General features: G+C 39.3%; 41 protein-coding genes and 1 tRNA gene (2 of these 42 running past the window's edge). 27 read left to right on the top strand and 15 right to left on the bottom strand.

Features of this window, described 5'->3' with window-relative positions; translation table 11 throughout:
- The 6 genes from UABAM_RS08345 to UABAM_RS34130 form a co-directional block, all read left to right on the top strand.
- On the top strand, positions 1 to 317 hold the 3' portion of the coding sequence (locus UABAM_RS08345) for a hypothetical protein (protein ID WP_151967541.1). Its footprint begins 1,111 nt before the window's first position; only the last 317 of its 1,428 coding nucleotides appear in the window; its start codon lies beyond the left edge, outside the window; the stop codon is at positions 315 to 317.
- A gap of 53 nt (positions 318 to 370) precedes the next feature.
- Positions 371 to 955 (top strand): restriction endonuclease subunit S, encoded by a 585-nt coding sequence (locus tag UABAM_RS08340; RefSeq protein WP_151967540.1) that lies wholly within the window; start codon positions 371 to 373, stop codon positions 953 to 955.
- Positions 956 to 957: 2 nt separating this feature from the next.
- Positions 958 to 2,433 (top strand): type I restriction-modification system subunit M, encoded by a 1,476-nt coding sequence (locus tag UABAM_RS08335; protein WP_229759368.1) that lies wholly within the window; start codon positions 958 to 960, stop codon positions 2,431 to 2,433.
- Between the two features lie 289 nt (positions 2,434 to 2,722).
- On the top strand, positions 2,723 to 3,550 hold the full coding sequence (locus tag UABAM_RS08330; protein WP_151967538.1) for a hypothetical protein: 828 nt from the start codon (positions 2,723 to 2,725) through the stop codon (positions 3,548 to 3,550).
- Between the two features lie 642 nt (positions 3,551 to 4,192).
- The gene (locus UABAM_RS08325) at positions 4,193 to 4,438 is read left to right on the top strand and encodes a hypothetical protein (RefSeq protein WP_151967537.1); all 246 of its coding nucleotides are present in this window, start codon (positions 4,193 to 4,195) and stop codon (positions 4,436 to 4,438) included.
- Between the two features lie 36 nt (positions 4,439 to 4,474).
- Positions 4,475 to 4,636, top strand: coding sequence for a PEP-CTERM sorting domain-containing protein (locus UABAM_RS34130; RefSeq protein WP_152021979.1), 162 nt, complete (start codon positions 4,475 to 4,477; stop codon positions 4,634 to 4,636).
- A 47-nt stretch (positions 4,637 to 4,683) separates the two neighbouring features.
- Here the strand turns inward: UABAM_RS34130 and UABAM_RS08315 are convergent, their stop codons facing one another.
- The 5 genes from UABAM_RS08315 to UABAM_RS08295 all read right to left on the bottom strand — a co-directional run bounded on the left by UABAM_RS08315 (position 4,684) and on the right by UABAM_RS08295 (position 10,601).
- Entirely contained in the window at positions 4,684 to 5,154 is a 471-nt protein-coding gene (locus tag UABAM_RS08315; RefSeq protein WP_151967536.1) for a hypothetical protein, read from the bottom strand.
- Between the two features lie 75 nt (positions 5,155 to 5,229).
- A complete protein-coding gene (locus UABAM_RS08310) occupies positions 5,230 to 5,418 on the bottom strand; it encodes a hypothetical protein (RefSeq protein ID WP_151967535.1) in 189 nt (62 codons plus the stop codon).
- Positions 5,419 to 6,596: 1,178 nt separating this feature from the next.
- The gene (locus UABAM_RS08305; protein WP_151967534.1) at positions 6,597 to 8,870 is read right to left on the bottom strand and encodes a DUF3987 domain-containing protein; all 2,274 of its coding nucleotides are present in this window, start codon (positions 8,868 to 8,870) and stop codon (positions 6,597 to 6,599) included.
- Positions 8,871 to 9,056: 186 nt separating this feature from the next.
- Complete coding sequence (locus UABAM_RS08300) at positions 9,057 to 10,328, bottom strand: tyrosine-type recombinase/integrase (protein ID WP_151967533.1); 1,272 nt, start codon at positions 10,326 to 10,328, stop codon at positions 9,057 to 9,059.
- Between the two features lie 199 nt (positions 10,329 to 10,527).
- Positions 10,528 to 10,601 (bottom strand) — tRNA-Val (locus UABAM_RS08295).
- A gap of 160 nt (positions 10,602 to 10,761) precedes the next feature.
- Between UABAM_RS08295 and UABAM_RS08290 the strand changes: the two genes are divergently transcribed.
- Positions 10,762 to 12,510, top strand: coding sequence for a protein kinase domain-containing protein (locus UABAM_RS08290; RefSeq protein WP_151967532.1), 1,749 nt, complete (start codon positions 10,762 to 10,764; stop codon positions 12,508 to 12,510).
- Between the two features lie 2 nt (positions 12,511 to 12,512).
- Here the strand turns inward: UABAM_RS08290 and UABAM_RS08285 are convergent, their stop codons facing one another.
- A complete protein-coding gene (locus UABAM_RS08285; RefSeq protein ID WP_173013203.1) occupies positions 12,513 to 13,673 on the bottom strand; it encodes an HD domain-containing phosphohydrolase in 1,161 nt (386 codons plus the stop codon).
- 140 nt (positions 13,674 to 13,813) lie between these two features.
- Here UABAM_RS08285 and waaF point away from each other — a divergent pair, with 140 nt between their 5' ends.
- From waaF to UABAM_RS08260, 5 genes are read left to right on the top strand one after another with little or no spacing between them, the layout of a single operon-like run.
- The gene (gene waaF, locus UABAM_RS08280) at positions 13,814 to 14,878 is read left to right on the top strand and encodes a lipopolysaccharide heptosyltransferase II (RefSeq protein WP_151967530.1); all 1,065 of its coding nucleotides are present in this window, start codon (positions 13,814 to 13,816) and stop codon (positions 14,876 to 14,878) included.
- Positions 14,875 to 15,969 (top strand): rhomboid family intramembrane serine protease, encoded by a 1,095-nt coding sequence (locus tag UABAM_RS08275; protein WP_151967529.1) that lies wholly within the window; start codon positions 14,875 to 14,877, stop codon positions 15,967 to 15,969. The genes waaF and UABAM_RS08275 overlap by 4 nt, the downstream gene beginning before the upstream one ends.
- 12 nt (positions 15,970 to 15,981) lie before the next feature.
- Positions 15,982 to 16,794, top strand: coding sequence for a CARDB domain-containing protein (locus tag UABAM_RS08270; RefSeq protein ID WP_151967528.1), 813 nt, complete (start codon positions 15,982 to 15,984; stop codon positions 16,792 to 16,794).
- Positions 16,791 to 18,668: a DNA mismatch repair endonuclease MutL gene (gene mutL / locus UABAM_RS08265; protein ID WP_151967527.1), complete on the top strand. Its 1,878-nt coding sequence runs from the start codon at positions 16,791 to 16,793 to the stop codon at positions 18,666 to 18,668. The genes UABAM_RS08270 and mutL overlap by 4 nt, the downstream gene beginning before the upstream one ends.
- 12 nt (positions 18,669 to 18,680) lie before the next feature.
- Positions 18,681 to 20,126, top strand: a complete 1,446-nt coding sequence (locus tag UABAM_RS08260) for an aminoacyl-histidine dipeptidase (RefSeq protein ID WP_151967526.1) — start codon at positions 18,681 to 18,683, stop codon at positions 20,124 to 20,126.
- Positions 20,127 to 20,619: 493 nt separating this feature from the next.
- On the opposite strand, the gene UABAM_RS08255 is transcribed toward UABAM_RS08260, so the two are convergent.
- Both UABAM_RS08255 and UABAM_RS08250 read right to left on the bottom strand, forming a co-directional pair.
- Entirely contained in the window at positions 20,620 to 21,720 is a 1,101-nt protein-coding gene (locus tag UABAM_RS08255; RefSeq protein ID WP_151967525.1) for a serine hydrolase domain-containing protein, read from the bottom strand.
- The gene (locus UABAM_RS08250; protein ID WP_151967524.1) at positions 21,717 to 22,268 is read right to left on the bottom strand and encodes a nucleoside 2-deoxyribosyltransferase domain-containing protein; all 552 of its coding nucleotides are present in this window, start codon (positions 22,266 to 22,268) and stop codon (positions 21,717 to 21,719) included. The genes UABAM_RS08255 and UABAM_RS08250 overlap by 4 nt, the downstream gene beginning before the upstream one ends.
- 245 nt (positions 22,269 to 22,513) lie before the next feature.
- Here UABAM_RS08250 and UABAM_RS08245 point away from each other — a divergent pair, with 245 nt between their 5' ends.
- Positions 22,514 to 23,035 carry a hypothetical protein gene (locus UABAM_RS08245; RefSeq protein ID WP_151967523.1) on the top strand — a complete coding sequence of 174 codons (522 nt, stop codon included), beginning with the start codon at positions 22,514 to 22,516 and terminating at the stop codon, positions 23,033 to 23,035.
- A gap of 70 nt (positions 23,036 to 23,105) precedes the next feature.
- Positions 23,106 to 23,696, top strand: a complete 591-nt coding sequence (locus UABAM_RS08240) for a hypothetical protein (protein WP_151967522.1) — start codon at positions 23,106 to 23,108, stop codon at positions 23,694 to 23,696.
- Between the two features lie 328 nt (positions 23,697 to 24,024).
- On the opposite strand, the gene UABAM_RS08235 is transcribed toward UABAM_RS08240, so the two are convergent.
- Genes UABAM_RS08235 through UABAM_RS08225 form a run of 3 tightly spaced genes read right to left on the bottom strand, consistent with a single transcriptional unit; the run spans position 24,025 to position 29,940 of the window.
- Entirely contained in the window at positions 24,025 to 27,297 is a 3,273-nt protein-coding gene (locus tag UABAM_RS08235) for an efflux RND transporter permease subunit (RefSeq protein WP_151967521.1), read from the bottom strand.
- Positions 27,290 to 28,489 carry an efflux RND transporter periplasmic adaptor subunit gene (locus tag UABAM_RS08230; RefSeq protein WP_151967520.1) on the bottom strand — a complete coding sequence of 400 codons (1,200 nt, stop codon included), beginning with the start codon at positions 28,487 to 28,489 and terminating at the stop codon, positions 27,290 to 27,292. Before UABAM_RS08230 ends, UABAM_RS08235 begins: the two co-directional genes overlap by 8 nt.
- Positions 28,486 to 29,940, bottom strand: coding sequence for a TolC family protein (locus UABAM_RS08225; protein WP_151967519.1), 1,455 nt, complete (start codon positions 29,938 to 29,940; stop codon positions 28,486 to 28,488). The genes UABAM_RS08230 and UABAM_RS08225 overlap by 4 nt, the downstream gene beginning before the upstream one ends.
- 281 nt (positions 29,941 to 30,221) lie before the next feature.
- On the opposite strand from UABAM_RS08225, the gene UABAM_RS08220 reads away from it, so the two are divergent.
- The 6 genes from UABAM_RS08220 (at position 30,222) to UABAM_RS08195 (ending at position 37,086) form a co-directional block, all read left to right on the top strand.
- Positions 30,222 to 32,396 carry a penicillin acylase family protein gene (locus UABAM_RS08220; protein WP_151967518.1) on the top strand — a complete coding sequence of 725 codons (2,175 nt, stop codon included), beginning with the start codon at positions 30,222 to 30,224 and terminating at the stop codon, positions 32,394 to 32,396.
- An 11-nt stretch (positions 32,397 to 32,407) separates the two neighbouring features.
- Entirely contained in the window at positions 32,408 to 32,731 is a 324-nt protein-coding gene (locus UABAM_RS08215) for a roadblock/LC7 domain-containing protein (RefSeq protein WP_151967517.1), read from the top strand.
- A gap of 105 nt (positions 32,732 to 32,836) precedes the next feature.
- A complete protein-coding gene (locus tag UABAM_RS08210; protein ID WP_151967516.1) occupies positions 32,837 to 34,147 on the top strand; it encodes a serine/threonine protein kinase in 1,311 nt (436 codons plus the stop codon).
- Positions 34,148 to 34,505: 358 nt separating this feature from the next.
- Positions 34,506 to 35,495 (top strand): ABC transporter substrate-binding protein, encoded by a 990-nt coding sequence (locus UABAM_RS08205; RefSeq protein WP_151967515.1) that lies wholly within the window; start codon positions 34,506 to 34,508, stop codon positions 35,493 to 35,495.
- Between the two features lie 3 nt (positions 35,496 to 35,498).
- Positions 35,499 to 36,275 carry an ABC transporter permease gene (locus UABAM_RS08200; RefSeq protein WP_151967514.1) on the top strand — a complete coding sequence of 259 codons (777 nt, stop codon included), beginning with the start codon at positions 35,499 to 35,501 and terminating at the stop codon, positions 36,273 to 36,275.
- A 1-nt stretch (position 36,276) separates the two neighbouring features.
- Positions 36,277 to 37,086, top strand: coding sequence for an ABC transporter ATP-binding protein (locus UABAM_RS08195; protein WP_229759367.1), 810 nt, complete (start codon positions 36,277 to 36,279; stop codon positions 37,084 to 37,086).
- A 40-nt stretch (positions 37,087 to 37,126) separates the two neighbouring features.
- Here UABAM_RS08195 and disA read toward each other — a convergent pair whose 3' ends face one another.
- Positions 37,127 to 38,197 carry a DNA integrity scanning diadenylate cyclase DisA gene (disA, locus tag UABAM_RS08190; protein WP_151967513.1) on the bottom strand — a complete coding sequence of 357 codons (1,071 nt, stop codon included), beginning with the start codon at positions 38,195 to 38,197 and terminating at the stop codon, positions 37,127 to 37,129.
- Positions 38,198 to 38,482: 285 nt separating this feature from the next.
- Between disA and UABAM_RS08185 the strand changes: the two genes are divergently transcribed.
- The 4 genes from UABAM_RS08185 to UABAM_RS08170 all read left to right on the top strand — a co-directional run bounded on the left by UABAM_RS08185 (position 38,483) and on the right by UABAM_RS08170 (position 41,737).
- Positions 38,483 to 40,093, top strand: coding sequence for an alpha/beta hydrolase (locus tag UABAM_RS08185; RefSeq protein ID WP_151967512.1), 1,611 nt, complete (start codon positions 38,483 to 38,485; stop codon positions 40,091 to 40,093).
- Positions 40,094 to 40,158: 65 nt separating this feature from the next.
- Positions 40,159 to 40,803, top strand: coding sequence for a histidine phosphatase family protein (locus tag UABAM_RS08180; protein WP_151967511.1), 645 nt, complete (start codon positions 40,159 to 40,161; stop codon positions 40,801 to 40,803).
- 8 nt (positions 40,804 to 40,811) lie between these two features.
- Positions 40,812 to 41,126 (top strand): hypothetical protein, encoded by a 315-nt coding sequence (locus UABAM_RS08175; RefSeq protein WP_151967510.1) that lies wholly within the window; start codon positions 40,812 to 40,814, stop codon positions 41,124 to 41,126.
- A 167-nt stretch (positions 41,127 to 41,293) separates the two neighbouring features.
- Positions 41,294 to 41,737 carry a thiol-disulfide oxidoreductase DCC family protein gene (locus tag UABAM_RS08170; RefSeq protein WP_151967509.1) on the top strand — a complete coding sequence of 148 codons (444 nt, stop codon included), beginning with the start codon at positions 41,294 to 41,296 and terminating at the stop codon, positions 41,735 to 41,737.
- 58 nt (positions 41,738 to 41,795) lie between these two features.
- Here the strand turns inward: UABAM_RS08170 and UABAM_RS08165 are convergent, their stop codons facing one another.
- On the bottom strand, positions 41,796 to 43,103 hold the full coding sequence (locus UABAM_RS08165) for an aspartyl/asparaginyl beta-hydroxylase domain-containing protein (protein WP_151967508.1): 1,308 nt from the start codon (positions 43,101 to 43,103) through the stop codon (positions 41,796 to 41,798).
- Positions 43,104 to 43,205: 102 nt separating this feature from the next.
- Between UABAM_RS08165 and UABAM_RS08160 the strand changes: the two genes are divergently transcribed.
- The 3 genes from UABAM_RS08160 to UABAM_RS08150 all read left to right on the top strand — a co-directional run bounded on the left by UABAM_RS08160 (position 43,206) and on the right by UABAM_RS08150 (position 45,391).
- Positions 43,206 to 44,048, top strand: a complete 843-nt coding sequence (locus UABAM_RS08160; RefSeq protein ID WP_173013202.1) for an HAD-IIA family hydrolase — start codon at positions 43,206 to 43,208, stop codon at positions 44,046 to 44,048.
- A gap of 76 nt (positions 44,049 to 44,124) precedes the next feature.
- Positions 44,125 to 44,937: an alpha/beta fold hydrolase gene (locus UABAM_RS08155; RefSeq protein ID WP_151967506.1), complete on the top strand. Its 813-nt coding sequence runs from the start codon at positions 44,125 to 44,127 to the stop codon at positions 44,935 to 44,937.
- A gap of 172 nt (positions 44,938 to 45,109) precedes the next feature.
- Positions 45,110 to 45,391, top strand: coding sequence for a hypothetical protein (locus tag UABAM_RS08150; RefSeq protein ID WP_151967505.1), 282 nt, complete (start codon positions 45,110 to 45,112; stop codon positions 45,389 to 45,391).
- Between the two features lie 433 nt (positions 45,392 to 45,824).
- On the opposite strand, the gene UABAM_RS08145 is transcribed toward UABAM_RS08150, so the two are convergent.
- Together UABAM_RS08145 and UABAM_RS08140 are read right to left on the bottom strand one after the other, a co-directional pair.
- Entirely contained in the window at positions 45,825 to 55,124 is a 9,300-nt protein-coding gene (locus UABAM_RS08145) for a WD40 domain-containing protein (protein WP_151967504.1), read from the bottom strand.
- 179 nt (positions 55,125 to 55,303) lie between these two features.
- Positions 55,304 to 57,671 carry the 3' portion of an efflux RND transporter permease subunit gene (locus tag UABAM_RS08140; protein WP_151967503.1) on the bottom strand. Its footprint extends 749 nt past the window's final position, so only the last 2,368 of its 3,117 coding nucleotides appear in the window; the start codon falls outside the window, past its right edge; its stop codon occupies positions 55,304 to 55,306.

The following is a 57,671-nucleotide window of genomic DNA, read 5'->3' as shown; positions in this document are numbered from 1 at the left end:
GAAAAGGAGTTTCATATCATCAAGGAGTTTCACCTGTTGGCAAAAAACACTACGATAATTTTTTTAGCTTTCTTGGAGAAAATCATATTCCAATTTTGATCAAAATGTTTACGGATCATGCAATTAAATACCGATTGGATCGAGAAATTTGCAGAGATCAAGCCAAAGATTTTCTTTCGATTGTAAATGAAAATGTTGTAATGAATGAGCGTATGGAAGAATGTTTGAAATATTTGGAAAATAATATTCAAAAAAATGCAAATATTGTTTCAGGTAACAAATTTAAAGACTTAAGTAAAGCAATTGTTGATTGGTAATGACTAGACGAAAGGTAGGTCGTGAAATTTAATTTCACGACTTAAAATACTATATGGAAAGAATAAAGCTAGAAGATATTGCTGAAATAAACACAGGTTATCAACTACGATCAAAAGTAGTACATGATGATAGTGGACAGTACACACTCATTCAAATGAGTAACACGAGTAATAAAAAACTAAATCTTACGAATGTGCTAAGAGCTAATTTACAAAATGTAAATGAAAATCACATTGTTCGTATTGGAGATGTTCTTTTTGTTTCTAAAGGTATTAATAACTATGCAACCGTTATCAATATCTCTTTACCAAATAACACTGTTGCGGCGTATCATTTTTTTAGAATACGCATTTATAAAAAGCAACTAATCGCTTCTGGTTATTTAGCATGGTATTTAAACGAAAATCAGGCGCAGAGGTACTTCTATAAAGTTGGGGAAGGAACAAATACGATGATGGTAACAAGAAAAAACCTAGGAAAGTTACCAATACCATTACCTTCTTTGGAAAAACAAAAAAAAATAATTGAGCTTTACCAACTACTTGATAAAGAAAAAGAACTTACGCAAAATTTGTATGAAAAAAGGAAACTCTTAGCAACAGCTATATGTCAAAAAATTATCGAACAAGGAGATTAGTTTTGACAGAACAGAAAACAAACGAGGAAAAAATAAATAGTATTTTATGGGAAACCTGCTCTATTTTTCGCGAATACTTAAATCCTGAAGAATACAAAAACTATATAATCACATTCTTCTTTTTTAAATATATATGCGATGTATGGAAGGACAAAAAAAAGCAGTATGAAGAACAATTCAAAAATGATAAACATTGTATAAAAAAATATTTAGAAAAAGAGAAATTAATTATTCCTACAGATTATAACTATGATTTTATTTATCAGAAAAGGGACTCTAATAGCATAGGCAAAATTATTAATAAAGTTCTATTTGAAATAGAAAATAGAAATAAAGTGTTACTAGATGGGGTTTTTTGCTATTTAGATTTTAATTCAAAAAAAATAAGGAATGATACACTAAAAAACCTAATTGAAAATTTTGCAAACCTAGACTTACGACCTTCCCAAATTGATGCTGAAGATACCATAGGTAATGTATATCGTTCTTTTATAACTCGCTTTGTAAGTGCCGTTGGCAAAAAAGGAGGAGCATTTTATACCCCACGAGAGGTATCTAGTCTACTTGCTAAATTGGTTATTCCAGAACCTGGCAACAGAATATGTGATCCCGCTTGTGGAACTGCTTCTTTACTATTACAAGTTGCTAACGAAATAGAAGAGGAAGTTTCTTTATATGGACAAGAAATAAATTTAAATACATGTGCTTTAGCTAAAATGAATGTATATCTTCATGGAAAAAATGCTCTCATTGAGCAGGGACATACATTGGAAAATCCTAAATTTATTGAAAATGATAATTTAATGAAATTTGATATTGTTGTATCGAACCCTCCATTCTCCATAAAGGACTGGGGGTTCGAGAAAATTAAAAAAGATAAATTTAAACGTTTTCATCGAGGTATGCCTCCTAAAAGTACAGGAGACTATGCTTTCATAACTCACATAGTTGAAACTATAACTGAAAAAAATGGACGAGCCGCTGTCCTTGTTCCGCACGGTGTCCTTTTTAGAGGAGCTGCCGAAAAAGAAATTCGAAAAAAACTAATAACAGAAAATCTGCTTTCTGCTGTAATTGGTTTGCCTTCTAATTTACTTTATGGGATAGGTATTCCAACAGCAATTTTGGTTATTACAAAAGGAAAATTGGATAGCAATATTCTTTTTATAGATGCTAGTCAGCATTACGAAAGTAAAAAATCACAACACTCTTTACGTCCAAAAGATATCAAAAAGATATACTGGCATTTTATAGAAAGAAAAACTGTAGAACGGTATTCTTACCTTGCTAAATTCGAAGAGATAGAAGAAAATGAATTTAATCTTAACATTCGCCGTTATGTAGAAACTTTCCAAGAAGAAAAAATCAATACTAAAGAAGTACAATTTCAAATACAACAGATAGAAGAAGAACTTACTAAGACAAGAAATCAAATAAAAACTAAATTAGATGAACTGGGTAAAATGCAAAAATATTAAATAAATAGTGGCCCTAGTTCTAACATTTTGGTGGTAATGGTCTAAAAGACCTTCTTTCTGTACTTTTTTGTCATTCTCGACGCCGATCGAGAATTCAGTGAGCCAACTACTTTTCGGAGCCTGGATTCCCATTTTCATGGGAATGACAAGTGTTGTTAATCGTATTCTATTTAAGGCACACATCTGCAACCATCAATTTCGTTAGAACCAGTAGTGGTCACTTTTTGAAACTTTTTTAAATTAACAGTAATTTCAATACAGATAGGTAAATGACTCAATCAGGTAGAAAATGGAAAAGGATAATCAAGGAACTAGCCTTAGTCAAATCAACGAACCTGAATTCTTGTTGACAAGGCCATTCTTGATTTTTAATTTTTTAAATCTAAACGACTACTTATCTCTAGATATGGTAGTTGTGGTACAATCTCAAACTGTATTTTTTAATCTTAAAAGTCATATTTCTATAGTTTGGAAAAAAATGGATAATGATATACCTGATACAGATATTATTGATAAAGAAATCGAATATTTTTTTGATGCATATGGAGAAGGGGCTACAGAAGAACTTGTCGAACAATTTAATGAAAAAAATGTAAAGGAGTTTTATCTAAGAAATCCTTATATCTTAAAAAATGCAATAATATTTGTTAACAAATCTAAAACAATTCTACATACTGACCCAATCGCCTCATTAATATATTCATGCTCAGCAACTGAGGTATTTATTAAACAAGGAATTCTAAAACCGACAATATACTCATCTATACATCATGAGCTGTTATCAGAATTAGTAACTGAAACTATTTTAAAATGGAGTATTGTAAAACTTAGAGATCTTCTATCTAAAATCATAGAAGAGTATAAACTTATGGATAGTGCTTTTACTAAGTTCACAAGAGATAAAAATAAAACAACACTGTGGGAAGAGAGAGTAAGTATTCAAAAAATACGAAATAATATTGTACATCGTGCTGATCCATGCACGATTGAAAATGCAAAACAATCATATGATGTAGCAAATGAGTTTTTTCTAATAACTAAAAAATTGTTATCTAAAATAGATTTAGATATTCACAAAGGAGGAATAGTCCAAAGTAGTAATAACAATAAAGTTTGAATCCCGTTGCGCCATGTAGTACAATTTGCCCGACATTTACCACCCATTTTGTGCGCAGCAGGCGCGCAGCAAAAATTAAATTGCGCAAATGTAAGTAAAATAAAGGCAAGCGACGAACGGGAATTCATGGATACACGGAATCATAATCCGTGGGTCGGGGGTTCGAGCCCCTCCTTCACTACCATCAAAAAGCTTGGCATCCAACAATTTCGGGCTTTTTTCGTTTCCACTCCCAAACTACAAAACAGACAAAAAAGTCGCAAATATACACCCTTTTTGCCATTTTCGGAGTCCACACGGCGTCCCAAAATCTGCTTGTTTTATTCTGTATTCTGCGCAACAGTTATTACAGTTTAATCACAAATTTAGTAAGATTTATGTTTCTTCAATAATAACTGGAAATAAAGGAACTGTTTTCAGTGTTGTTATATTGAATCTAAGAACCTTATTCCTAACTTAGGAATCTTTGGTATGAAATGTATTTTTAACAATATTAATTTTACTGTCATTAAACATAGTTCAAGCTGAAGTTATTTCATTTACAAATTAAGCCGATTTTCTAAGCAACCTTAGTTCATTCGAGACACACAATTTTGATGGTTTTGCCCCTACTGGTTTTTTTGATACTGGGGGGGACCAAATTTGACAAACGAAATCGCAGGACTTAACTTCGAAAATGCTCGTGTTACTAATGATCTACGAGGAGGGGCATTTGAATCACCAGAGAATGTGCTAGTAAATAGTGATTTGACAAATATCATTGTAATCAATTTTGATAATCCGGTGACTGGTGTTGGACTTTTTAACACAAGTATTGGAGATGCAGAAAGATTTGAAATATTCGATGTACAAGATAATCTGTTGGGAAGTATAGATCTAAGTGAATGAGTTGTAAATTTTGGTGGTTTTACCTCTGACACCGAAATCGCAAGGGCTATTATTACACCTATCGCACCAACTAACGGTAGTATCTTTATCGATACTCTAACTGTCGGAACTGCAGTTCCTGAAACATCAACTTATGCACTATTATCTATGCTAGTAGCATTAGGATTTTTATTCCGTCGTAAACGAAGACAACATTAGCGTAATGATGGATCTAAATTTCTTGTCACTTTATGTTGAGTACTCATCTAAATCAGACAGGAGTTTTGCAATAGGTCTGAAACTTCTAATTCTATCGCCCATTTATTGATATACTCAAAATCTAACTTATCTTTTTTTATAGAAGCCACTGAAAATAAATCAAGATATTGCTTATCAGACAAACTTTTCTTTGCCCATTCTAATTTACTTAAAATAGAATCCTCGGGTGATACAATAAACATTTCAATATCAAAAACATTAGCTTTTCTTCTTCTCTCGAATTCTGTTATGCTAAAATCTCTATCTTTACGTATAATCAAATCAGCTTTCCAACCTGTTTGATAATCAATAATATTAAACATACTTTTACGTTGTAAAGCTGAAATCGCTGCTTCTTCACTAATATAAGCACTATCACCAATCAATTCGATAAAATGATGTATTTGTTCTTCTGTTGGATGGATAATAAGATCAATATAAAGAGTTGTTCTTGGCTCACCATAAAAACTATTCGCCATAGATCCCTAAAGCATATGGAATATTGCATTCTTCTGACTTATTCGTTATCTGTTGAAGAAATAAATTAACAGACATTATACTTCTATCTCTATATTAGGATATGCTTTTGCAAATAGCTCTTGCCCCACTGTTAGCTTTATTAAAGCGAGATCTATTTGTTCCTTGCTGTATTCTGGGTGTCTATCTTTAATTCCTGCTCGACTAAGTTCTCGAATTGAATCACACATACCGAAAGTAATTTTAGCTTTTTGCTCTATCGACATTTTACGAAAAGCTTCATATCTTATTTTGATTACTTTCCAGGGGTGTCTGATGGAATAGGTTTGAATTTGGAATATGCATCCATAATCTACTCATTTACAATGAAGAAGGTTTATAAAAATAGATCATATTTACTCTATACAATATTAACATAACAATAGTCGAAATAGAACATGTATGCAAATTTAAGAACAAAACACAACTATTTGCATTTATCCAGCAACCAAGCTAAAATCACAAAACCAAAAGTCCATTTCCGGACCCCAGCGGCGTCCGTGATTTTGCATTTAACAATAAGTGGCTCGTAAATATATATAAAATAAGCGTTACAAAAGGTCGAGTTTTAAAAGCTATCGGAATTATAATCCGTTGATTAACTACTCCAAAGTTCAACTTCAGAAGTTTCTCATAAAATAAGACGGTTCATGTTGTTTTTACTCCTACTGCTACTTAGTTTTTACTTGTACACTATAATTTTTATAGAACATGTATTTACTTAGAGTAAACAGTTACAAAAACTTATTTATTCGAGGTGTCTAAAATCACGGTGGGTGTCTAAAAATTTGTTGAACGATTTTGAACGATGTCGTATGATGTGCGTCGAACACACATTTCAGAATAGTTGCAACATTATGTTTAATATATATAAGTGCTTATTTTTTTATGTTTGCTGGCGAATGAGACCTTCGATTTAGGATCTAGTGCCATTAGCTCTAAATTTAAGTCCTGTTGTAATCTGAACAAAACTCCCTGATAAACAAACCATATAACCCTCTTCTAGCCAAAAGCACCAAAATCAGAGTATTCTTATTTAGGTAACAAAATGTACCTTTTGACTTTTGTTTCCAGTTTAGGAAACAAGTAGTTTTTATAAATTAGGATGTTCCGAAAACTTTATCTTTCAAAAGTAAGTCCCCCATTGTTACTGTGGAATATTTTTCTTGTAAAATATTCTTAGCTAAAAAAACACACACTACTCACACATTGAACGTACTCCAATAAAATCAAACTACTCAGGTGTGAGTAGTGGTAGTCACACATTGGTCACACCACACACACATTGTGTGACTAGTGTGTGTAGTGTGTGAGTAGTGGTAGTCACACCTGAGATCTTTATTTTTCAATACTTTCATTCAAAGTGTGACTAGTGTGACTAATGTGTGTGTAAAAATATTTTTATTTACATGCTAAAATCAAAATCCTCGAAAACAGAATCATGAAGATGTAGAGTATGTCCTTCAAAAATTCCGATTCCTTCTTCAGCGGCCCATTGCAATAATTCTTTTGCGGGGGCAGCTTTTTGTATTTTCATGAAGCGACTACGGTAGATGTCTTTGGTGGAGATGGACTTCAGATTTCTTTTTTTTGCGTAGTCGATAATTTTGCGTACTTTTTCTTCGGTTTCTGTTTCATTTAAAATACCTAAAGATCTACGCAGGTGGGCTTTGTAGTATTCTATGATTTCTATGGCGCCGCGAAGAGTATGTTCGGTTAAATGATCTTCGCCACTTAGTGTTGCTAGAATTAGACAGATTCTAAGTAGTTGCCCTGGCATTTTGTTGAGTGGGTTTTGTAAAATTTCTTCTTGTTCTATGGATTTGGCTTTGTGAAATTCGTACCAACCTATCCAGATTTTTTTGGCTTTTGGAGAAAAGTCGATGACTTTTTTACTGTTGTCATGGTAAAGGCCGAGAAATAGCTGTTGCATTTTCTTGGTGATGGTGGGCGAAATTTCTTTTTCTGACCACTTGGTGGTGCAAGTCGGGTCGGGGTAGGAAAATAGGATTCTGTCTATAAATCCATCGTCTTGCATTCCTTTTTTTAGGGTGTCTAGTTCTTTGGGGGGTATAGCTCCGGTTATTGCTAGAAAAGGATCGGTGATGTACTGAGGCTCTTTTCCCTTGCGATCGACGGGGCAGGAAGCTCCAGCCCATACGGATAGAAAAAATTGTCGGTCGCTTCCATTGCCACCTTTGTATTGGTTATGTGATTTTACCCATGCAGTAAGCTCATCGCGGATTAGGATGACTCCTCTGGGGTTGTTGGCGAGAATTTCCGAAATAGATTCTACGGTGGCATCGGCGATGTGAGTGCGGATAAAGTGAAATGGCTGTGGCTCTTCCGGCGGGTAATCTGCTGGTGCTCCCCTTTTTACTTCGTTTTTCCATTTTTGTAATTCGGCATCGTATCTTGCTTTTTCTTGGACATACTGTTTTTGACGTTGAAAATTTTCTGCGGCATTTTCTTCTTCTATTTTTTTGAGTAAATTAGTTATCTTTGCGAGAGCAGGGCTTTTTCCTGATCCTGGAGCTGCGACTACCGCAGTGTAAATAGCACTGCTTTCTTGCCATGAGTTTTTTATCTGAATTTTTTTATGACTACCGATGAGCGCACCGATCGTCGTGAGCATTGGTGTTACGACAAAATCAACGGGACATGCTACAGTGTCTGCGACTTCTTTACAGAACGATTGTATTGGTTCCGGTATTACATGTATGGGAAATTTGGGCACTTTGTTGCGTGCGATTAGGTTTTTTTGTTCGGATTGTAAAGGTGATACGATAGCATTTTGTATGTATTTTTGTACTTGATGGTGAAAATCACGTGGGCTTTCTTTTAGTAGATCGTTGACATCGTATTTGTCTCTCTTTTGTTCTTCAAAAAAAATGGCATTTATCTCTCGATGTTTTAGAAGTAGTTCTTCTCCAAGATTTTCTGTTCCTTTGTCAAACCACAGATAGAGTTTGTGGTTTGGGAAATTTTTTATGATTTCTTGTATACCGTCGGAATTGGTAACACCAAAAATAGAAATCGCGGAGATACCAACGCTTGCCAAACACAGGGCATTGGCCAAGGATTCCACTATGATTACTTCTTTGCTTTCTGCATGGGCGTAAAATATACCTTTTTTATTTCCATGAGCTTTTTTGGATGAGTTGGTTAAGGAGATATTCTCAATACCGATGATTTTTGTTTGGGTGTAGCTGTATATGGGAACGACAATGCTTTTTGTACCTTTGTAGGTATTTAGTCTGAATCTTTTGCAAACAATGCTTTTAGTTTTATTTGCGAGTTGTGTGGGGAAATTTCGTTTATTTTTTAGCCAGTTGTAGGCTGTTTTTTCGTCGAGTGGTGTTGATTTTTCCCAGATAAATTTATGTATTTCTCTGGATTTTACGGTATGGGTTTGTTGTGGTTGACGGTCTAGTATATTATAGCATGCTTGTTTGCGAGAGCAGCAACTATATTTTGCTTCAAAATCTATGATGTCTCCTTTGCAATCACAACGAAAGCAATGAAATAGTTCTTTTTTTATGTTGAAAGCGGTTTTGTTTTCGCAAAAGGGGCATTTGTCAGCGCGCAGACTGTTGCCCACTTTTTTGAAATGAGTACCTGTTTTGTATTCTATATAGTCTTGCAGCTTTTTTTGTTTTGCTTCCTTGAAAATATTCATATATTTTCTCCTAGTTGTTGCTGGTAAATAGGAGAAAATTTTGTTATAAAATAATTATCTCCTGCTTACCAGGGGTACATACGAATTTATTTAAAAGCCAGAGGAATTCCGCTCCTCTGGCTTTTGCTTTTTATACCTTGTTTGCTGGACCCCTGATCGAGTCAGGGGTGACACGTGGCTGACACGTTAGTTAACTTTCTCCTTGAAATCATTTACCGATACCAGAAAGCTTTTGTTCCAATTACCTAGTACTTGTTTTTGATCTTCAGGGAACAAGTGACGGTATCGTCTTCTCATCGCCTCAGTTTGATGTCCAAGAATGCTGTCAATCATGCGTTGATCCACACCTTTGCTGGCCAAATTGCTCGCGACGCTATGCCTGAAGCAATGCAGCCCAATACCTTCGAATTCTGTGCCTTTGACTATGCGATGAAATTTTTTACCTACAGAGTCTGCCCTTCTTTTGTTTCCCGACTCATTAGGAAATACCCACCGACTATTTCCAGCTTGTTGTTTTTGTAGTCTGAGTACTTCGAGAAATGCGTCATCAAAATAGATAGTGCGCAGTGTTTCTTGGTGTGTTTTGGATTGTTTGCGCGACGTTACTTCCAGGAATTGTCTTTGCATATCGATGTTTTTCCATTGGAGATCTAACGCTTCCGAGCGACGCATTCCGGTGACAGCGTAAGTAACAATTAGAGGATATAGCCAAGTTCCTTTTGTCAGGTTGATGACTTTTTCTATTTCCTTTGGAAGTAAGTAGCGATAGCGTTTGATTTCATCGATTTCTTTTTTTGTATAACTACTGTCTTGTAGTAGGCGTAGTATTTCTTTGTGGGTACGAAATCGCCCTGGTGGGATTTGGCTTTGGTCGCGTTTGATTTTACGTGCAATGTTTTCGTTGATGTAGTTATTGTCTACGGCTTTTTGGAACAGTAAACGGAAGGTGTCCATTTCGCGGTTTACGGTGTCGGTGCGTACGGTTTGGTAGCGGAATTGTTTGTATTGTTCGAAAAAGTGTAGGTCAATATCTTTTAATTGTGGGTTACCTAGCTTTTTACTGTGCAGAAATCTTTGTAGATTGCGCAGGTGAAGTTTTTCGGTATCGATACTTTTTTTGCTTTTGTGGCTTGTGATAAGAATATCTAAGTATTGCTGCATTAGCTCGCCTAAAGTGACATCTGGCAGATTTTTGGCTTGTTGTTGCGGATATTCTTGGTGATAGCGATGGAACGCTGTGGAAAAAACAAAATCGCCAATCGCAGTATCTTCAGGTGGTATCATTAAGCCGTCTTTTACTGCACGAATAATTTTATTCACTTCTTGTTGTATTGTATGCGCTTCATGTTGATTATATATGTAGCCATAGCGGTATTGTTTTTTGTCAAAATAAAAGTGAAGTCGGTATCCGTTGTATTTTTCTTCGTATATTGGTTTGGTGTTCGATTTTTTAAGCATAATATGCCTCTTTTCATTTTGTAAAATGAGGTTTATGCTTTGCGAACCTTGGTGGGAGTTTTGAGGTGCCTTTTTGGGGTGTTTTTTACAAACTAACCGAAAAAACTAACCGAATAGCGGAAATTTTCCCAAAAAAAAAGACAACAGATTACTCCCTCATCAGGTGTAACTTGTTGTCTTTTTTATGTTTAGCATTGTATGGACGATACTGGACTCGAACCAGTGACCTCCACGATGTCAACGTGGCACTCTAGCCAGCTGAGCTAATCGTCCGATTGAGTCGAATAGTTTATATTAGAGTTGTGGGATTGTCAAGAGTTTTTTTTACGATTTATTTTCGTGGTTTAAATATTTATTTCTGGTTTTTAGATGCTATAATGTACTTACTTTTAAGACGGATTGATTTCTATTGTATTTTGCTTCAAGGTAAGGCATGACGGGTAAACAAAAGCAGTATGTTTTGAAACAGCGTTATAAGCTGGAAAAAATTATTGGGCAAGGGGGGATTGGCTACGTTTATTTAGCTAAGGACATCCACCGCAACCAGGATGTGGCTATTAAGCAGTGCAAGCACACTTCTGATAAGATTGTCGAGCGTTTTAAGCGTGAGTACAAATTTTTGTGTTCTATCAAGCACCCTAATATTGTCATGGCGTATGATTTTTTCGAGGAGCGCAGTAACTATTTTTTGGTTATGGAGCATATCCCGGGAATTACTTTGAAGGAATTGCTGGAAAAGGAGCACCGTCTTACTCTATTGCAGCGATTAAATATTGCTCTGCAAATGTGCAAGGCCGTTTCGGCTTTGAATGTGAATAAGATTGTGCATCGCGATATTAAGCCAGATAATATTATTGTTACGGAAAAGGGTATTATCAAGCTTCTGGATTTGGGAATTGCGAAAACGACAAACAAGGAGTTGAGCGCAATTACAAAAACGGGAGTTATTATCGGAACGCCTGAATACATCTCTCCGGAACAAATCACCGATAAGGAACGATTTAACAGTGATGTTTTCTCTATTGCTGTGGTGATCTATCAAGTGATTTTAGGGCTTAAGGAATCGCCATTTTTAACGGGAAGTTTAGCGGGCACTTTGAATAAAGTGGTGGATTATGAACTTCCGCCGATAAAAGAAAAGATACAAGATAAAAAATATGCGTCTATATATGAGAAGATTTCGCAGGTATTGCAAAAAGCCTTAGAGAAAGAGTCGCAGAAACGCACCAAAAGTGCCAAAGAATTGGGAGTGCAATTACTACAGGTTTATCGTGATTTGCAGGACTATGATTCCACTCATGATGATATTGATTATGAGGATATGGGGTACCAAGCAACAAATGAATATAAGGTAACACAAGATGCACAGCTCGCAATCAACGAAGTTGTGGCAAAAGAACAAAAAACTAAGCGGGTGTTGATCGTTTCGCAAACTGTTAGCTTCATACTCATTGTGACTCTGTTGGTTTTTTGCTACATACTGAAAAGTAAGAGCAATTTTTTGCTTTCACAAACAAGCAAACTTGAAGATACGGTTTCGGATTTGTTGGGACAAAAAACGCTTGTAAATAACGAAGTTTTCGAACGTGTGACACAAGACAACTTACTTAGCAATAATCGCGCGGAGATGCACTTAATTCAGGCCAATCATCTTCTAGATAAAGATGAAGAAAGGGCCTTGAAGCATTTTGACGCGGCAATAAAAAAACACTCTGGTTATAGCGATGCTTACTTTGGTAAAGGGCTACTGTTTCAATCGCGAGAAGATTATAGTTTAGCGCTTGACTTTTACAATAAGGCCATTGCCATTAACAACACCAATGCCTACTATTACAGTAAACGTGGAGAGGTGCATTTTCGTTTGAACAAGTACACGCAGGCGCTACAAGATTATGATCGGGCCATCGCCCTTGATTCCACGAACGCTACTTTTTTTATAAGCCGTGCGGGTGTCTATAGTGCTCTAAGTCTCTATGAAAAAGTCGTCGCGGATTGCAACAGAGCCTCGAAACTCAATAAAAATGACCCACTTATTTATGCCAAAAGGGGACGGGCTTTTTACCTTTTGCGGTCTTTTGCCAAAGCAAAGTCTGATTTGCAGCGCAGTCTTGAGTTGGGGATTGACAATAAACAACAGGTCAAGTGGCTTATTCGTCAGTGCAATAAAAATATAAAAAAATAGACCTAGCTTTCTTCATAAGTTTTTTTGGCATCTAATATTTTTTCTAATGAGGTGTGGAAAGCCTTCACCACGATAGGATCAAATTGTTTTCCGGCGAGTTCCGTTATGTATTCTATTGCCTTGTCCGTTTCCCAAGCATCCTTGTAGCAGCGTTTTGATGTTAGAGCGTCAAAGACATCGGCAACAGCAACGATTCTTCCTCCCCATGGAATTTCTTTTCCTTTGAGTCCCGTCGGATAACCCAAGCCATCGTATCTTTCATGATGGGTTAGTGCAATTTCTAAAGATAATTCCAATACGTCAGATTTGGCATTTTTGAGAATGTCAGCACCATAGATGGTATGCTGTTTCATTTGTTCAAATTCTTCACTGGTTAATTTTCCTGGTTTTAGTAATATCGAATCGGAGATACCTATTTTCCCAATATCGTGCATGGGACTTGCGTAGCGTATATCGTCAACATATTTTTGTGGAAAACCCAATTGTTCGGCAAGGATGGCCGAATAAGTACTAATTTTTTCCAAATGAAAAGCGGTCTCCTTATCGCGAAATTCTGCGGCACGCGATAGACGCATAATGGTATCCAAATAGGCTTCTTGTAGGTGTTGGTTGAGTTGAGCGTTGCGAATCGCTACAGCAGCTTGCGATGCTAGGGCGGCAATGAGCATCTCATATTCTTGGGCAAAAGGAATAATTTTGCCATCGTTGTCCAGTGCGTTTATCAACGCGAGAACCCCAATCAGTTCGTCGCTTTTTTCCCCCATGGGTATTACCAGCATCGATTTGGTGCGGTATTGGTTTTCGATGTCGAAACTACGGTCGATGTGATACGGTGCATCATTGGGAATCGTGTAAGCGTCGGCGATATTAATTGTTTCCCCGGTATAAGCAGAGTATCCAGCAATACTATTGTTTCCTATGTCTAAAGTTTTGCCGCGGAATACTTTACAGCGTACAGTGTCTTGTTGTGAATACAGTACATCGTTTTGACTAACGGCGAACGTGAGTTTGCCATCGCGGTGGATGTACAAACTTCCACCTTCTGCATTTGTGAATGCACGCGCTTCGGAAAGAATTTTTGATAATAGCACTCTTAAATTTCGTTCGCGTGAAAGTGCAATACCTATCTGTGTTAGTTTGTAAAGTTTTTCTTCGACATTCATGGTGTTTTTCCACATAAATTTTATTTGGAAATAAAAAGGCGGCATTATATACTATAAGGCCCACAAACAAAATACTCTATTCTATTATGTGTAGCTTTTAGAAAAATAGCAAAACCAAAACTTTTTTACGTATATATATTATGACAAAAGACTTAAATATACAATCTATTTTCGTACAGTGCCCTACATGGGTTGGTGACTTTATCATGTGTACACCTTCTGTTAGGGCTTTGCGCAAGAAGTATCCTCAAGCGCAAATTACTTTATGTATGGCTCCGCTTATGAAACACTTAGTCGAGGGAGCTTCGTACTACGACCATCTTATTTTTTATGATAAAAAGAAAAAACACAAAGGTGTTCGCGGCCTATTGGCTTTTCGCCGTGAACTTCGCAAGAATAAGTACGATTTAGCGGTTATTTTTCCCAACAGTATCCGCACAGGGCTTGTGGCTTTTTTTACAGGAGCCAAAAAGCGTATTGGTTATGAAAGATTTGGTAAATTTATATTGTTGACCGATACGTTAAAGCGTCCCTTAGAAAATGGGAAAAAAATGCCGGTGTATACCGGTGGTTACTATGCAAAACTTTTGGGACTCATTGATGCGACTCCCGAATCATTGTATCCAGAGTTGCCCATCCTGCCAGAAACGGCCAACACTGCAAAAGAGTATTGGCAAAAAGCAACGAATTCATCTTCGTTTAAGATGGTGATGACTCCTGGAGCTAAATTTGGTTCTTCCAAGCTGTGGCCTGCACGTCATTGGGCTACGCTAATAGACCTGTTGCATGAAAAGTATCAGGCAAATATCATGATGGTTCCGGGACCAGAAGACAAAGTAATCACCACAGAAATTGCGGAATTAGCAAAGAGTTCGTTTTACATTCATCCACCTTCACCCGAGGGATTGACAACGTTAAAAGCTTTTATCGAACAAGCGGACGTGTTGGTGTGCAACGATACGGGGCCACGACACATCGCACATGCTTTTCGTACTCCTTCGGTGGTATTGATGGGACCGAATGACCCACGGCATACCGAAACGCCGTTGGAGAATACCCTTGTGACACGCAATGAAGGCTTGGAATGTATGCCGTGTAATTTAAAGATTTGTCCCTACGCACACCACGCATGTATGCAGGAACTTTCGCCGCATAAAGTGCTTGCCAATATTGAAAAGATATTAAAAAAGGAAGGCAAGCTATGAAGTGCCCGTCGTGTAAGAGTCGCATGGGAAAACATACTTACCATGAGCTAGAGTGCTATACCTGTATATACGGTTGTGGACTTTGGTTGCACCAGGGAAGTAAGTGGAACTTTATCTTACACGACAAAATGAAAAAGTCCTCAGGACAATTTGAGCAGTCTATACACAAAGTTTTACATATGGATTGTCCGGAATGCCATGCACCATTGCAAAATATTCAAGGTGGGGGAGAGTACCATCACATAAATCCCGATGTTTGTATTCATTGTCAGGGATTATTTATCAGTCATATTGAATTTAAATGGTTGAAGAAAAAACAGCAAGCAGATCACCGCAAGGGAGAAACCGAGAGGTATTTTCGAAGTCGCTACATGATATGTAACGACACCTATTACGAAAAATACGAGGAAGATCGCGAAATAGATATAAAGGAATATTTATTTTCTCTATTTACAGGTATGCCGGTTGAAATTAACCTTCCGCCGCAAAAAACGCCTTATGTGACGATATTATTCTTGATTGCAAATGTCGTCTTTTTTTTAGCGCTTTCCTACACACAAGCACTACAGTACTCCGTGATTCCGCAAGATATAAAGACTAGTCACTTTTTTACCAGTATGTTTATGCACGCGGGATGGTTACACTTGCTGAGCAATATGTACTTCTTGTATGTTTTTGGTGATAATGTCGAGGATCGTTTAGGTCCGCTAAAATACATATTACTTTACTTTATATGTGGTGTTGTGGCGTGTCTGACTCACATATTTTTGTACTCCAACAGTTCGGTACCTTTTTTAGGAGCCAGTGGCGCTGTGGGAGGGTTGATGGGCGGATATTTTCACGCGTGCCGTAAGGCGAAAATAGGTGCGGTGATCTTTTTTGTTCTCATTAAAATGCACGCGTATGATTATTTTATTTTCTGGATGATTATTCAAATTTTACTTAGTATGTTTAATACAGGAATTGCATGGGATGCTCATTTAGGAGGTTTTTTAGCAGGATTGTTGTTATACCCAGTATTAAAAAATTGGTCAATGGGGAAAAATAATAAATTTTTTACTCTTGGACGTCCTTCTGGAAAACTAGAGTAGAAAGGAATAACCATGGAAGAGGAAATTTGCAGAGGTACTAAGAAAAAACGCGATTTACGCCTGGATGGTTTAAAAATCGCAGGAAAACCAGCTGTTCGCGATCTGATTATCCTCACACCTCACGATGTCGCGAAAAAAAGTATCAGTGGGAAAAGTTATTTTAAGTTGGAATACAATCTCCACAATGATGGTTTTATGGGTGTAAAAGATTTTGAGAACATCTGCTACTTTAATGACAAGGTCGCCGCACAGCAAAAAAATTTATCCGTAGGATCAAACGATGTGCAGGTAATGAGGGATCATGCCGTTTTGGACATAAAAGACGGTGAACTTATTGTGCGCGCCGATGCGTTCTCAAGGGTCCAAGAAGACGATGAAAGCAATAATGATATTACAGCACACATCGCGTTCAAGGGTTTCCGTAAGGGAAGTTCCAAGGAACCGCATGTACACATAGAAGCACTGCGTATCGCACAAAAAGTTCCCATCAATGGCATGATGAAGTTACAAAAAAATGATTCGATTGGCGCTAAGAAAAATCGTCATGGCTTTCGTGTGGAATACGTTATTCGCAATTATGGTTTGCGTGAAGCGGTGGGAATTGACAATTTATTTTTACTCAACGGTAAACGCTTTTTTCGCCACCCAAATATCAATTTACAACCTGGTGAATCAAAGTTAATGAAACTTCCTGTGTATTTTCCTATAAAAAGTGGAACGGTTACTCTACGTGCCGATGCCAATAATAAATATCCTAAAGGCGAAGAGTGTAATTTAGAACTAAATGTCAAAATATTCTTTATGGGATTTCCGCGAACAAAATGAGTAAAATAAAAGTACTTCCTCCTCTATTAGTCAATCAAATAGCTGCGGGCGAGTGTATTGAACGCCCGGCATCTATTGTGAAGGAGCTGGTAGAAAACAGTATAGACGCAGGTGCAACTGCCATAGAAGTTGGTGTTGAAGAAGCTGGTTCGCGACTGATTCGCATCACCGACAATGGCTGTGGTATTGACCGCGAGGATTTACCTCTTGCGATTACCAGTCATGCAACGAGTAAATTACAAAACGCCGATGATTTGTTAAACATAAGAACATTGGGTTTTCGCGGCGAAGCGCTTGCCAGTGTCGCTTCCGTTGCCGATGTTTTTATCTCTAGTTGTCCTAGTGGCGAACAAAGTGGATACAAAATTCGTTCCTTTGGAGGTGATGTCAAACCGCTTGAACCAGTCGCAATGAATCACGGAACGATCATTGAAGTTCACGATTTGTTTTTTAATATTCCTGCACGGCGTAAGTTTTTAAAGAAAAAAGCGACGGAGATGGGGCACATCACCGATACGCTAACTAAATTGGCGTTATCCTATCATAAGGCGTCATTCAAACTTACTCATAATAACAAAATCGTTTTTCACGTAGAAAAAACAGCGACGCTAAAAGAGCGCATTGAACAGCTACTTGCGATTGGCGAATGTGAAATGCTAGAAATTTCCTATGAAAGAAATGGAATCGAAGTCCAGGCATTTCTCGCTCCTCCCGAAGTAAATCGCGCCAACAGTAAACAGCAATACGTGTATATCAACGGGCGCTGTATTAAAGATCGCATTGTGCTGCGCGCGGTTGCCGATGCGTATAGCGATTATTTACCGATGAAACGCCATGCGGTGGCGGTGCTTTTTTTACAAATGCACCCCGAGGATGTGGATGTCAATGTGCATCCTACCAAAGCGGAAGTTCGCTATCGTGATTCTTCTGGGATATATAGCGCTGTTTATCATGCGACTCTTGAAGGGTTGCGTAAGGGTGACTTACGTCCTTCGATTCCGTTGTTTTCCGACGGACCATCGACTTCGTATACGACACCGTCGACTTCGTATACACCTCCTCCGGCAAATTACTACGATTCGCAAAGTAATCAAACGCATAGCAATTACTATACTCCGGGAAATTTTGTGCAAGAAACCATGGCAAATCACATGGGTGGCAGTGTCAGCACAAATAGCTATGAAAAAATAGACGAGATGGATGTTCCTGTATTTGAAAACGCACCCATGACATCTACGACAGCGATGTCTTCAAGGACCCAGCCAGCACCGCAATCGCAGAATCTTTTTTCCGAAGAAGAAAAAAATGTTCCACTACGTTGGTTTCAGGTTCACGATAGTTACATTATCATAGAAACTCTACGAGGTATAGAAGTCATAGATCAGCATGCCCTACATGAGCGCATTATCTATTCAAAATTAAAACAACAAGTTGCACAAAAACAGGTACAATCACAAATGCTGCTTTTTCCGGTGACTGTACACCTAACAGCAACGGAAATGGCGACATTTAGTGAATGGCAACAACATCTCGAAGAGCTAGGGATGGAAATGGAAGTCGTGCGCGACGATGTGATTATTCGCGCGATACCACAGATGGTAAGCGATGTGCATGCTGGTGACTTACTTCGCGATTTGCTGGAACAATTGGAGCGTAAAAATAAAGTCAATATTAGCGATGTCATTGACCCTATCATTGAAATGATGTCGTGCAAGGCAGCAATAAAAGCGGGAGACAATCTCAATCCCGAAGAGGTTATCTCTTTGATTCAGCGACGTGAAGACGCAGACAACCCGTTCCATTGCCCTCATGGCAGACCCACTACCTTAAAAATCACTCTAAAAGAGTTAGAGAAGCACTTTAAAAGAACGTAAGAAAGGTAAAAAATGGTAGATTTAAAAACACTAGAACCCGTTGCTGTATGGCAACACTTCGATGAAATTCGACAAATCCCTCGCAGCTCAAAAAACGAAGAAGCGATGCGACAATATGTAAAAAAAGTGGCAGAAAGAAACAATCTCAGTTTTAAAGAAGATAGTATTGGCAATGTTGTTGTTTCGATACCGGCAACACCAGGGAAGGAAGATGTCACCAAAGTGGTGTTACAATCGCACCTTGATATGGTATGCGAAAAAGATCCCGATACCGAACACGACTTTGAAAAAGATGCCATACAAGTCACGCAAAAAGGCGAGTACTTATATGCGGTAGGTACTACTCTTGGTGCCGACAATGGAATTGGCGTCGCACTAGAACTTGCGGTCATGGAGAAAAAAGACTGGGAGCATGGCCCGATTGAATGTTTGTTTACCATTGACGAAGAAACAGGCTTGACCGGCGCAAAAGAACTCGATCCTTCTATCGTAACTGCAAAAACGCTCATCAACCTCGATACCGAAGAGCACCGTATGATTTATGTTGGTTGCGCAGGTGGCGGGGACACAAAAATGAGTGTCGAGCTAGAGCAAGGTGCGGTTCCTGAAAATTACAGCAGCCTAGAGGTTGTCGTTTCCGGATTAAAAGGTGGTCACTCAGGATGTGATATTCACGTTGGTAAAGGCAACGCCATTAAAATTTTGTCGCGCATTTTATGGTCATTCCGTCAAGACAATGCATTGCAACTAGGTTCGATTAGTGGTGGAGATAAACACAATGCGATACCACGTAACGCAAAAGCAACACTTGTTGTTCCCGAAGACAAACGCCAAAGTTTTATCGACGCATGCAATGAAAAATTCAACAGCATCAAAGACGAGTTCAATGAAATCGAACCTGAGATGAGCATTGCGGTGACAGATAGTGAATGTGCTCAAGTTTTGACCGAAGACGCCAGTGATAAGGTACTCATGTTGTTAGTCACCCTACCACACGGTGTACTTGCAATGAATCCCGACATTAAGGAACTTGTCAATACATCCAACAACCTTGCTAGCGTGCGTTGTGAAGAGGGAAAATGTTTAGTGCTAACGAGTACTAGAAGTTCACTCAAGGAAGCTCTGGAAAATGTACGGGAGCAAATAGCGGCAAGTGGAAAACTCATTGGGGCTACGGTAGTCCAAGATGCACCGTATCCAGGATGGAAACCCGACCTAAGTTCACCTATTTTGCAAAAGGTTAAGGAACAATACGCGAAAACATTCGGCGAAGAGCCAGAGGTAAAGGCGATACATGCTGGATTAGAATGCGGAGTTATCGGTGAGAAAATTCCAGGTATGGATATGGTCTCTATTGGCCCACAGATTGAAAATCCGCATTCTCCAAGTGAACGCGTACATATTGGTTCTGTAGATGAATTTTGGAAGGTATTTTGCGAAATTTTACAGAGCGTGTAATTTTTTGCAAATAGACTAATTTGGTTTGTTGACCATCGTGACTGTGGCCGTAACCACAACCGATTTTTTTCGGTCATGGTTACGGTCCAATCCCATTGACTTAATAAGTAAGTGTTATTCAATAAAAGACTTACTTATCCATGTCATTCCCGCGAAAGCGGGAAACCAGCAATACAAATTTGACTTGAAAGCGTCTGGTTCCCTGATCAAGTCAGGGATGACCGTGCCCGACAGCTCGCTGTTGTTTTATTAAAATGAAACTACTTCAACTTGCTGTTGGGATTGTACAATTTGGTCGTATAAAGTGTTGTACAGTTACTACTTACGGTCAAAATTGCAAAACCATTTTGTTTTGTAGTTCCAGAGAACACGTAGCGTAAGTCTTTATTGTAGATTGTTTACGCTTAATTCAATGGCATTGATGGTCACGGTCAGGGTCACGGTGACGATTACGGCTACGGCTACGGTTACGACTACGGTTACGATTAGTCTATTAAGAACCTCCTGCGAAGATACATGCAAGAAAGTCTTCATCGTGGTAATCTTTTTCACTATTCCCCAAACGCGCAATCACTAAATTTCGCGAAGGAACGATATACAGACGATTTCCGTTGTGCCCTGCCGCCACAATCAAATCCTCCGGAGCCTGTGCACACAAGATTCTTCCTGGGGGATTGTCGCGCAATTGTGGAATTAAATCCTGACGCTGTTCATCGCTTACTTCAGCGTTTAGCCAAAAATTAAGGCCATATGCTGGCATTGCTTTTGTGCCGGTAGAACACGCGCGGAAAAAACCAGGCGCGAGAATTCGTTTCCCCAAATACGCACCATCATCGCGAACTAACACCCCAAATTTACACCACTCGCGTGCGGTTGTCCAACATCCATAAGGCAACATGGGATTGCCATAGTTGTCGTGTAGCCATCCTGCGTAACGAAAGTTAATTGGAAAAAAGATACGATGATTGAGATACGCTAGCGCGCTACGATGCGTCTTGCGGCGCATCACCTCACCGAGAATCATTTGATGGCTAGAACCATATTCGAATTTGCTTCCTGGAGTTTGTTGACAAGGCAATGCTAAGGCATAATTATATTTATTCGCAACGCCGCGCTTTTCGGTAAAACTATCATAAGACAAACGCCAAAAATTTTGTTGTACACCACTGGTAAATTGTAGCAAGTGACGCACGGTAATTTGCGATTTTTGTGGATGCGTTTTCCATTCGGTGATGGTGTCGGCAACACGCTCATCAAGAGAAAGAATGTCGTCTTGTACCGCGGCCATGACCATCGCTGCGGAGAAACTTTTTGTGCCGCTAAAAATGTGATGTGCTGTGGTGGCACTACTCCCATTTTGATATTCTTCAAAAACTACATTGTTGCCTTCCAATACCACGACCGCAAAACCGTTGTGCTGCTGCGAATACAATGCTGCTTTTTGATAACGACTTTGTGCGTTACTATCCGCTTGGGAAAAAGTATCGTCCATCGGAATGGGAAGATTGTATTTTATTTTTGGACTACAACTGGGAAAAAACACCAATGCAATGATGAGAAAACCTATAAGGCTAAGTACAATTTTCTTTTTCATGCCTCTTGTGTTTCTCCATCGTTATCATCCGTTTCATTCTCTTCATCTGTCTTTTCTGGTTCAGCGATTTTGTCGTCAGAGTTTACCACGAGAAGTTTTTCGCGTACGATTTCCAAACCATGATCAAGAGTCTCATACAACGGAAGACCATAACGCGCTGCAACAACTTCGACATTTCCACGTCGCCAGTAACCTTTTTCACACACCAAAATTAAGTTGTCACGAACGGCATGTAAACCAAACTCAAGCAATGTCACCGGAGATTTACTACCCGGAGCAAAATACATAAGAATCAGTGTAGAAGAATCGAGATGATCGAGTTCCCACTCCACTTGTTCTCGAAATTGTGGGTTTTCAATGGACTGCTCCCACGACGCATCCCAGTCATCGCGACGTGGATTGAAGATGGTGATGTCAAGATCAGAAAGCGCTTGTTCTACCGAAGACTGCCAATCAATTCCCTGGCCATTGTCAATCGTTCCCGCAAGAAAAATTGATTTTTTATTACTCCACTGTACTTTTTCCGGTGCTTTGATAACTTCAGCCATTTTGTATTCCTTTTTCTAATGTTGATGAATTTATTTTTTGGCTATTTTACCTGAAAAATTTTGTTTTGGAATAACAAAAAGCAATACAGGAGGTTACTGTCCGCGTTTTTCTAGATGAAGATAGACTTACTTCGCTTTTTACAAGCGTAATGACATTGGCGGTGAGAAAATTTGTCTGAGATCAAACTAAAAGACTATATTTGCGTATATGAATAAATATACTATTTTTTATGCAAAGGTTTATTATGATAAATTTACCAGGCAAGGCATTATTCTATATCTTTTTGGGTGTCATCATATTACTTTGGGTTATCTTCAGAGTTATTTGGTTTGTGATGCGTTGCATTCTATATCCGATTAATTTTATATGTGAATTCGACGAGAAAAAACAGCGCGAAGAATATATGGAGGAGTACAACGCATTTTTAGAAGAAATTGAAGGGCAGGAGTTTTTTTTCTACACCCCAAAAAAGTCAAGTCTTGCTTTTATCGAAGAACAAATATTGCCAAATTTGTCAAAAGATGTGGCGCCAGTTTTTTTTAGCGGTAAAGAGTGCAATAGCGAACTTCCAGAAGAATGGATTAGGTTTATGCTTTACCAAAATCGACGACAGTATCCCTTTCTCCTCAAAGTAAAAAAAGGTAGGGTACTGGGGGTTTCCTTACACCATGAACTTCACGGGAAAGTTCTGTCACAACAAAATCACCAACTATTTTTAGACATCATAGAACAGGAACTGCAAAAATTGAGAAAACGTTTGCGGTAAGAAATAATGAAGCTAAAGAGTCATGTTTGCGTATATGAATAAAATACTATTTTTTACACAAAGGCTTATTATGACAAGTTTATTACAAAAAGCATTACTATGTATCTTTACTATTTATCTTGTGATCATCGCTACCGTAGGTATATTTTCGATCTACATCCTTCTGATTCTAATTGTGTTTCCCATTGGCTTTGTATTTGATATTTACATGAAAAGAAAACACAAGAAATTCATGGAGGAATACAATGTATTTTTAGAGACCATCGAAGACCAGGAGTTTTTTTGTTATACCCCAAAAAAGTCGAGCCTTGCTTTTATCGAAAAACAAATATTGCCGCATTTATCGAGCGGTGTTGCACCATTGTTTTGGCAAGGAAAACACAGCAGAAACAGGTGGCCACATAAATTTTTATCGAATATGCTTCGCGAGGAAGGGAAAAAATACCCGACTAGCGAACAAGGAAAACGATATCCGCTTATTCTCAAGGTGAAAAAAGGTAGGGTTTTTGGGTACTCACTACACCAAGAACTCTATAAAGAAGCTTTGGCAAAACAAAATCACGAATTATTTTTGAAAATAATAGAGGAAAAACTAGAAGAGTGGAGAAAAGCTAAAGTTTATAGGAGAAAAGTGAGAGGTGGTAGGATAAAAGCTAGGTAACAAATAAAATAAGCCGCTATAGTTCTTATAGCGGCTAAATTTATGAATGGTTAATTCAGAGTATAGAAGTTTGTATGTGGAGAATGTGTTGAATCTTTTTCTCTTGTATAAAGATAGCATGAGGTTTCATAAATTGCAACAATAAATACGGTTTTTTTACGGTTTTTTTGAAATAGATTCCAAGTCTCGTATTTACATAGATTTAGATAATGTGTGTTGCAATAAAAAAACGTTCACGTTCGCGAAAAACGAAAACGTTTATCATGAATGATTCGTTGTCGTTTTTGGTGAACATGAACGTTTTTTTGTGGATCCGTTTTTATTTAGACTACTCTACTCGCAGTCCATCGTCTTCGCGTTCGCGTCGATCTTTTTCTTCCTCTTTGTGAATTTCATCATAGACTTGTTGTGCTAATTTAGGCGCAATTAATTCTAATTCATAGGCATCTTCATAACGCCAAAAACGCATAACAGCACGGTAGATCCATAGTATGTCTTCTAGTATTATGTAAAGTGCGGGTAATACCAAGAGAACGATGAAGGTGGCGAATAGGATTCCAAAACCCAGGGATATTGCCATAGGTATCAGAAAACGCGCTTGTACGGAGGTTTCGATGATCATCGGGGCTAGTCCGAAAAACGTGGTTAATGAGGTTAGGAGAATCGGACGCAATCTACGTACGGAGGCGCGTACTATGGATTCTTTTGCGGTTAGATTTTCTCCGTAGCGAAATTCGTTGGCAGCTACAATGAGTACTAGGGAGTCGTTTACCACTACTCCGGTTAGGGCGATTAGGCCGAACATGCTAATGAGACTTAGACCGAAACCTAAGAATACGTGTCCCCAAATGGCACCAATGATACCAAACGGTATACAAAACATCACTAAGAATGGCTGGTAGTAGCTAGCAAAAGAAATCGCCAAAAGAGCATAGATGGCCATTAACGCAAAGATAAAGCCGATTTTTAAGAAGTCGAGAGATTCCCTTTGTGCCGCTTGTTCACCTTCTAGAGAGTAGGTGAGCCCTTGGTATTTTTTCTGTAGCCTGGGGATTTCGTTGGCGACGATTTCTCCCATGATATTGTTGGCGTTACCTTGTTTGGAATCTACGTCTCCGGTTACGGAAATAATACGGCGTCCATCACGGCGATTGATTTCGGTGTAGGCGTAGTCGTAGCGCAGTTCCACTACCTCCATTAGTGGCACTTCTATACCACCGGGAGTGCGTATCACCATTTGTTCCAATGTATTGTATGTTTGTCGCTCTTCTAGAGGAAAGCGTACCATCACTTTTACTTCATTGCGACCACGTTGTTGTCTTAGTGATTCTATACCAAAGAAAGCACCGCGTATTTGTATGGCGACATCATTGGCCGTTAGGTTTAAGCTGGCGGCTTCGGGGCGTAGTTTGAAATTGATTTGCGGTTTTCCTTGCGAAACGCCGTCGTCAATGTCTTTTGCTCCGTCGTAAGTACCGACGATTTTTGCTAACTCCTCGGAAGCGGTTTCTAAAATTTTCCGCGAGCGGTGACTGAGCTCCACTTGAATTGCTGCCCCAGAACTGTTCCCTATGCTGGAGTCAAAGCTAATGGTTTGTACATTAGGAAGTCCTTGGGTAAGTTCACGCCATTGTCTGGCAAAATCTTGGCTGGTGACATCGCGTTTTGACGCAGTGACTAGGTACACCTGCACTCCGACTAAATGACTACCCGTGACTCCTCCACCACGTACTCCAGGTCCAAAACCTCCGATGGCCGAACCTATTTTGGCATAGATACCACGTACAATTTTCTCTCCGCCGTTGTTGGCGATGACTTCGCGAGCTTTTTCCACTAAGATATCTTTGATTTTACGCGAGTCTTCAATGGCAATGCCAAAGGGCAGTTGTACCTGTGCGGTGACGCGATCCGAGCTAATTTTTGGCATAAAGGTAAAGGGAATACGGCCGCCAATGACCAAACTGACCGAAAGAATGAGTATGGCAATAGCAACCGACAGTGTGGTATAGCGATGTCTCACACAAAGCCGTACAAGTGGAGCATGGAGTTTGTTGGCGGCAAAGATCATAATGCGACTAAAAATTTTGCTAGGGATTGCTAAAACAAACCAGAAGACATTGGGTTTGTCTTTGTGCGATAAGTGCGCAGGGAGAACAAACAGTGACTCCACCAAGGAAACGATGAACACTGATACAACGATGGCGGGTATTTGTTTAAAGAGATTTCCACTGTCTCCGGGTACAAAAAATAGTGGTAAGAACGCGGCGATGTTTGTCAATACTGCGAAGCATACCGGAAGAGTCATTCCTTTTGCCCCTAGAATAGCGGCATCCATAAATCCAAGACCTTGTTGACGCTTCTCATAGACGTTTTCTCCGACAATTACGGCGTCGTCAACGATAATTCCCAGCGTAACGATGAACGCGAATAGAGAAATCATGTTGATGGAGGCACCAGTGAAGGGAATAAATAAGAAAGAACCTAGTACCGAGATGGGAATACCCAGTGTGACCCAAAACGCTAGACGCGGGTCGAGAAATAGTCCTAATAACATGAGTACCAAAATAAGACCAATTCCAGCGTTTTTGAGTAGTAGGTACATGCGATCTTTGTATACTTCCGAGCGATCGTTCCACACCGCGAGCTTCACATCTTGTGGAAGGCCGCTGCGCACTTGTTTTACATATTTGTTGGCGACGCGTGAAACGCTTTGCGGGGTTTCACTCCCCACACGAAAGACTTGAATTTCGATGGCGCGTTTGCCATTGTAGGAAGCTTCTTCGTCGGTTTCAGCAAATTGATCGCGAATTATGGCGATGTCCTTCAGATAGACAACGCTTCCATTGGGATCTACTACGATGGGAATATTTGCGTATTCTTGGGCGTAATCTTTGCGCTCTTGTGTGCGCAGTAGGATTTCGCCACCTTTGGTTTTTATTCCACCGCCGGGTAACTCCAAGGCAAAGGCGCGTACTTTGGCGGAGACTTGCCCCAAGCTTAGGTTATAGCGGCGCAATTGTTGTTGTGGAATTTCGATGGCAATTTCAAAAGGCCTTGCTGCGCTTAACGTAACTAAGGTGATGCCTTTTTCTTGTAAAAGACCATCGCGTATTTGTTCGGCAATTTCACGGAGGCGATACTCTTCTTGTTCTCCATATACCATGACGGAGAGAACTTGATTACGTGCTTCTATTAAGCTGACAATGGGACGCTCTGCATCTTCCGGAAATGTTTGGATGCGGTCCACGGCATTTTTGATGTCCTGTAAGGCCTTACTGGCGTCAGCGCCATTGAGAAGTGTTGCGGTAATTTGTGCACGACTTTCGAAGGCGTTGGATAAAGTGGTTTTGACACCATCTAAACCTTGGATCGAGTCTTCGATCGCCAGTATAATGCCTTGCTCTACCTCTTCGGGACTTGCTCCGGGATAGGTAATTTCAATGTTGACTCTTTCACTAACAAACTCGGGAAATACTTCTTGCTTTACTCCGAAGCCGACAATGGCTCCGCCGAGAATAAATATGCCCATGAGTAAGTTTGCCGCTACATGGTTGCGCGTCATCCATGCAATGGGACCGCTGAGTTTTTTTTCGTTACTCATTGTTGTTACCCGCTTCTTCCAGTAGCATTCCTGACATCGCGACGGATAGATTACTGACGATCACACGTTCGTTGTCTTTTAGGCCCTCTACAAAAATAAAGTCGTCGTTACCAAATGCCACTTTGACGATACGTATTTCGAGTTGATTGCGTGCGTTTTTTATCCAAACTTCGTTGTTTTGGTGTAGTGCATAACGCGGAATTTTATATAGGTTTTTTGTGGCTTTGCCCTGAATATCTACCTTGACATATGAGCCGATCAACATGGGCTTTTTTTGGCTACTACGTCCTAAGGCATCATCGACTTTTACTAGCACGCGCGCCATGCGTCCTTGAGGATCAAGATCTCCAAGAATACCTATGACGTGCCCGTTGCGTACGTTTGGTTTTCCTCTTCCCATATTTTGAATGATACGCGCTTTGGAACCTGTTTGTTCTTGGCTGGGGGGAATGACGATTTGCGATAGTTGCTCAACGGGTATGTTTACGCGGACCCAAAAAGCATTGACGTCAGCAACGGTGGCAATGGAATTTTGTGAATTGACAAGTTGCCCCACCTCCACAGATTCATCAATGACAATAGCGGAAAACGGGGCGGCGATGATCGTTCTTTCTAAATCTAACTTGGCACGCTTTACGCTGTTTTCGGCCGCCATTACCGCGGCTTGTTTTTCTTTTAAATGTGGTTTACGCAGTGCTAGGTCCGAGTCTACTTTACTGGAAACCGTTTCACCTAATAGTTCCCATTCACGTGCCGCGACTACTTGGTTACCTTCTTCTACCTTCAACTCAAATTGCGCTCGGACGAGATTGGCTTGTTCTTGTTGGTAACGAATTTCAAATTCGCGTTTGTCAATGCGTAGAATGTCTTCGCCCTTTGCGATGACTTGACCGACAAGAAGTTTGGGGTTTTGCCATACGACATTGCCACTCACTTGAGGACGCACACTAAGGCGACGATATGCTTGCATCGTACCGTAGCCACTAACTATGTTGCGTTTGCGTTGTGGGGTCACTGTGATGGTTTTTACCACAACTTTGCTTTTTACTTGCTCTTTTCGCGATGCCTTTGGCTTTGAGGCGATAATTTTTTTGGCATAATGCATACTCCCCATGATAATTCCCACAGGAAGGGCTATTTGTACGATAAGAATGTAAGTAAGTTTTAGAGCATAACGCATGACTTTTTTCACTTCATTTCCTCCTGTAAATTTACCAGTGAATTCTGTAGCCAGTTTCCTCCCATTGCTCTATACAACTGGGCACGAATCAGAAGTAAATTTCGCTGTTGCGCGATTTGTTGTCTTTGTAGATTTTGTAAATTTTGCAAAGCGACAATTACGGTAAGGTAATCGTTTAGACCATTGACGTAACGCGATTTGGATTCTTCTAACGTTTTTTGAGCTAAGGCGATTTGTTGTTTGATATTGGCCATCAATTTTAGCTGTTCTTTTTCTTGGACAAATGCATTTTCAATTTCAAGAAGTGCCTTCAAGTAAGTATCGGCAAGGCGGTTAGCTATTTCATCGACAACGGCCTTGCGTCTTTCCACTTCTTCTTCTCTTCTTCCACCGTCAAAGATCGGTGCCGTTAGGTTACCGATAATATTTAGGATTTCCTGGTGGAAGAATGTAGAAATTTTTGTTGTGGCCCATTCATAAGACGGAGTGATGACAAACCGTGGTAAACGATCAGCGACAGCCACGGCAATCTCATATTCTGCCGCTTGGAGTTGCAACATGATGGATCGCAAATCTGGTCGGTTATACATGAGCATTTTGGGGTCAATGACATTGGGAAAAGGAGGAAGCTCTGGTAAATAGCCGGAAGTTTTGACATCTAATTTTCCCGGAGGTAAGCCCATAAGAACCGCTAGCTGTTGTAAGGACGTTTTTAGTAGAGAACGCGCACCAGGTATTTGTCCTTCTAAAGCCGCAAGTTGCTGGCGTTGTTGTAACACATCAACAGCGGAACCTCTTCCTAAGCCAAAGCGCAATTCTGTAAGTTCGAGTAAAGTCGTCGCTACTTCAATTTGGTTGTTTAAAAGATGCAGTGCCGCTTGTTGTTCTTGCGCGGTAAACCATGTTTCCACTATGGTTGCACTCAAAAGCAGCATCGTTTGCTTTATATCTTCTTTACCAGCTTCGTAACGTAAACGCGATGCTTTCACTTGTGAAGAAATACGCTTCCATAGGTCGACTTCAAAAGATAATCCTGCGTTAAAAAAGTAGCGCTCTTGGTTAAAGGCGAATGCACCTCCACCGCCACCGCCGCCAAAACCACCTCCAAAGGCACCAAACCCCTGGTCTTCACTATCTTCAAAGCGATTGTAGGTTCCACCTGTGCGGACTTCTACCTGAGGGTATAATTGGGAACGATCTATGTTAATAATGGCCGCCGCTTGCCGTAAGCGATGCCATGCTTGTTTTACCTCAAAATTTTGGAGTAGTGCTTGGTCAACGATATTATTTAAGTCTCCATCAGCAAATTCTTCCCACCAGTACCCTATTTGTTTTTCTCCATTATTGGTGTTGTGGTATGATATAGGTATTGACTGCGGAGCTTTACTATGATCGCGGACATCATAGGGACTACATGCGATCAAACATATAGTCGATATTATTATGTATAGTATTTTATCCATTGCTGCCCTTATCTATATGTGAAAACGGCTCTATGTGGTGTTTGTTTGGCATTATGACTACAATTAGTATTTTATTTTTGCGAATACACCATCTTTAACCTGTTTTAACTTTAAAAAACTTAAAAAGAATATATTTGTAGATTATATTTTATATTAAAGGCGAAAGTGAAGCGTTTTAAGTAGAATATATTATATATTGATAATGCAACAATATCACTACAATTAAGACATTTTTTTCAGAAAAATACCGCTTTAGTAAAATTTTTGGCAAGGAAAATTTCATGAAAAACTTATTTTATAAAGAAAAGCTTCTGCTCCAAAGATTGAAGAATGGTGTACTGTGTGTCGAGGCAAATAATGAAGAAGATATGTATTTTGGCAATGGTTATGCGCAAGCGGTAGATCGCGGTATGCAAATGATCTTTACGCGTATCGTTGGACAAGGTCGTATTTGTGAATTGTTGAAGGATAGCGAGGAAACCTGGAAAGCCGATGTTTTTTTTCGACGCATGAATTGGCAAAAAGACTGCGAACAGGAGTTACAAAAAATGTCCGCAGAAAATCTCGCCAAGTTTACAGCATGGTGCAAAGGAATCAATTGTGCTTTTCGTGAAAAAATTCCATGGGAATTTCGATTGCTTGGCGTGCGTGTTGAACCTTGGAAAATGGAAGACAGCGTATTATTAATGCGCATGATTAGTTATTTAAATTTGCAACAATCGCAGGCCGAAATGGAAAACTTGGTGGTGAGTTTAATACAAAACGATGTTCCGCTAACGTATTTAGAAGAACTATTTCCTGGTCAGCTACAAGGAATAGATGTAGAGCTTATTAAAAAGGTGCGGTTACACGAAACTTTCGTTTCTCAAGATATTGCGTGGCTATCGGGAATTTCCCCGGCAATTGCTTCGAATAATTGGGTGATCCATGGTCGTAAGACTCTTTCGGGACACCCCATTCTAGCGAACGACCCTCATCTAGAAGGAAATCGTCTGCCGAATGTATGGCAGGAAATGCTGTTGAAATGTGGATCTAGTTATTTAGCTGGGGCAGGGATGCCCGGTATTCCTGGGATTTTAATTGGACGCAATAATAGTGTGTCTTGGGGAGCGACATACGCGTTTATGGATAGCCTGGATTCATGGGTGGAGACATGTAAAAACGGCGAATACTATAAAGATGAGAAATGGCATGCGTTTCACAAAAGAACCGAGGTGATTTATCGCAAGAAAAAAGCACATGAAGTTTGCTATTACGAAAATGAACATGGGGTTTTAGATGGAGATCCCAACGTCGCAGGGTGTTACCTTGCCAGTAAATGGGCGTGCGGTGAGAATACTGGTGCACGTTCTCTTAGTGCGATGTTTTCTAATTTATTTGTGACTTCTGCACCACAAATGATGGATATTCTTGGGCAGCTAGAAGTACCGTTTAATTGGGTGATCGCTGATTTTGAAAATATTGCCTATCAGATGTCCGGTTTGTGTCCTGTGCGCAATTGGTCAGGACTCTATCCCGCAGATGGTCGTTTTTCGCAAAACGATTGGCAAGGTTTTTATGTGCACGAAGATTTACCGCGTTCACTAAATCCACCGCAACAATTTATCGCCACCGCAAATAACAACCTCAATCATTTAGGTAAAACTTCTCCGATCAATTTGTGTATGGGTAGTTATCGTGCCGACATGATCGCAAAAATACTCGAAAAATCCACCGAGGTTTCTTCGGCAGATTGTATCAAAATACAACACAATGTTTTTTCTCTGCAAGCACAAGAGTTTATGAAGATACTCAAGCCTGTTATGGTGGCTTGTCCCGCAGAAAAGGAATTAAAAAGGTGGAATTGCCAATATAATTTTCAAGCAAAAGGTGCATGGTTATTCGAAAAATTTTATGCGCAACTGTTTTATGATGTATTCGCGAAAATGGGGGGAGAAAAAGTATTTGCTTTTCTTCGCGAACAAACGGGTATTTTTATAGATTTCTTCGGTAATTTTGATAATATCTTATTACAAAAATCTAGCCGTTGGTTTGCAGGAAAAACCCAAGCACAAATTTTTAAAGAAGCTTTTGAGAAGAGCCTTTTACAACTTACACAGAAAGACATTCAATCTTGGGAACAAAAAATAGAATTGACCAATATTTTTTTCTCGGGCAAACTCAAATGGTTGGGATTTGATTATGGTCCAGTAGATATCGCTGGTGGAAGAGCTACTATACAGCAAGGACAACTTTATCAAAGTGGTGGGCGAAAAACAAGTTTTGTACCGTCTTTACGTATGATTGTCGACATGAGCACGATGGGAATTATGAGCCACCTGCTCGGTGGACCAAGTGACCGACGTTTTTCTCTTTACTACACATCAGAAGTTGACATGTGGCGCACGCAGCGCTACAAGTACATAGATCCTTTTCTCGAAGACGAAGCGAAATTCATTTCCAACTTGTTTACGTAGAGTACCTTATTATGAATGATTACCAAAAATTTATACAAAAAAACTTACGGCTACCATATATACACCATATGCTCGTAGCAGACTTACAAGGCAATATTCTTGCTTCAAGTAGTGAAAACAATGAAGATGAGGCTGTGATGTGTTCTTTTTTGCATCAGAGTGCTTTGCAAATGGGAACTGAATTTGGACTATCCTCTTTTCGCCATATTGCCTTTGAACACGGTTCATACAAATGTGTGGTTACCGAACAAAAAGGTTTTTTACTTCTCGCAATGCTGGACAAGAATGTTTCCGATAGTAAATATCTTTCTTATCTAGAACAAATGTTGCAGTGACAAATTTATTCAATTTGTGAATTAGGTAGTTGCTTTTTATTACGGAACTATTGTATTATTATCGTAGTATAACTTACAGAATTTAGGAATCTTTAAGGAAATTGTATGGCGTCCTTGGAACAAATTTTATCCCCCATAAAAAAGTTACAAGGTATACAGGATGTATTTCTGTATCACGAGAACGAGTTGGTTTACACGTTTAGTGATATAGAAGTGGGTGATCATCTTAAGGCAACAATCGAGAGCGTTGTGAATTGTTGCGATGTTATACATAGTTCTTATGGGGCAGAATGTGTCAACTTTGCATATAAAAACCAAAGTATTATTGTGCAGAAGTTTGCGAACGGCTATCTAATTGTTATTGTGGATAGTTTTTTTAATAGCAAACTTTTTGGAATTGCGTGTAAACCCATTTTGAGCAAAATTGAACGCCACGCTTTTTCTGACCAAGCACAAACAACAAGCTCCGTTTTAAGTACCACAAGAGAGCACGTAAGTTCCATCAATCATAAAACAGTCGGGGGATGTTTGGTCGGAGCTTTGATCGGTAAGGGTGGCGCCGGAAAAGTCTACAAAGGTATCCACATTAATATGGGGATGAAAGTAGCGATAAAAGTTTTAAATACGCATGAAGATAGTGAGGCCATTCAGCGTTTCGTACAAGAAGGTCGAATTTTGGCAAAAATAGAGCATCCCAACATCGCCAAAATTATTAACCTCGGTCACGAATCGGGTTTCCACTTTTTGATTATGCGCTACATTGAAGGTGAAAACTTGGAAAATATTCTCGCTAGAGAATCTATTCCATTTAACATCGCCCTATCCGTGGCTATTGAGATCTGTTCTGGCCTAGAAGAAGTGCACAAACTCAAAGTAGTGCACCGTGATATTAAACCATCAAACATCATTATTGAGAAAAGTACCGGAATACCCATTTTGGTGGATTTTGGAAGCATTCATCAAATAAATCCTGACCAAGAAGAAACCAAAAAAGGCTCTATTATAGGTACGCCCCTATACATGTCACCAGAACAATGTATGGGAGAACCTCTTAACCAAACATCTGATATATATAGTCTCGGAGCAACATTATATCACCTTACAACGGGTGTTCCTCCATTCGAGACTCCGACGAGTATGGCAACACTCATGGCGCACATCCACAAGGATGTCGTTCCACCTCACGAAAAGAATATTGAGTTACCTGTAATGTTTTCCGAAGTGATTTGTAAAATGATGAACAAACAGCCGGAAAAGCGTTACCAAAGTATCGAAGAAGTGTGCATGGCGCTTCGTCACCTCAAAGAAAGAAAAACAACTAATCTTCAAAAAGTTGTTACACGCATGATGAAAAAAAGAAAAGCAAATTCAACAACACAAGGCATTAAGATAAAAAAGTATTTTGAAGAAGAGTAAAACGCATAAAACCACATCCTGTAATGTGGTTTTGTGACTGTTACAAAAAATATACCGCAAAATTATTCTAACATGTTCGCATATCAAACAAAAAATCTTCACCTCTCCGTATTTTTCTACTTCAAATTACCTCAGAAATTAACACTGTTAATATAAAAAAAATAATTTCAAAAAATGTATTAGGACTTACAAAACGACCATCGCATACAAATCTCATTTACCTTTCGCCTTTAGATAGTCATCCATCATTTTAAAAATACTGTGGCATACAAATTGCTTTTAAAAGCATAGCTCAATTTACTATGTAGGCATTTGTAGTACGAATCAAAATAGTGATTTTGAAATGTAGGATGGACAAATGAGAATATATATATTCATGATGCTTTCGTTATTACTTTGTTGTTGTGGTAGTGAAGCAACGAAAACTTCGCAAAAAATAGTTGTTGTTGGCTCTCAATGGTACGGCCACATTCCAGTATGGATTGGAATTGAAAAAGGGTTTTTCAAAGAAAGCGGTTTTGAAGTAGAGTGGCGTCCTATCGGCAAAAGCATGGATCGTTTAAATGCGATTTCTTCGGGAAGAGCACATTTTGCTAGTTTAGGAGAAATTGCCATGCTGAGTTCCATGGCTTTTGGCAATAAGAATTTCTACTGGGTGGGCAATCAGGATATTGCTCCGGGTTTAGAAGGAATGGTTGCTGCTCCGGAAATTAACTCCTTACAAGACCTGAAAGGTAAGAAGATTGGATTTCCTTTTGGGACTACCGTGGACATAACATGTCGTATGCTATTAAAGCAACAAGGACTTGACCCACAAAAAGATGTGCAACTTGTGAATTTAGAGGTCGGAGACGTTCCTGCAGTGTTTCGCGCAAAAAATGTGGATGCGGCAGCTATTTGGGAGCCTGGGTTTTCCCAATTAACCGCTGTAGAAGGTGCCACCGTTTTGGGAAAAGACACCGATACGGAGGTATATCAAAAATTTGGAACGATGACAGGTCCTGATGTTCTTATTATTAGCAAGAAGTGGGTAGACTCACATCCACAACGAGCACAGAAGTTCTTAAAGTGTTATTTTAAAGCTTTGGAGTGGGTAAAAAATAATGGCGAAGAAGCGATAAAAATCATTCATAACAAATATATTCAGCAGGATATCGGATTGATTCAAAAAAATATGAAGATATTCAAGTGGCATGGTTTGGAAGAACAGCGACAGATTATGAGTGAAAAGGGAATTTTTCGTCAAGCAGATTACATACTCAAAATTTTACATGAGGAGATGAAAGTCATTCCTCATAAGCCTGCATTTCGCGAGTGGGTGAATCTACAAGTGTTACCTCAGGAGTAAATAATGGGACGAAAAGAACTTGATTTATGGTCGGCATCTGTTTTGGGGGCACTGGGGATTCTTATATTTTTAGGAATGTGGGAACTTTTGACGCGGACAAACATCATTGATATGTTTTTCCTTCCCCCGCCGTCGCAAGTTGTTCAGCGTGCTTGGAATATGACGGTAAACGATGGTGTGCTACTTGTCGATATTCGTATGAGTGCTATGCGCGTATTGATCGGATTTTTATTGAGCGTCATTGTTGGAATTCCCATTGGCCTTGTGATGGGAATGAATCCATATATTCGCGCAATGATCAATCCAATTATTTCCATTATTCGTCCTCTTCCCGCTTTGAGTTGGATTCCGCTATCCATGTTGTGGTTGGGGATTGACGAACAACAAAAATATGCCATTGTTTTTATGGGATGTTTTGCCTCCATCGTCGTATACACTACCGATGCGACTTTACGTGTTGATCCACTTTTACAGCGCGCGGCCAGAAATTTAGGCGCTTCACGTTTACAAGTATTGCTGCATGTGACTTTGCCTGGTGCACTTCCCGATATTTTAAGTGGGTTAAAGGTTGTTTTGGCGATTGCCTGGACATGCGTGATTTCTGCAGAAATGGTGGGTGCAAACAGTGGATTGGGCTTTCGTATTTGGACAGCGAAGGAGTGGTCAGATACCAGTCAGGTGCTTGTTGGTATGATATGTATTAGTTTGACCGTATTACTTCTCGATATCTTATTTCGCTTCATTGAAAAGTTTCTTTTACCTTGGCAAAGTAAGGACTAACATGAGCAAGCCATTTATGCACTTTAATAATCTCACGATGTCATTTACGACGCGCAAAGAAACCGTTACTGCGGTTTGCGATTTTGACTTAAAAGTAGACAAAGGACAAGTGGTATCTCTTGTTGGGGCTTCGGGGTGTGGTAAAACAACGGTGTTGAACGCGGCGGCGGGTTTTCTCCTTCCCACAACAGGAGAGGTGCTTTTGGAAGGAGAAAAAATCACCGCGATTGAACCACGGTGTGGTATGGTCTTTCAAAGCTATGCCTTGTTTCCGTGGTTAACCGTAAAGGACAATGTGGCATTTGGTTTAAAAATGAAAGGCCTTTCGCGGAAGCAAAGACATCTCGAAGCTCAAAAATATATAGAGCTGGTTGGCTTGAAGGCATTTGCCAATGCCTACCCTTCCGAGCTTTCTGGAGGAATGTGTCAGCGGGTGGCTATTTGCCGCGCTTTGGCAAACAAAACCGATGTTCTTTTGTGCGATGAGCCTTTTGCGGCATTAGACGCGATGACAAGACAAGTGATGCAACAAGAACTGTTGAGTATCGTACAAAAATCTCAGCAAACGGTTTTATTTATTACACACTCTATTGATGAGGCTTTAATTATTAGTGATACAATTGTGGTGATGTCCGCACGACCAGGTAGAGTAAAAACCATGATCGATGTCAAGTTACCAAGACCAAGAGATGTAAATGTTCAGTTAACCAAAGACTATATCGATTTGAAAAAAAGCATTTGGGATATGGTGGAAGAAGAAGTACGCTCTTCTCTTAAACTCACTAAACGCGCTGGTATGGGACAGGATTAACGGAATGAGCAGGATATTGTATCCTGTTCATCGTGTCTATTTAGGTACTCCACTTCTCTGCCATATAGATAATACGTAAAATTTCTTTATTGATCAGTTGTGCGCGTACTTCACCAATACCTTTGATGTCCTTCAACGAATCAATTGAGGCACTCTTTATATTTGTAAAAGAACCAAAGTTTTCGATTAGGTTTTTGATGATGTACGTGGATAAACGTGGAATCATCGATAAGATGCGGTGGCCACGTGGTGCAATGGGCTCTATATAACTGTTGATGTCGCGGGGGAAACCCATGGCCAAACTTATGTTTCCTTCGATAAGTAACGCTTGGTCGTCTAGTTTTTTTAGGCGTTTTAGTACCTCTTCTTCGGTGAGTTTATCGCTTTTGTAGTAGTCGCGTATCACAAGAAAGCCTTTTTCGATGACTTTTTCTTGTTCGGGAGAGTTAAGGTGGAGAGAAACCACTTCGTTGCCCAATTCGATGCGGTGACGATTGAGTTCCATTTGTGTGCGACGTGCCATTTCACTATACTGAATTGCGGTGATGACATCGTGCAAGGTCACTGTGTCTCTGATTTCGAGTAGATGTAGTGTTTGTATGGCGAGGTTGAGAGATTTTATATGTCTTTCCAGTGCTAGCATTGTCTGATTTGCACTCGAAATAAGTATGGGAACACTGCGAAACATGTACTTTTCATCTTGTATATACAAATGTAGGGTTTTGCGCCTTTCGGAGATACTGAGTACAATTTTTTTTGTTTGTTTAGAAAATCTTTCACCGGTTTGGTGACGAATACCTGTTTCTTCGGATGTGTACTCGTAATCTGGTACTAGATTGGCATTGGCGCGTACGATGCGCTTCAAATCTTCGGAAAGAATGATCGCTCCATCCATTTTTGATAATTCAAAAAGACGCATGGGAGTGTATTCACAATCTATATGAAAACCACCTTTTGTCAGAGCCAAAACTTCTGGGGTGTCACTGAGAACAATAAGGCTCCCCAGCCCTCCTTGCAAAATTAAGTTCACACCATCTCTAAGTGGAGTTCCCGGTGAAAGAAGTTTTACGGCTTCGAGTAGTGTTTGGCCGCTGTCAATAGAATGTGTCATCTATATTATTTCCTCTAATACATAAAAATTTGCTGTGGGTGTTTTCGACTTTTTACCATACCCACAAAAACAATAGGCGCAAATAAATATACGTAATATTGTTGTGAAATAGTGGCAATATTTTCGAAAAAATGAAAATAAAATACGATTTCATTTCGAGATTGTTTTCCATTGGATTTGAATTATACATAAAACTATAATGTTACGGTAGTAAAATAGACGAGAAATTTACGCGATCAATTTTATCAAGTTTACAAAATTGGTCTTTCATTTAGGGGATTTTCGATGAAGTTTATTTTGACGCTATGTCTGTTATGGACAAGTGTTGTTTTTTGTGAGAAAGGTAGCCTTACTGTTGTACGTTGCGATAATGGTAAGAATAAATTTCTTTCCTCACCACAAGCAATGCAATTTGAAGAATTGCACAAAAATTTGAATCCAAATTTAGATACAGTGGTATTGATTCACGGATTCAACAATACCTACAACAGTGCAGTGGATACATACAAAGAGGTGTATCCTGTGGCCAGTAAATCAGGTCGCTTTAACTATGTGGGTTTTTGTTGGCCGGTAAATTTTTCGATTGATTTCGGAAAAGCGGTGAAGCACGCCAATGAGGCGGGAGATTACTTAACGCACACACTAACGACGATTTCTACTTTGCATAACGGTGACAGAAAAGTGCATGTTATTGCGCATAGCTTAGGTTGCAGAGTATTACTCAGTTCTCTAAAGGACAATAGTTCCCGCTATATTAATTGGGGAGATTGCCATTTTTTCGCTCCGGCGGTACAGCACGATGTTTTCCACAAGAGCTTTAGTGGGGCAAACGAAATTGCGCGAAACAATTTTGTGTATTTCTCAAAGGATGATTTAGTACTGAAATATATGTATGCGCTGTGGTACTGGCTGTTTGGACGAGGTGAGAGTTGGCAAGAACTTTCCGGAGCGGAAAATTTTATTCCGCTTTCACTAGAGGAAAAATTGCAATATATGCGCAATTTGGAAAATTCTATCGCGCGTAGCGAATTTGATCGCGAACTTATGCAACAGATTAAGCGTGCACAAGCGGCGATGGGACTTGTCGGAGCAGATGCGATTGATAATGTGGGCAATACCGATTCTCGCGATTTTGTGAGTGGACATTCCTATTGGCAAAGCAAAGAAGCTCTACGTATTGCTGTGGAGAGGATTCTGTCTGGAAAAGCGTTTTTTGCACGTGAGGTAGTGAATAAGAAAGTCGCTTACGATGCGGCCGCGGGAAAGACCATTTGGAAAGTCCCAGGTAAAAATGGTTTTTTCTGGGGGAGTGGTATGTCGGTAGACGCGGATGGCGCTCCAAAAGCATACCATCGTGAGAAAGGAAAAGGCCTAGATTACTTGGCAAACGCAGGATACCCTGGAAATTGGTGGGGAATTGTGACTAAAAACGGCGTACCTGTTGTTCAAAAGTCAAGTGACCCTGCTCCTGGTTACTACGTTTCGCAAACGGCAATGTTTTCTTCTGCAAAAAGTATTTATGATCCGCGACGCTATGTCAATGCGAGTACCATTCCATATTTCGTATTGCCAGCGCGTAAATCTATGGGGGCTAAATTAGGAGACATCGCTGCGGTGGTAAATACACGAAGTGGTAAAGTGGCATATGCCATGTACTCTGATGTTGGGCCAAAAAACCATATTGGTGAAGGGTCTATTGCCTTAGCGGAAGATCTTGGTATTCATTCCAGTCCCAAAAAAGGTGGTGTTAGCAGCGGAGTTGTTTTTATTGTCTTTCCTGGGTCAGGACAAGGCAACGGCAAACTGCGAACGCGTGAAGAAATTCGTGCAACAGGGCAACGCCTTTTTTCCGCATGGGGTGGTGTGGAACAACTAAACGCGGTATGGAAAAAATAATAATTCGTAAAGGCCACAGAAACACAATTCTGTGGCCTTTGTCTGTTTAAAGGAAGTGAAATATCATGAATAAAACCGTATGGTTTATTCGCCATGCTCAAAGTACAGGCAATGCAGGGGAAATAACGCATAGTCCTTCTGGTATACCTCTCACAGATCTTGGTAAACGCCAAGCGCAGCTTTTGAGTGAAGGATTTGATGTTCAACCAGACTTAATTGTGACCTCCCGCTATATTCGTACGAAGGAAACGGCGCAAGATTTTATGTCGCGTTTTTCAAAAGTGAGCCACGAAGAGTGGCCGCTACATGAGTTTACTTATCTAAGCCCAGATCGTTACAAAGGTACTACGATGGGGGAGCGTAAACCCATGGCGGAAAAGTATTGGAAAGATAATGATCCTGAACTTGTCGAAGGTCCAGGGGCCGAATCTTTTACCGAGTTTGTCGCGAGAATTGAAGAATGTTTTTCCAAAATCGACGCTGCACCGCAAAACAATATCGTTATTTTTACTCATGGTTTGGTGATACGTTTGATTTTATTATTGCAGTTGACAAAGCAATACCGCGATTGTTTTTCGCTGATGCAAAAGTATCAAGACATGCGTAAATTTCCAGTGGCAAATGCTTGTATTTTAAAAATTACGTGGGATACAAAAGAGATGAGTTGTCTAGATGTGTCGCACATGCCTCAAGACCTTATTACTTTTTAGGAACGAGAATGAGAGAAATTTTCATCCTAATCTTGGTGGTACTTTGTGGATGCACAAGCCAACAAGAGATAGAGGAACAAAAACGTCAACAGCAGTTAAAGGCCGAAGAAGAACGTAAAGCCGAAGAACAAAAAAAAGCCGAAGAGGAAGAACTTTCAAAGAAGGAAAAAGAATTTGCGAGTGACGTTGAATGGATATTGCGTCATACCCTAAACAATGGTTTTAATCCGGAAGCGAAAAAATTAGAACCTAATTCGGACAGCGAAAAAAACGAAAAAGCAACAGACAAAAACAATAAGGAACAAACGCCAGAAAACAAGTAACCTTGCGGGCGGGATTTTTGTATCTTCTACTTTTCTTTATAAAAATGTGAAATAAAAAAAACATTTTATTGCAATATTGTAGTTTTTATACTATATTTATAGCAGAGGTTTTGTTTACATAAATTAGAATATGTGTTTACCAAGTTATTCTCAACGAAGGTGAAAGCATGAGTACAAGTGAAAAAATGCAAGTATTCTATGACGGAGAGTGCTGCGTCTGCTCCGCCGAAATATCTCACTACAAAAAGAAAGATGCAAAGAACAGCATAGATTTTGTCGACATATGCGACTCCGAGTTCCGTGCAGAAAACTACGGCGTTGAAGATTGCGACATACATGTCAACTTGCACGTAAAATCTGGTGATGGGAAAATGCACCGTGGAATAGACGCCTTTATCGCTATTTGGGAAAATACGCCCGGATTTGAAAAGTTTGCACGGGTCATGCGTTATAGAATCATTTACTTCTTTGCTAGGTGCGGATATGCGGTATTTGTTTACATTCGACCACTTTTACCGCGGAAATCCTGGCGAATAACCAAGTTTTTTCAACGCGTCATTCACGCAAAATGGAATTTTATCCTACGCCTCGTTGGGAAAACTCCCAATTAGAACATTCCTTAAAACTTACCAAGTAAAGATCTTAATCCTAAGTCCCTAGAACAGGGACTTAGAGAATTTCATACCCAAAATAGTCCAAAATATCGCGATTTTGCCCAAATATTGGCCGTATACTCTCTATTTCTTTTACAGAAAGTCGCGCGACTTGCTCTTCATTCATATTACGCAAAAATTCATTGTAGCGTCTTTTTATCGGTATTTTCTGATTTAGATTTATGTCTTCGAGTTCTGGTAGAAAATATTTGATTTTTTGTTCAATCTCCCGATAGTTGTCGCACATTTGTTCGTAGGTAAAAAATATACTGTTGGGGAATTTCTCAATGTTATCTCTTTGTATGCGCAAACAATTCACAACGTGATTTGCAGCGGCATTCACGTTGTAAACGTCTTTACGGCTGCGTTTGGTACTTTCGATAATGGCATATGGGTTGCGCACTGTGAATATGAATTTTGCATGGGAAAAATTTCTTTGTAAAAGAGAAATACGTGCAATATTGGGAGGAGACTTTTCGAGAAATACACATGCTCCTTTTCGATAATGAAATGACGCGGCATAATACCAGGCATCTTTAATTTTTTTCCAATCGTAGTGACTGTCATTTTGTAGTATAGAGGGGTAGTACGGATCATTTGCCCATAAAAAAGATAAACTTTTGTCTTTGGGGACTGGTCCACAAAAGTCGGCAACAAATTGGCCCTCTTTTTTAAAAAAAATTGTTTTAGCGCACTTACGCAATATCTTTTTTAAATACGTAGAGCCACTATTATTTATTGGAGCTAAAAACAAATGTGTTGTGCATTTATTTTTGATAAATTCGATACGAGAGCGTCGACTATTACAATCGACGATCATATGAATTCGCGACTCATTACTTGCATTTTTGACACTGTGAAGTCTGCGGTTATTGATTTCGTACATTTTTCCTTGCTGTAGGCATTTTTGTTCCTTACCTACGGTAAAAGAAACTTTTTCATTTGTCTGTATGGGGATGTGTAGACGGTGATTTGTTTCAAATATAAGACCCTTATCGCGGTGACGTGAAATTTCTGTTTTTGGCTTAAGACGTGTAAGAATGATTCTTTCAATATCAATGTTTGTGTAACCAAAAGTTTTTTGTAAATTATCGATAATAGAGTCCAGGGTTGGTTGGATTTTTTGTATGATATCTTCTTCAACGATGCAATGAGACTTGTTGATAAATTTGATAAAAATGGTGTCGGTGCTGTGGTGAGCTTTGAACTTTTGTTGACGTAAAGAATTTTGTTGCCAATCGCTTTCCGAAAAACCGGCCACTAACTTTTGTACAGGTTGTATATTGACTTGGGCGAAGGTTCTAAAATTTCCATCAAAATTCATATGCGACTCCAGAGTTTTGTTTTAAATTATACTACACACAGTAAATCAGGTAAACTCCAATCTTGGTTTATGATTTTGATATTGTTTATAGAAAGTACAACTGTGAATACCATCACTGCGAATGAAATTATCGAAAAATACTCCACTATTTTGTTAGATGCCTATGGGGTTTTAGTAGACAAAAATTCTGCTTTACCAGGGGCAAAACAGTTTATTGAGCGTTTGAACACCGAAAATAAGTCATATTTAATTTTAACCAACGATGCCTCGAAACAACCGGGCACGTTGTCGCGTAAGTACGCACGTTTGGGTTTAGAAATATCGGAAGACAAAGTGATTCCTTCAGGAAGTCTACTGTCAAGATATTTTGCAGATAACAACTTACAAGGATGTAAGTGTTTGTTTCTGGGGTCGGAAGATTCGCGCTCTTATGTTGGCGAGGCGGGAGGAAAAATTGTTCCCTTTGTTGGCAAGGATACCAAAGCCGATGTTTTGGTGATTTGCGATGGTGGTGATTACCCGTTTATCGAGACCATCGATTTGGTGTTGTCGACACTATTTGCGACTTTCGATCGCGGAGAAAATATAAAACTAGTACTGCCAAACCCCGACTATATCTATCCAAAAGCCGCAGGATATTTCGGTATGACAAGTGGTAGTGTGGCGCTTATTATCGAAAATGCGCTACGTTTGCGCTACCCACAACGCGACAATTTGTCTTTTGTGCGTTTGGGAAAACCAAATAAATTTATCTACGAAGAGGCTTTTTTGCGCTGTGGTACAAAAGACATGGTGATGGTCGGAGACCAAATGTTGACCGATATCAAAGGTGCTTACGATTTCGGAATTGACTCCGCACTTATTGGAACAGGAGTGGCAAATTTAGATGAACTTTGTCAAGAAGCCGCATATGCACCAACATATCTTCTCAAGGATCTTTTGTAGAGACGAACCGTCCTGAAATTAAGATAGGTATACACATAACAACTAGGATCACAACGATAAAAATGGAGAATCAAAAGTGAACAAGGCAAAATCAGGAATCGCCTATCAAATTTATGGTGACGAGGGAACACCTGTTGTTTTAATTATGGGTTTAGGTATGCTCGGTAGTGTATGGGGTTGTCAGATACCAGTGCTGAGTAAAAAACATCGTGTTCTCATATTTGATCATTTGGGAATAGGAGAAAGCGATCCCCTTCCGCGAGGCGGAAAGTCGATGGCGGAAATGGCCATTGATGTTGGTAGGCTACTTGAGGAAGTTGGTTGGGAAAGTGCTCATGTAATTGGTATTTCCATGGGGGGGATGATCGCACAACACGTGACGTTAATGTACCCACATCGCGTTCGCTCTTTGAGCCTTTTAGCGACCTCTGCCGGTGGGGTTTTATCTCCCGCGCCGACAACACATAGTTTTATGTTTTGGCTAAAAACGTTGGGATGCAAAAGTAACGAGCAACGCGCACAATTAGTAAAAGAATTACTCTTTCCCAAAAGTTACCTAAAAACTCTTAGCAAAGAACAACACGAGCATTTGTCGCAAATTTACCAACGTAAAATACCCAAGAACGTCGTTTCCGCACATGTAAAGGCGGTGATTGCTCACAATACCAAGCCTTCATTACATCTTCTGCAATTGCCCGTACTCATTTTACGCCCTGATTGTGATTATTTAGTGGCACCAAGTGAAAACGATGTTCTGCACCGCTTGATCAAAGGCTCACGCCTAGTATCTTTTCCCAACGCTGGTCACGGAATACTACGGCAGTGTACCGATGAAGTAAACAAAGAACTACTAGCACATCTTGTCGCAGTGGATGCAAAGCAAATTTAGAAAATACAAACAAGAACCTCTAATGCACAAGCACAAGAGGTTCTAAAAGAGCACTTATCCTAACATCCTGTCCATCCTGTTAATCCTGTCAAAAAAACATCCCATCCATCCTGTTAATCCTTGTATTAGACATCTACGCCATTTTCACATGATCCGCAAATGGGAAAAAACGATGCACACAGCTCTTCTCGCTAGTGAATACAGTATGGAAAGTGCTAACGAATTTAATGGCGAGATGAAACGCCTTGAGGTTCGCATAAAAAACGGTAAGCAAAATTTATACTTACGTAGCGACGGTGAATTCACCATCTACCGCGACGCGAAACCAATCTGTTATTTTCGCCTAGAAATGGATATGGGGATCGAAAGTGGTGAGTATCTAAAAAAGAAGTTTTTCGCCTACCATCATTACCGCTCTTTCTCCTTCTTTGCGTTGGAATATCAAAAATACTAAATTTACTCTTACTAAACTTTCTCGTTATATTCGAAATCATTATTTTCTTGATTCTAAATCATTTAAATTAAAACGGTTGCAGTACTCTCCCCTTTCTTCTGTTAGGTAACTCCTACTTATGCAACTACTACGGAAACTTTTGCAGAGGCACTGCGCTATAGGTCATCCCTATAGGAATTTTTTCCCATACTGGAGGAGGACTTTCTCTATTAGTCAATAGTAATAGAGAAAGTCCTCATCCAGTTATTGCTACTGTGCAGTAAATTGCCAGTAGCTTCTATAGATTTGTCTACAGAGATGCCTATAGATAGACTGCACAGTAAACCTACAGACAGACTACATACATGTGTTGTTTTACTGTACTATTGTAGTCCATTTTTACGTCGCGCAAAGGGGTAAAAAAGAAAAAGAGCAAAGGGATACAAGTCAACTGTTACTTGACTTTCGCACCCGAAACGCAGAGGCGCAAACCCACACCGCTATCGCGGCCGCCGGGCCTGTAGCCGAAGCGCAGAGCCGACCGACATTCCCTGGCTCCGTACTTCCAGCAGCCGCCACGAAGCACCCGTTCCCAGCCCTCTAGTGAGCCTTTGGGATCCTTCTGCTCAGCAGTACTGTAATCACCATACCTGTCACTGCACCACTCCCACACATTCCCATGAAAATCATAACACCCCCAGCTATTTTCATTGGGTAAACTTTTTACTGCAACTGTACTCGCTGTTTGTCCTGACCAATTGGGGTCAAAACATACTTTCGAAGTATCTATACTATCTCCTAAATTATAAGCCCTCGTTGTCCCCGCGCGACAAGCATACTCCCACTCCGCCTCCGTCAATAACCTCATCCCCACTCTTTTACAAAACTCCGCACAATCCTCCCACGATACGCTCTCCACCGGCCCCTGTAAACCCACATCTTTAAACTCAGATGGATTCGAGCCCATAACAGCCGACCACTGCCCCTGCATCACCCCCGTCTCCCCCACATAGTACACCTCACTCACCCACACCTTATGTCGTACTTCATCATCCTCACGATCCTTTTCTCCCTGCGGTGATCCCATCCAAAACTTCCCCGGCGGTATCATCTTCAACACAAACTTCGCACCACTTCTTTCAATCTCTTTCGTCAACTCCAACCCCTTCACCTGCGCATACCACTCCTGATAGCTGTGCGCTAACTCCACCTGCTTCTCGTGCGACAAAGCTCCCCACTCCTCTACCGTAAAGTCGATACATTCCTTCTCCGCATTCCAACACAACTCCCATAATGAACTCTCCCAACCCTGGGGAGCGGCTTTGCTTATGTTGATGTTTAGTTGCTGTATGGCGAGTTCTTCCTCGGCAACGCGTAGGAGTGCGTTGATTCTTTTCTCCCCTGTGGTGGTGACGCGTAATTCAATCTTCGCCAGCCTAGTTTCTATTAGGTTTAAGAGGTTTTGCTTTAAGCATAACTGCAAATATTTGTTAGCTTTATCTTTTTGTCCCTTTGTTTTAGCTAACATTCCCAGGTAACAATAAACCTGACATCGACGTTTGACATCTTTACTTTTTGCTTCCAATAATATTTCTTCTTCTGAGATTTTACCACGGTAGTACTGAAAGACTTTCCAAAGGACATCTTGCTTGTATAACTCCTTGCTATTTGTGTATCTTATTATCCTTCTTAGATATACATCGTAAATATCGCTAAGTTTATCTTGCTGCCCATAGTAATGAATATAGAGTAAAAGGTAAAACTGGCATGCTTCTTGGTTAAGTAAATTTTCCACTGTTTTGGGAGAAAACTTTGACAATAACAACTCGACACGAATAGGAGTTTGTAAAGTGGCTTTTTTGGCGAAAAATATTGCTTGCTTTACATTTCCTTGATAGGCATAAATAGTTGCTAAAGTGTTTCTGGACTGACATATTCTATCTTGAATCTTATAATCCAAATAATCATAAATAGTTGCGACAGTGTTTTTTGACTCTTCCTCTGTAGCGTGATGCAATAATTGAAAATCTTGTTGGTTTATTTTATTCACCTTTTCATCAAGATACAACTCCCATATTCTCTTATTAAGTTCGCCACTACAAATACTTTCAACTTGTTTTGGAGTAAACTTTTTAAGTAGTAGCGGCACTCGTTGTTTTAACTTTGAACTGCTAACAAATTTCTTTGCGATTTTTTCATTTCCCAACCAAGCATGTATCATTGCGAGAGTATCAATATATGGAGGAAATAACGCCATACTTCTATAAGTACCTAATTTTGTTGCCAAAATATCAATGCATTCATTTCGCATTTTTATAAAAGCTGTAAAAATTGCCAGTTCACGTTTACTTAGCGCCTCTAGTTTTTCTTCTGTGTAAATACCATGTAATTTTTCATGGAGTCCAGAAAAGTTGTCTTTAACATGTTGCTCTATTTCTCTAAAGGAAAACTTCAAAAGCAGCAGCTTAACCAATATTTGAGTATCTGGCAATCCTCTTTTAGCAACTTCCTTTGCTTGTTCTTCCATTCCCAACCAAGCATAAGTGCAAGCTACTGTTTCAATATAATCGTGCCTAGTAAAATGACTTAGGTAATCAATATCTTTGTAATTAATAACTTCTTTATTTTGTTTCCAAAGTGCTTGTTGTAAAAGTGTATTAATATTAAAGGCACGTTTGTCATTCGATAGATACTCACTAGGTAAATTTGCGGGACGAGTCCATTTTTTGAGCGACAATTCATTAGAAAACTGGTAGGAAGAAATTTTTTGGGCTAGTTTTTGTGGTTGTTTTTTTTGAACAATTTTCCATTGTACTGTTGTACCACGAACATTAGCATCTCCATATGACTGGTCAACAACAAATTTGGCTGGATCGTTAGTTCTTTTTGTATTAGCAATACAATCTTCAAAATGGGGACTTTTTTTACCTTCAAGTAAGGGATTTCCAAATTTGTCAACATTATCAATATAGATTACGTTCTCTGTCGAATCAACAGAAAACGCTTTACGTCCGCCTTCCCCGAAAACTATTGGCCAAGCATAAATGCGAAAATGTTGTTCTTGCATATCAATAACATTATATTCAGTTTCATATGGAGCAGCCTTTCTCGATGTGCTATCAGTTAAAGGTTTACCTAATGAAGACGGAAGAAAAATCTGAAAGTAGTAACCATATTTATTTAAAAATCCATATTCATTGATAGTTCCGAGTTTTTTAATCATGGGTTGCAGCTTCTTGCCACTTCTTGTACGAGAGTCTCTAGTTAGCTGCAACTCGGCTAGTAGCCTATATTCTCCATCACCATCATCATCTTGATCTATGTCTGGTAAAGCTTTCGACAAGTTTTCTGCGAAACTTAGCAGTTTGAGTGTTTTTATAACAGACTCTTCGTTTAATATTTCTTGAGATTTTTTAATCTTTATAGGCACAAGTAAATCTTTTGAAGTAATTTTTGACATTAACATTTTGGCTTTTGTTTTATTTCCCTGCCATGTATAAATATCAGCAACAGTTTCGATGTAGTCTTTACGGTTAAAGCGGAGTAGATATTCTAGATGTTGTTTTTTGATATTATTTTTATCTTTATTTATATAAGCCTGTCGCAATTTTCTATTGATTTCGTGAGCTTTTACATTGGTCCATGGATATTTCGAGGGAGTGGCCTTTATACGACTCCAAAAATACTTTTGAGTGTTCTTCTTGCTAAGAGTCATGTCGGAGTTTACTTTATATGAAAAGTACGATTTATTGCCTTGACCAAAATAACTCAGAAATCTGTTGGAATCGCCTTTATGCTTTTTGTAAAAAAAAGATAACTTTTTTAAATCTATAAACGAATTTTTAATTATGGTAAGATGAGAAGAGTAATCACGCATGTCTCGTAAACAGGAAACAATATTTCCATCTGGACTAAATAGTAGAGAGGTAATTACACCACTCCGTATCGGGAAAATAGATACTTGTTTACAGGTTGCTACATCCCATAACTGTATTGTATTATGTTCCGCATTCTTTGTCATAACAATTTTGCTATCGGGGCTAAACGCAACAGAATTAACTGCATCAGTATGTTCTTCAAATGTAGCAATTTGTTTTGCATTATTTACATCCCATAATCTCACAGATTTATCTTTTGAAGCTGAAGCGAGAATTTTGCCATCCGGACTAAACACTACAGAATTAACTGCATCGGTATGTCCTCTAAGAATAATAAGCTGTTTTAAACCACTTGTACCACATAATCTCACAGATTTATCGTTTGAAACTGAAACGAGAATTTTGCCGTCTGGACTAAACGCAACAGAATTAACTACATCAGTATGTTCTTCAAATGTAGCAATTTGTTTTGCATTATATACATCCCATAATCTCACAGATTTATCTTTTGAAGCTGAAGCGATAAATTTGCCATCCGGACTAAACACTACAGAATTAACTGCATCGGTATGTCCTCTAAGAATGACAAGCTGTTTTGCGCTAGTTGTATCCCATAATCTTATAGACTTATCTCTTGAAGCTGAAGCGATAAATTTGCCATCTGGACTAAACACTACAGAATTAACCACATCGGTATGCCCTTCGAGAGTAGCAAGAAGAGCTCCAGTTTTACTATCCCACACTCCCACTATAGGATCATTGTAGTCACTACCGGAGATATGTAAACCATCTGGACTAAATGCTATTGCTAAGATATCAACATATCTGCCACATATAGCAATTTGTTTTGTGCTAGTTGTATCCCATAATCTTACAGACTTATCTCTTGAAGTTGAAGCAAGCATCCTACCATTTGGACTAAATGCCACATAATTAACCACACCAGTGTGTCCCTGGAGCTTAGCAATTTGTTTGCCGGATAACGAATCCCATAATCTCACAGAGTTATCGTTTGAAGCTGAAGCGATGAATTTGCCATCTGGACTAAATGTCACATAATTAACTGCATTGGTATGTCCCTGGAGTATAGCAATTTGTTTTGCGCTAGTTGTATCCCATAATCTTATAGACTTATCTCTTGAAGCTGAAGCAATGATTTTGCCATCTGGACTAAATATAACACAATGAACCGTATTAGTATTTCCCCTAAGCATGGCAGTTTGTTTTCCACTGCTTACATCCCATAATCGTACTGACCTATCGTCTGAACATGAAGCAATAATTTTACCATCTGGACTAAACACTACAGAATTAACTGCATTGGTATGTCCACTAAGAATAGTAAACTGTTCTGCGCTAGTTGTATCCCATAATCTTATAGACTTATCTCTTGAAGCTGAAGCAATGATTTTGCCATCTGGACTAAATATAACACAATGAACCGTATTAGTATGTCCCCTAAGCATGGCAGTTTGTTTTCCACTGCTTACATCCCATAATCGTACTGACCTATCGTCTGAACATGAAGCAATAATTTTACCATCGGGACTAAACACTACAGAATTAACTGCATTGGTATGTCCACTAAGAATAGTAAACTGTTCTGCGCTAGTTGTATCCCATAATATTATAGACCTATCTTCTGAGCATGAAGCGATAAATTTGCCATCTGGACTAAACGCTACAGAGTTAACAGTATCAGTATGTCCACTAAGTATGGTAGTTTGTTTTCCACTACTTGTATCCCATAATCTTATAGACCTAGTTTTATCCCATACCGATGCTCCTCTACCGTCTGAACATGAAGCAATGATTTTGCCATCAGGACTAAATGCTACTGAGTTGATGCTTGACTTATGCCCCGAAAGAAAAAAAGTATTCTCATATCTTGTTTTCCACAAGCAAATTGAGCGATCAGATGATGCAGAAATAACAAATTTGCCATCAGGACTAAATGCTACTGAATTGACATCGTCAGTGTGTCTCTCAAGTATAGCAATTTGTTTTGCACTGTTTGTATCCCATAGTCGCACAAACATATCACTTGAAGCTGAAGCAAGTGTCTCACCATCGGGACTAAATGCAATAGATTTAGCCATTACTGAAGTAGAAAATTCTGTTACTTTACGAGTCACTATATTAAACAATTTTACTCCACTAAACGAAGCTGAAGCGATGGTTTTACCATTTGGACTAAATGCTACTGAATTAACCCTCTCAGTATGTCCAGAAAGAAGAGTAATTTGCTTACCAGTCCTCGAACTCCATAATAGTACCGACTTATCATCTGAACATGAAGCAATGATTTTACCATTTGGACTAAATGCTACTGAATTAACCCTCTCAGTATGTCCAGAAAGAAGAGTAATTTGCTTACCAGTCTTCGAACTCCATAATCGTACCGACTTATCATCTGAACATGAAGCAATGATTTTACCATTTGGACTAAATGCTACTGAATTAACCCTCTCAGTATGTCCAAAAAGAAGAGTAATTTGCTTACCGGTCGTCGCATCCCATAATAGTACCGACTTATCATCTGAACATGAAGCAATGATTTTACCATTTGGACTAAATGCTACTGAATTAACCCTCTCAGTATGTCCAGAAAGAAGAGTAATTTGCTTACCAGTCTTCGAACTCCATAATCGTACCGACTTATCATCTGAACATGAAGCAATGATTTTACCATTTGGACTAAATGCTACTGAATTAACTCTACCAGTATGCCCAGCATCGGTAATTTGCTTACCGGTCGTCACATCCCATAAATTCAAAGATTGATCTTGAGATCCAGAGGCAATAACTTTACCGTTTGGACTAAATACTATGGTGTTAATAGTGTCACTATGTCCTAGCAATACAGCTATTTGTTGACTAGTGGATTTATTCCATAGACTTATAGATTTGTCGTTTGAACCAGAGGCAATAATTTTGCCATTTGGGCTAAATGCTACAGAGTTAACTGCTGCAGAATGTCCTTTGAGTATAGCAATTTGTTTTTTACTTTCCACATCCCATATACTTATAGATTTGTCGTTTGAACCAGAGGCAATAATTTTACCGTCTGGACTAAATGCTACTGAGTTAACTGATCTAGAATGTCCTTTGAGCATAGCAATTTGTTTTTTACTTTCCACATCCCATATACATAACGACTTATCATCCGATGCTGAAACAATGACTTTGCCATTTGGGCTAAATGCTACAGAGTTAACTGCTGCAGAATGTCCTTTGAGTATAGCAATTTGTTTTTTACTTTCCACATCCCATATACTTATAGATTTGTCGTTTGAACCAGAGGCAATAATTTTACCGTCTGGACTAAATGCTACTGAGTTAACTGATCTAGAATGTCCTTTGAGCATAGCAATTTGTTTTTTACTTTCCACATCCCATATACATAACGACTTATCATCCGATGCTGAAACAATGACTTTGCCATTTGGGCTAAATGCTACAGAGTTAACTGCCCCCTCTATTTTTAAAACTGCGATTTGTCTACCAGTTACAGCATCAGATAATTGTATCGATGCACCAGAAGCTGAAGCGAGAATTTTGCCATCAGGGCTAAATACTGCAAATTTTATTACGTTAGAATATTTCAATGTAGTGGTTTGCCAAACGAACCGACTATTATAACGATGTAAAGCTAGCCAAATCATTTCGTGACTGGATTGCTTGATTTTTTCTATCAGGCCTTTGTGTTTTTTACCTGGATTTTTAATTTTTTCTAGTAATTCCAAAGCCTTATTCGCATATGCCCCACATTGCTCATACTTATCATTTATATCTTGCTCACTGTAATAATTACTCTTTCCCGTCCCTTGCTTTCTTACTTCATCAAGTATCGATTTTCTTACTAATTGCGATTTATTCAACATAATCTGAGCATCTTCGATTAACAACTTTATTTCATTGTCATATTTTAGAACTAACTCTATTCCTTTACTATTCAACCATTCGTATACAGAACTTTCATGACTATACAATAACATTTGTCCTTGTATAGTTTTTTGTAAACTAGAGGAATCTAATTGAGCAATGTAGTTATGCACCTCCATCGGTATAGTGTATCCAATACTATTCTTCTGCCACAAGGGCTTCTGATAATTTATGACATAGTTTTTTAGACTCAATACAGTTTTTTCGTTAGCGTAAATCCCCAGTTTCTTTAGAACGTTCGCTACAATAAGAATTGTTGTTTTTTCATTTTTCTCGTTTTTCTCCTTTTGTTTTTCGGTAGATTTTTCTGCTTTTCTCTGTTCCTCAACAATCTCTTTGTCTAACAAATCAGAGATATCATCTATTACCTTACGAAGTTCATCTACTTCTTTTGCCTGTACATAGTTTTCGACCATGTCATCAATAAATTTTATTGCTGCATAGTTCACATCTTGTTGTTCTTCTTTTAGTAATTTATTAATATGGACTATTGCATTTTTTGTCAATGCTATCCGCTCTTTTTTACTCTTTTGCTGGATAATAAACTTCTTAAGCGCCTCGCACGAAGAGATTCGTATATCTGTGTAGCTCTTTTCATCTAAATACAATGGTGCAATTAACTTGGGATTCAAAACTTTATCTTTTGGGAAAAACATAAAGTCTCCATCTCCAATATTAGCATATCGAGGTGTTTGCGATGCGTTCAAACGATCATCATTGACAAGAGTTGTCATCATATAGTAACCCAAATCAGAAACGAGCTGAATTCCGTCTGCACGACCAGTTAATCCTTTTAAGGCTTGAAGAAAAACAGCAGAAAATGGTGAGTGATCCTTTGTACCTGTTAGCTGTGCATATTTTGCAGAAATTCCCAATTTATCCGCAACCGCTTCATTTCCGGTGCCAGCAGTAATTATCTGAAAAGCTCTACGAGCAAATACACGATCAATGTTTTCACCCTTGCCAAATTGAAATGTTGTATTGCTATACCCTTCTAACTTAGGTTTATATTTATCCTGAAGGATAGAACCACCAAAACAACAATCCAAGACCATTAAGGTATGACGTGCTTCTGCCCTAGATAGTTGTTCGCCAATACTTTTTAAAGAAAGATTTTGTGTCTTATTTTTTGTACTATCTGCTGGTACTAAATATCCTGTCACTCCATGACCAGCATAAAACAACATCAATGAGTCATTGTTGTTTACTTCCCTACAGATGTCATCTAAATACTTTTGAACAACTGCTTTTGTTATGTAGGTAGCTACAACGATTTTTTCACTACCGTATTTATCTTTATATACTTTTTCATTTTCTTTTTCTCCTACCAGAGTTAAATTATGTTGGCGATAAACTTGTTGAGGGATGGTATCACATAAGTAGACAACATTTTCAAAACCATAACGCCCTGTCAAAATTGATGCAACCTCTCCTGCATCAAAGCTAGGACCTTCAAGTGGTGTGTAATGTTGGTATTTGTTAATCCCAATAACGAGAGCATGCCTTTTGCCATATCGTAATCTCTGTCGGAAATCACTACTTGCACCTAAAACATTTAACCCCCCAAGGTTCCTAGTTAAAAATGAAGTTGTACGTTGTTTTTCTTGTATAGATTTGACTTTAGTTTTTTCAAGCGGGAGTTGTTTTTTGATTGAGACAGAAGCGCCAATGTCTCTAGCAGTTTGGCTAGCTAGCCAAAAAAGTTCTTGATCACTATTTTCCAGAGAGTGGCTTAGTAAATTTTGAAGTTCAGGTAAACTTTTGTAAGCTTTGTTACCTATTTTCCGCAATTCTTTTATAGCATGTATTTGTTGTTTTCTATCTTTCGATTGTAATTGATCTATCCATTTTTGCAATGCCTGTTGCGAATGGTTATCTTCAGCGATTAAGCACACAAACAACAATACAGTAAATAGTATGAACTTTTTCATTGCTATTCCTAACTAAAAACTTTTTCCCCGAAATATCTGTAATAACAAAACACCTTAAGTTGAAGTTAAATCTAATTTGGTAAAGAGGTGCAAGGGTGACAGAAGAAACATCCCATTCATCCTGTTAATCCTGTCAAAAAAAACTATCCTTTCCATCCTGTTAATCCTGTCAAAAAAAATCAATGTTGCTCCTGTGTGGAAGCAGGCTCAACTTGCTCCGCAGTAGGCCAATATCCCGTTTTTAACCAGTGGAATACGCGACGTATGTCATTTAAAGCTAAATAAAAACAAGGAACGATAAACAACATGATCACTGTAGCAAAAATAAGACCTGCAGCCAAAGAGAGTGCCATGGGCTTTAAAAATTGTGCCTGGAAACTCTGTTCGGTTAGTAGTGGCGTGACACCAGCCACAGTTGTCATGGATGTCAATATAATTGCACGAAAACGCAGTGGACCGGCCTTTTGTACAGATTCTAATACATTGACTCCTTTACGCTGTGCGTTATTGATCTGCTCGATGAGAACCAACGAGTCGTTGACGACCACTCCGGAAAGGGCCACCACACCGAAAAAACTCAACATGGTGAGTTCGTACCCCAATAAAAAGTGACCAAGAATGGCTCCTATTAGTCCCAGAGGAATTGTGGTCATGATTAACATGGGTTGCAAATAGGAACGGAAAATCAGGGTTAGGATGACGTATATTCCCAAAATACCAAACACAAAGCCGGTGACAAGAGAGTCGACAACGCGCTGATTTTCGGATTGTGCCCCTTCGGTTTTTATCTTCACCCGGCGGTATTTTTTCTCCAGTGCGAGGAAGTTTTTGCGCATATCTTTTAGTATATATTGAGGTGTTACGAGAGTTTTATTTACCTTCGCGGTTACCTCTACACGTCTTTGGCTGTTACGGCGCAAAATTTCCGATACGCCGCGTTTGATTTCCACGGTCGCGATTTCCGAAAAAGGAATTTCTGTTCCTTCGTCGGTACGGATGCGAATGCGTTCTAAGTCAATGATATGCTGACGATATTGTCGTGGGTATTTGATGTTGACTTTAATTTCATCGCGACCTCTTTGGATTTTGAGAGCTTCCAGTCCATGAAATCCCTGACGAATTTGCAACGCGAGGTTTTGTAGGGTAATGCCCATCATGCGCCCATATGGTTTTAGCGCGACATGCATTTCTTGTTTTCCCGGTTTTAAGTCGCTTTTGACATCGTAGACACCTTGATAGTTCTTCAACATTATCTGCAATTCTTGGGAAATATATTGCAACTCTGCTAGATCACCACCTTCGAGGAAAATTTGAATGTCTTTTCCTCCGGGGCTACTCTCTAGGTTGAAAAATTTGGCGGAGGTGGCGTAGTCAATCTTACCCACCCTGTCACGCCATAAATTGAGAATGTCTTTTGAGTGAAGGTTGCGTTTTTCGGGTCCTACCAAGGTAACATATACACTACCGGTATTTTCTTTTCCTTCTCCTGAAATAGAATAAACACTTTTAACTAAGCGCGGTTGGTCTTTTTTGTTGAGACTCAAAGCGGCGTTTTCTATTTGTGAAGTGGCGTTTTGTGTATAAGAAACGGGCGTTCCTTCGGGAAACGCAACTTCGGCTTTTAGAAATAAAGCGTCGCCTTCAGGAAACATGATGTATTTGACAAAACCACCGAAGACGAGAGACAAAGACATGGTAAAGATGACGAACATTAGTGAAATGGCTATGTAGCGGTATTGTAAAACGACATGATAGACGGGAGCGTATAGACGGTGAATCACGTACTCAATGCTCGCGTCGATTGTTTGACGTATTTTCGATGTTGATTTTGTTGGAGAGCCATGACCCAAGTGCGCGGGCAAGATAAACAAACTTTCGATTAGTGAACCAATGAGAGTGAGAACAACTACGAGCGGTAGCACCGAAATAAATTTTCCCAGAACACCGGCGACGAAAAATAAAGGCATGAATGCCAAAACAGTGGTGGAAACAGCGGCAATTACCGGCCATGACATTTCGCTGGTGCCATCAACGGCGGCTTCCATCATCGAAGTGCCTTCTTTTTGGCGGCGATATATATTTTCTCCGACAACAATCGCATCATCTACAACAATACCGAGTACGAGAATGAGGCCAAATAAGTTGATCATGTTTAGGGAGCTACCCAGGGCAAATAGGACAAATCCGGTAAAAGCAAATGAAATGGGAATACCAATCGTCACCCAAAAAGACAGACGCAAATTCATAAATAACCATAGGCATAAAAATAACAACAGAAGTCCTTGCCAGCCGTTTTTTATAAGAAGTTGAATGCGATCGGTGATATTTTTGGAAAAGTCCGCTAAGGTCGCTAGCTTCATGCCCGGTGGGAGTTCTTTGCTCTTTGCTGCAATGTAATCACGTACTTGTTTTGCGACTTCAATGCTGTCTTCCTCTTTGGTTTTTTCCACGACAAATAGCACCGCTCTTTTGGTGTTGAATTTTCCGATACTTTTGCCTTCGACAAAAGCATCGTGTACTTTGGCGATTTGGTTTAGGCGTAGTAAG

Source organism: Candidatus Uabimicrobium amorphum (genome assembly GCF_009002475.1).
GTDB classification, from domain to species: domain Bacteria; phylum Planctomycetota; class Uabimicrobiia; order Uabimicrobiales; family Uabimicrobiaceae; genus Uabimicrobium; species Uabimicrobium amorphum.
This window is presented reverse-complemented; position numbering and strand designations above follow the sequence as displayed.

What these genes read in the sequence shown, in the direction of transcription:
- UABAM_RS08340 (WP_151967540.1), top strand. Translation starts at nt 371, where the DNA reads ATGGAAAGAATAAAGCTAGAAGATATTGCTGAAATAAACACAGGTTAT.
- UABAM_RS08330 (WP_151967538.1), top strand. Translation starts at nt 2,723, where the DNA reads ATGGAAAAGGATAATCAAGGAACTAGCCTTAGTCAAATCAACGAACCT.
- UABAM_RS08315 (WP_151967536.1), bottom strand. Translation starts at nt 5,154, where the DNA reads ATGGCGAATAGTTTTTATGGTGAGCCAAGAACAACTCTTTATATTGAT.
- UABAM_RS08310 (WP_151967535.1), bottom strand. Translation starts at nt 5,418, where the DNA reads ATGTCGATAGAGCAAAAAGCTAAAATTACTTTCGGTATGTGTGATTCA.
- UABAM_RS08305 (WP_151967534.1), bottom strand. Translation starts at nt 8,870, where the DNA reads ATGAATATTTTCAAGGAAGCAAAACAAAAAAAGCTGCAAGACTATATA.
- UABAM_RS08300 (WP_151967533.1), bottom strand. Translation starts at nt 10,328, where the DNA reads ATGCTTAAAAAATCGAACACCAAACCAATATACGAAGAAAAATACAAC.
- UABAM_RS08290 (WP_151967532.1), top strand. Translation starts at nt 10,762, where the DNA reads ATGACGGGTAAACAAAAGCAGTATGTTTTGAAACAGCGTTATAAGCTG.
- UABAM_RS08285 (WP_173013203.1), bottom strand. Translation starts at nt 13,673, where the DNA reads ATGAATGTCGAAGAAAAACTTTACAAACTAACACAGATAGGTATTGCA.
- waaF (WP_151967530.1), top strand. Translation starts at nt 13,814, where the DNA reads ATGACAAAAGACTTAAATATACAATCTATTTTCGTACAGTGCCCTACA.
- UABAM_RS08275 (WP_151967529.1), top strand. Translation starts at nt 14,875, where the DNA reads ATGAAGTGCCCGTCGTGTAAGAGTCGCATGGGAAAACATACTTACCAT.
- UABAM_RS08270 (WP_151967528.1), top strand. Translation starts at nt 15,982, where the DNA reads ATGGAAGAGGAAATTTGCAGAGGTACTAAGAAAAAACGCGATTTACGC.
- mutL (WP_151967527.1), top strand. Translation starts at nt 16,791, where the DNA reads ATGAGTAAAATAAAAGTACTTCCTCCTCTATTAGTCAATCAAATAGCT.
- UABAM_RS08260 (WP_151967526.1), top strand. Translation starts at nt 18,681, where the DNA reads ATGGTAGATTTAAAAACACTAGAACCCGTTGCTGTATGGCAACACTTC.
- UABAM_RS08255 (WP_151967525.1), bottom strand. Translation starts at nt 21,720, where the DNA reads ATGAAAAAGAAAATTGTACTTAGCCTTATAGGTTTTCTCATCATTGCA.
- UABAM_RS08250 (WP_151967524.1), bottom strand. Translation starts at nt 22,268, where the DNA reads ATGGCTGAAGTTATCAAAGCACCGGAAAAAGTACAGTGGAGTAATAAA.
- UABAM_RS08245 (WP_151967523.1), top strand. Translation starts at nt 22,514, where the DNA reads ATGATAAATTTACCAGGCAAGGCATTATTCTATATCTTTTTGGGTGTC.
- UABAM_RS08240 (WP_151967522.1), top strand. Translation starts at nt 23,106, where the DNA reads ATGACAAGTTTATTACAAAAAGCATTACTATGTATCTTTACTATTTAT.
- UABAM_RS08235 (WP_151967521.1), bottom strand. Translation starts at nt 27,297, where the DNA reads ATGAGTAACGAAAAAAAACTCAGCGGTCCCATTGCATGGATGACGCGC.
- UABAM_RS08225 (WP_151967519.1), bottom strand. Translation starts at nt 29,940, where the DNA reads ATGGATAAAATACTATACATAATAATATCGACTATATGTTTGATCGCA.
- UABAM_RS08220 (WP_151967518.1), top strand. Translation starts at nt 30,222, where the DNA reads ATGAAAAACTTATTTTATAAAGAAAAGCTTCTGCTCCAAAGATTGAAG.
- UABAM_RS08215 (WP_151967517.1), top strand. Translation starts at nt 32,408, where the DNA reads ATGAATGATTACCAAAAATTTATACAAAAAAACTTACGGCTACCATAT.
- UABAM_RS08210 (WP_151967516.1), top strand. Translation starts at nt 32,837, where the DNA reads ATGGCGTCCTTGGAACAAATTTTATCCCCCATAAAAAAGTTACAAGGT.
- UABAM_RS08205 (WP_151967515.1), top strand. Translation starts at nt 34,506, where the DNA reads ATGAGAATATATATATTCATGATGCTTTCGTTATTACTTTGTTGTTGT.
- UABAM_RS08200 (WP_151967514.1), top strand. Translation starts at nt 35,499, where the DNA reads ATGGGACGAAAAGAACTTGATTTATGGTCGGCATCTGTTTTGGGGGCA.
- UABAM_RS08195 (WP_229759367.1), top strand. Translation starts at nt 36,277, where the DNA reads ATGAGCAAGCCATTTATGCACTTTAATAATCTCACGATGTCATTTACG.
- disA (WP_151967513.1), bottom strand. Translation starts at nt 38,197, where the DNA reads ATGACACATTCTATTGACAGCGGCCAAACACTACTCGAAGCCGTAAAA.
- UABAM_RS08185 (WP_151967512.1), top strand. Translation starts at nt 38,483, where the DNA reads ATGAAGTTTATTTTGACGCTATGTCTGTTATGGACAAGTGTTGTTTTT.
- UABAM_RS08180 (WP_151967511.1), top strand. Translation starts at nt 40,159, where the DNA reads ATGAATAAAACCGTATGGTTTATTCGCCATGCTCAAAGTACAGGCAAT.
- UABAM_RS08175 (WP_151967510.1), top strand. Translation starts at nt 40,812, where the DNA reads ATGAGAGAAATTTTCATCCTAATCTTGGTGGTACTTTGTGGATGCACA.
- UABAM_RS08170 (WP_151967509.1), top strand. Translation starts at nt 41,294, where the DNA reads ATGAGTACAAGTGAAAAAATGCAAGTATTCTATGACGGAGAGTGCTGC.
- UABAM_RS08165 (WP_151967508.1), bottom strand. Translation starts at nt 43,103, where the DNA reads ATGAATTTTGATGGAAATTTTAGAACCTTCGCCCAAGTCAATATACAA.
- UABAM_RS08150 (WP_151967505.1), top strand. Translation starts at nt 45,110, where the DNA reads ATGCACACAGCTCTTCTCGCTAGTGAATACAGTATGGAAAGTGCTAAC.
- UABAM_RS08145 (WP_151967504.1), bottom strand. Translation starts at nt 55,124, where the DNA reads ATGAAAAAGTTCATACTATTTACTGTATTGTTGTTTGTGTGCTTAATC.